The sequence below is a fragment of the Novosphingobium olei genome (assembly GCF_012927405.1).
Taxonomy (GTDB): Bacteria; Pseudomonadota; Alphaproteobacteria; order Sphingomonadales; family Sphingomonadaceae; genus Novosphingobium; species Novosphingobium olei.
In genome coordinates this window covers 282,696-337,906 of record NZ_JABBGM010000005.1, presented here as the reverse complement: position 1 = coordinate 337,906, position 55,211 = coordinate 282,696, and the positions used below count along the sequence as shown (strand labels likewise).

Below are 55,211 nucleotides of genomic sequence, written 5' to 3'. Positions count from 1 at the left end.
GGCGATGGCCGAACCCGCCTATGCCCGCACCGCGCCGGCTCGCAAGCCGCAGGCGGCCTTCCCCACCCGGCCGCTCCGTCCCGCCTACAGCTGATCGACCGGATAGGCGGCCGGATAGCTGGCCAGATAGCCTGATCGTCGCGCGACCCCCCTTCCCCTTGCGGGAGGGGGGTTGTTGCATATCAGGCCCCGCGCTTGACTCCGGCGGGCGATTGGGCCAATGGCGCGCCCCTGACCGGAGCGGCCGCAAGGCGCAGCGTCGGTCATCCGTCCGAGACCGTCGGTGCAGGTTTCCTGCTTAATTTCCGACCTAGGCGGGGAAAAGAGTTTCAAGGCCCGGTACGTTCCTGAAGGATCGTGTGGCCCCACGCGTCGCTTTGCGGCGCTTCTCCTTCCCTTGTCACGGACTCGCCGGTGGTCTTCGGGCCATCGACAAACGTAGCCGGCCGTCCGGGGTTCGCCCCGGCCGGTCACATGTGAAGGAGTAAGGCATGGATCGTTCGCAGAAAGCCGAATCGGTCGCATTCCTGAGCGGCGTCTTCAACGAGGCTGGTGCGGTGGTGATCACCCGCAACCTCGGCATGACGGTGGCCCAGTCCACCGACCTGCGCAACAAGATCCGCGAAGCGGGTGCGACCTACAAGGTTGCGAAGAACCGTCTTGCCAAGCTTGCCGTCGCAGGCACCGATTACGAAGGCATTGGTGATTTCTTCACCGGTCCGACCGCGATCGCTGCCTCGGTCGATCCCGTCGCCGCCGCCAAGGTGATCGTCGAGTTCGCCAAGACCACCGACAAGATCGAGATCGTCGGCGGTGCGATGGGTTCGCAGGTTCTCGACGAGAACGGCGTGAAGGCTCTTGCCTCGATGCCGTCGCTCGACGAACTGCGCGCCAAGCTCATCGGCCTCGTCCAGGCTCCGGCCACGAAGATCGCCCAGCTCGCGACCGCTCCGGCGGCCAAGCTGGCCCGCGTCTTCGGCGCCTACGCCAAGGAAGCCGCATAAGCGATCCCGGCAGGGCGGCGACGCCCTGCGCCAAGGATCGTGGCAAGCCAAACAGACTGTTCGATTTCCGGCCGGCGGCGCTGCCGCCGGGCGTCACACAATCAGGAGTGAATCATCATGGCCGATATCGCCAAGCTCGTTGAAGAACTTTCGAAGCTGACCGTCCTCGAAGCCGCCGACCTCGCCAAGGCTCTCGAAGAAGCCTGGGGCGTGAGCGCCGCTGCCGCTGTTGCGGTTGCTGCTCCGGCCGCTGGCGGCGCCGCTGCCGAAGCCGCTGAAGAAAAGACCGAATTCGACGTCATCCTGACCGGCGACGGCGGCAAGAAGATCCAGGTCATCAAGGAAGTCCGCGCGATCACCAACCTGGGCCTGACCGAAGCCAAGGCGCTGGTCGAAGGCGCTCCGAAGGCGATCAAGGAAGGCGTGTCGAAGGCTGAAGCCGAAGACATCAAGAAGAAGATCGAAGAAGCCGGCGGCACCGTCGAGCTCAAGTAATCTTCTTCGGCTTTATTGCCGAGAAAATGGAAAGGGCGGCCCCGCCGGGGTCGCCCTTTTCGTTTGCGCTCAATCGAGCTGCACCTGCCGAAGCGGCGGCAGCGCCCACTGGAACAGCGCCGCGCCAAGCAGGCTGACGCCGGCAGCAAAGGCGAAGGCACCACCGAAGCCGCCCGTCGCATCGACGATCGCGCCGGTGACCAAGGGCCCGATCACCCCCGACAGGCTGCCGATCGCATTCTGCCAGCCGATCCAGCTGCCCGCGAGCCGTTCGCCGGCGAAGATCTGCCCGATCGCATAGGCCATCGTCGGCCCCGGCCCCATGGCGATGCCGGTAAACACCAGCCAGCCGAGCAGCGCTCCCTGTCCCTGCGACAGCGCGATGCCCGCGATGCCGATGGCAAGGCCGACCTGCCCCGCCACGCTGAAGGCGCGGCGCACCTGATCCTCGCTGCGCCCGGCGCGCACCAGCGAGTCCGAGAAGTGCCCGGTGGCGAGCGAGGACAGCGCCTGCGCCCCGAAAGTCGCCGCAGCGAGCCAGGCCATCGTCGGGATCGGCAGGCCGCGCGTGCCCGTCAGGTACAGCGGCAGCCAGATCGAGACGAAGAAGAACGCATAGTTGGCGGTCACGTGGCAGGCGCCGGTGATCCACAGCGCCTTCTGTCGCAGCAGTGCGCCATAGGAAAAGGCGGCGGGCGGGACCGTACGGCTTTCCACCGGCAAGGCGCGCACGACAAAAGCCCAGGGCACCAGCCACAGCAAGGTGACCGCGCCGAACGCGACGAAGACCGCCTCCCACCCCATCCGCGCGAGGATGGCCCCGCCTGCCAGCGTGCCGACGGCCGGGCCCAGCGCGAGGCCCACCGCAACCACCGCGTTGGCGATGCCGCGCCGCTCAGCCGGCACATGGCGGGCGATGATCTTGGAAACGCAAGGGAAGACGAAGCTTTCGCCAAGGCCCAGCAGCAATCGCAAGACCACGAGCAGGGCAAGGCCGCGCACGAACCCGGTGAGCAGCGTGCTGAGCGACCACAGCGCCAGCGCGAAGGCCAGCGCGCGATAGACCGGCACGCGGTCGCTGATCCAGCCGACCAGCGGCTGCATCGCGCCATACGTCCAGAAGAAGGCCGACGCGGCAAGACCGAAGGTCGTCGCCGAAAGCCCCAGCTCCGCCTTCATCTTGGGTGCGGCGATGCCGATCGCGCCCCGGTCCACGAAGTTGAGCAGTACGGCGAGCGCCAGCAGCGCGACCAGCGCCTTCGTTACCCCGCGTTGGCCTTGCCTGCCTGTCACCGTCATGTCCATTGAACTCCCCGATCCGCCGGTTGTGGCAAGGAAGCGGCGCGACGGCAATCGGGCTCGGCAAGCCCTTGAAGTCCTTGCGCGATCGGCACCAGCGCCTATGCCCCGTGGGCATGATCGGGTTTCGCCGCATTTCGCACCACGCGCTGCGCGCACGCCTCGCCGCCCTGACCGGCGCGCTCGCGCTCGGCCTTGTGGCGGTGCTGTTTGCCCGCGCGGGCGAAGCGGCGCAGGCCCTGTTCGATGCAACGTTCGCCCATGCGCCCTATGCGACGCTCATCGTGACCCCGATCGCCTTTGCGCTCATCACCGGCGCCACGCGGCGCTGGTTTGCCGAGGCACGCGGTTCGGGCATCCCGCAGGTCATGGCGGCAGCATCGGGCCACGATCCCGATGCGCAGGCGCGGGGCCCGTTGCTTTCGCTGCGCAATGCGGTGGTCAAGATCGCCGGCACGCTCGGCATGCTGCTGGCAGGGGGCGCGGTCGGGCGCGAGGGGCCGACCGTGCAGGTGAGCGCGGCGATCATGGCCGCCTGCCACCGCTGGCTGCGCGTGCCTGCAACATCGGGCGTGATCATCGCGGGCGGTGCGGCGGGCGTGGCGGCGGCGTTCAACACGCCGCTGGCGGGGGTGGCCTTTGCCATCGAGGAACTGGCCGCCGCCTTCGAGCAGAAGCTTGCCCTCAACGTCATGCTCGCAGTGCTGGTGTCCGGCCTCGTCAGCCTGTCGCTGGCGGGGGACTACGTCTATTTCGGCGCCATGGCGCAGAGCCTGCCGATCGCCGCCGCGATCGGTGCCGCGCTGCTTGCCGGTGTCGCGGGCGGACTTGCCGGTGGCGCCTTTTCCAGGCTGCTTATCGCCTTTGCCGAAGCGCAGCACCCCGCGATCGCCGCGATCAAGCGGCGGCCCGTGCTGTTCGCCGCCGGGTGCGGGCTGGTGGTCGCCGCCGTGGGCGTTGCCTCGCACGGGCTGACCTGGGGCACCGGCTACGGCGCAACGCGCAAGCTGCTCGAGGGCGGCACGCAAAGCGGGTGGTTCGGCCCTGCGCGCTTCGTCGCGACAGTGGCGACGGCGGTCAGCGGCGCGCCCGGTGGCATCTTCGCCCCATCGCTGTCGGTCGGCGCAGGGCTCGGCCAGATGCTGACGCCACTGTTCCCGGGCGATTCCTCGGGCGCGATCGTGATGCTGGGGATGATCGCCTATTTTGCCGGGGTGACGCGCGCGCCGCTGACCGCCGTCATCATCGTGATGGAAATGACCGCCAACCGGGCGATGATCCTGCCGCTGTTCGGCGCGGCGATCGTCGCCGATGCGGTCAGCGCGTGGGTCTGCCCCGAAAAGCTGTACCACGCGCTGTCCCGTCCGTTCAGAACGCGAGGCTGAACGATCCCACCAGCCGCGCCTTGGCCTTGCGGCCGATGAAGGTGGCATCGGTATCGTGGTAGCGCACGGCGAGCGTCGCCCCCTTCATCACCGCATAGGAAACCCCCGCGTTCCAGGTGGTGTAGTTGAACGCGTCGCGGACATCCTGGTGGCCCACGGCGGCAGATGCGGTCAGCTTGTCGGTCAAGGGGTAGCTGGCGCCGAGTTCGGCATAGACCGCATGGTGGTGCGACCCGAAGTAATTGCCGGTGTAATAGCCCGCCGCCTTCAGCCCGAGCTTGCCGACGCTGGTCGAAAGCGCCGCCTTGGCTTCGAGCGTATCGATCTTCACCGGCGCATCGACATAGCCGTAGCGGACGAAGCCGATGTCGAGCTTGGCGGGACCGACGTTTGCGACATACCCGCCCCACAGGTCGTATTCCTGGCTGATCCCGGCAAAGCGCACGTTTTCGGTGCCAGCGCCGGCGTAGAGCCCCTTGTAGCCCAGCGAGACGGTGGCAAACACGGCAGGCTTCTGGTCCGACTGGCTCACCCCTCGCCACACGTAGTCGGTGGCCGCGCTGACCCCGAAACCGACCTTGAGATCGGACGGCGCTTCGGTGTGCACATTGGCGGCAGGCGCCTTGTCGACATAGGCGTGCTGGTCGGGCTTGGCATCTTCGGCGAACGCGCAAGCGGGGGCGACGCCCGCGGCAAGGGCCGCGGCGGCAAGCATGATTCTCATCTGGCAATCCTTCCCTGTTGTATGGGCGCGCGCGGGCCTTGTCCGTGGCGCGTCACCCGGATCGAATGGTGTTTTTCGTCTTTTTGCTGGATCAGGTCCCGGAGCGCCTCGGGAGAGGGTGCTGGCGCTGCGCTCCGGGAATTGGCGACCCGTCGGGCCTCAAGGCCTCGACAAGTACCGTCTCGTCAGAAGAAGCCGAGCTTCTTCGGGCTGTAGCTGACGAGCATGTTCTTGGTCTGCTGGTAGTGGTCGAGCATCATCTTGTGCGTTTCGCGCCCGATGCCCGATTGCTTGTACCCGCCGAACGCCGCGTGCGCGGGATAGGCGTGGTAGCAGTTGGTCCACACCCGCCCGGCCTGGATCGCGCGGCCGAAACGGTAGCAGGTGTTGGCATCGCGGCTCCACACGCCCGCGCCAAGGCCATAGGCGGTGTCGTTGGCGATCTGCAGCGCTTCTTCCGGTGTCGAGAACGTGGTGGTGGAAACCACCGGCCCGAAGATCTCTTCCTGGAAGATGCGCATCTTGTTGTGGCCCTTGAACACCGTCGGCTGGATATAGAAGCCGCCCGCCAGATCGCCGCCCAACTGCGCCACGCCGCCGCCGGTCAGCACCTGCGCGCCTTCGTCCTTTCCGATCTGCAGGTAGCGCAGGATCTTGTCCTGCTGCTCCGCGCTCGCCTGCGCGCCGATCATCGTCGCGGGATCGAGCGGATTGCCCTGCACTATCTGCTGCACGCGGGCGATCGCGCGCTCCATGAAGCGGTCGTAGATCGATTCGTGGATCAGCGCGCGGCTGGGGCAGGTGCAGACCTCGCCCTGGTTCAGGGCGAACATGACGAAGCCTTCGATCGCCTTGTCGAAGAAGTCGTCATCGTGCGCTGCAACGTCGGCGAAGAAGATGTTGGGGCTCTTGCCCCCCAGCTCCAGCGTCACCGGGATCAGGTTTTCGGAAGCGTACTGCATGATCAGGCGGCCGGTGCTGGTCTCACCGGTGAACGCGATCTTGGCGATGCGCTTGGAGCTGGCGAGCGGCTTGCCTGCTTCCAGGCCGAAGCCGTTGACCACGTTGAGCACGCCCGGCGGCAACAGGTCGCCGATCAGGTCCATCAGCACGAGGATCGAGGCCGGGGTCTGCTCCGCGGGCTTCAGCACCACGCAGTTGCCCGCCGCCAGCGCAGGCGCGAGCTTCCACGCCGCCATCAGGATCGGGAAGTTCCACGGAATGATCTGGCCGACCACGCCCAGCGGTTCGTGGAAGTGATAGCCGATGGTGTCTTCGTCGATCTCCGCGATCGAGCCTTCCTGCGCCCGCACGCACCCCGCGAAATAGCGGAAGTGGTCGATGGCGAGCGGAATGTCGGCGGCCAGCGTCTCGCGGATCGGCTTGCCGTTGTCCCACGTTTCGGCCGTGGCGAGCAGGTCGAGGTTGGCTTCCATCACATCGGCGATGCGCAGCAGGGCCAGCGCGCGGTCGGCCGGGCTGGTGCGGCCCCAGGCGTCCTTGGCGGCATGCGCGGCATCGAGCGCGAGCTCGATGTCGTCGGCGTCCGAGCGCGCGACGCGGCATACGACCTTGCCGTTGATGGGCGAGACATTGTCGAAATAGCGCCCGGCGCGCGGGGCCACCCACTTGCCGCCGATGAAGTTGTCGTAGGTGCTGGCGAAGGGAGCGACCTTCGCGGCCTTGTCGGCCAATGCCATATCCATGGGTTCATCCTCTCGTTCGGGTTCTTGTGGAACGGCGCCTTCCCGCCGCTCCCCCGAACGATGCATCCCACCGACGCCGATCTCCCGAAATCCCCCCGGCGGTCATTCCCCGCCCGCCTGTCTCGCCGTTGAGACAGGCAGCGCCGCGTTCAGTGCAGGCCGGTGAGGCCCGCGCGTTCCATGCGGCGGTACATCGTGGCGCGGCCGATGCCGAGCAGGCGCGCGGCGGCCGCGACATTGCCGCCCGAACGCGCCAGCGCCTGGCGCAACACGCTGCGTTCGCCGTCTTCGAAGCCAGCTGGCACCTGCTGCCCCAGCACATCGGCGAGCGGCTTGGGCGCCAGTTGGCGCGCCGGGCCAAGACCCAACCGGCGGCGTGCGGCGCGGGTGGCGCCGATGACCAGATCGTCGCGATCGACCGCGAGCAGCGCCGAGCCGCGCCCCGGCGCATCGGGCGCATGGACTATGCGGGCGTCGGCGAAATGGCGGCAGAAGAATTCGCGCTCGATCTGGCGGGCGGCATCCTGGACCAGCGCCGCGACCATGGCCGCCATCGCTTCGCCATGGTCGGCGCGCACGCTCGATACGTCGAGCGCGGCGACGAGCTGGCCGCAAGGATCGAAGATCGGCGCGTCCATGCACGAAACACCGATGTTGCGGCTGGCGAAGTGCTCGCCCTTCAGGATCGTCACCGCGCGTTCCTCGACAAGGCAGGTGCCGATGCCGTTGGTGCCCTCGGCCGCCTCGCTCCATTGTCCGCCGATCGTGAGGCCGACGGCATCGAACAGCGCGGCATCCCCGGCGCCCGAACGCGCTTCGAGCACCACCCCGGTGGTGTCCGCCAGGATCACGCAGCATCCGGTGCGGCCGACGCTGCCGAACAGGCTGTCGAGCACCGGGGTAGCCGCATCGAGCAGCGCGCCATTGGCTTCGCGCAGGCGCGCAAGGTCGCTTCCCGAAACACGGGTCGCGGCGCGTCCCTGCGCAGGATCGAGGCCATGATGCAGCGCCGAGCGGCACCACGAGGCGGCAACCGCCGAGGTGCCGGCGCTGTGCCCGGATTGGACCGTGCTGAGCACCAGGTCGCTATGCTTGCCCGACGTCTTGCGCATGTGCCTTCACCCTCTCGGCAGGACTGCGGCCTCGCGCTCTTTGCGACGCGACGTGCGGGCAGGCTGCTGGACGGCGATCGTTGGCGGTTTTGCGGCGAATGCAAGCCAATTCGGCAGGCGGGCCGCCGGCAATGTCCCGCCAGCGAGACACTGCCGGGCGATCATCGGTCACTTCAAGGTCTTGAGGTAGGCGATGATCGCCTTGCGCTTTTCCGGATCGGCCTGTCCGGCGTAGCTCATGCGGGTCCCGGGCACGAGCTTCATCGGGTTTTCAAGCCACTTGTCGAGCGTCGCTTCGTCCCACACGAGGCCAGACCCCTTCAGCGCCGGGCTGAACGAATAGCCGGCAACATCGCCCGCCTTGGTGCCGACAATACCGTAAAGGCTGGGCCCGATCACCGTCTTGCCCTTCTCCACCGCATGGCACGACTTGCAGATGCCGAACGCGGCCGGTGCCGCGTCGGCGACCGTCGTTTCCGCACCGGCTTGCGCGGCGGTGCCGTCATCGGTCTTTGCGCCACAGGCGGCAAGGGCGAGCGGGAGGGCGAAGGCGAGGCAGGCATGTACCGGCTTGGGCATGGGCGTGAGCTCCTAATCATCGGCGGCGCAGGCATCGACGGTGGCAGGGACGGCAGCGTGCCCGTCCGTGCGAGGCCCTTCCCTTGGGATCGCGCCGGCCCTATGCCCCGCCGCGCGATGTTTGAGAACCCTCCCCGAAGCTGGCTTGACGAATGGCGCAGCATGTTGCGCCTCGCCGCACCGCTGGTGGGGGCAAACCTGCTGCAGATGGCGGTCTTCGCGATCGACGTTGTGTTCGTGGCGCGGCTGGGGCCAGAGGCGCTGGCTGCCTCGTCGCTGTCGGTCGCGCTGTTCGGCTTGCTGGTCTGGAGCATGACCGGCCTGGTCGGCGCGGCGTCCCCGCTGATCGCGGCGGAGCTCGGTCGGCGCAAGCACGCCGTGCGCGAAGTGCGGCGCACCGTGCGCATGGCCGCCTGGGTGGGCCTGCTCGCCGCCGCGGTGGCCATCGGGGTCTGCCTGCTGGGCGGGCCGCTGATGCGCCTGACCGGGCAACAGCCCGGCGTCATCGCGAGGGCCGAACCGTTTCTCCACATCCTGATGTGGGCGGCGATCCCGGCGGTTCTGGCAGCGCTGCTGCGCACGGTGGTTGCCACGCTGGGGCGCCCGGGCATCGGCACCGCGATCACGGCCATGGCGGTGGCGGTGAACGCGCTGGGCAACTGGATCTTCGTCTTCGGCCACTTCGGCGCGCCGCAGATGGGGCTGTCGGGCTCGGCCGTGTCCAGCGTGGTCACCAGCGGCGCGATGCTGGGTGCCTATGCGCTGGTGATCCGCTTCGATCGGCGCCTTCATCGCTACCGCCTGCTGGGGCGCTGGTGGGTGCCCGAATGGCGCCGCTTTCGCGACGTGCTCCGGATCGGCCTGCCGATCTGCGGCACGATCATTGCCGAAGCCGGCATGTTCAACGGCGCGGCCTTCGTCATGGGTCGCATCGGCGAGGCAGAGCTCGCCGCGCATACCGTGGCGCTGCAATTCGCCGCGATCGCATTCCAGGTGCCCTTCGGCGTCGCGCAGGCGGCAACGATCCGCGTGGGCCTGTCGTTCGGCGCGGGCGACCGTCAAGCCATCCGGCGTGCGGGACAGGCGGCAACGCTGCTCGGCATGGGATTCATGGCGGTGTCAGCCAGTGTGATGCTGATCTTCCCGCATCAGTTGCTGTGGCTCTACATCGACCCCACCGCACCCGCCAACGCACGGGTGGTGGACCTTGCCATCCAGTACATGATCGTCGCGGCGGCGTTCCAGCTGTTCGATGGCGCGCAGGCCGTCGGCGCGGGCATGCTGCGCGGCCTGCAAGATACGCGCGTGCCGATGCTGATCGCGCTGTTCGGCTACTGGGTGCCGGGCGTGGGCACGGCGCTGTGGCTCGGGCTCTACACCCCGGTCGGCGGACTTGGCGTGTGGATCGGGCTGCTCGTCGGGCTGATCTTCGTGGCGGGGTTGCTGCACTGGCGCTGGCACCGTCGCGATCAGCTGGGGCTTCTGCCCGGCTGATTCCACGTCCACGTCATCGCGGCAGACTGGCGCGAAACGCAAAAAGATTCTTCGATCCGGGTCCTTGACGCTCTCTGCCCCCCCGCCCATATGCGCGGCGCTGGCACTCTCATCGCGAGAGTGCCAAGCAGAAATTCGTATCGCCAATTTGATTGGAAGAGGGAGCAACCCATGACTTTCCGTCCGCTGCACGACCGCGTGCTCGTGCGCCGCGTCGAAGCCGAGGAAAAGACCGCCGGCGGGATCATCATCCCCGACAGCGCCAAGGAAAAGCCCGCTGAAGGCGAAATCGTCGCCGTCGGCACCGGCGCCCGCGCCGAAAACGGCACGGTGACCCCGCTCGACGTCAAGGTCGGTGACCGCGTGCTGTTCGGCAAGTGGTCCGGCACCGAGGTCAAGGTCGCCACCGAAGACCTGCTGATCATGAAGGAATCGGACATCCTCGGCGTGATCGGCTGATCGACGCTGCTGTCCTGAAATCCACTCCAGACATTCGAAGGAAATCAACATGGCTGCCAAGGACGTACGCTTTTCGCGCGACGCTCGTGAGCGCATCCTGCGCGGCGTCGACATTCTTGCCGACGCGGTGAAGGTGACGCTGGGCCCCAAGGGCCGCAACGTCGTCATCGACAAGAGCTTCGGCGCCCCCCGCATCACCAAGGACGGTGTGTCGGTCGCCAAGGAAATCGAACTCAAGGACAAGTTCGAGAACATGGGCGCGCAGATGCTGCGCGAAGTCGCCAGCAAGGCCAACGACGCCGCTGGTGACGGCACCACCACCGCGACCGTTCTCGCCCAGGCGATCGTTCGCGAAGGCATGACCTCGGTTGCTGCCGGCATGAACCCGATGGACCTCAAGCGCGGCATCGACATCGCCGTGACCAAGGTTGTCGAAAACCTGAAGTCGCGTTCGACCCCGGTTTCGGGTTCGTCGGAAATCGCACAGGTCGGCATCATCTCGGCCAACGGTGACACCGAAGTCGGCCAGAAGATCGCCGAAGCGATGGAAAAGGTCGGCAAGGAAGGCGTCATCACCGTGGAAGAGGCCAAGGGCCTCGAATTCGAGCTCGATGTCGTCGAAGGCATGCAGTTCGACCGCGGCTATCTGTCGCCCTACTTCATCACCAACCCGGAAAAGATGACGGTCGAACTCGAGAACCCGTACATCCTGATCCACGAGAAGAAGCTGTCGTCGCTGCAGGCGATGCTGCCGGTTCTCGAAGCCGTGGTGCAGACCGGCCGTCCGCTGTTGATCATCGCCGAGGACATCGAAGGCGAAGCGCTGGCGACCCTCGTCGTCAACAAGCTGCGCGGCGGCCTGAAGGTTGCCGCGGTCAAGGCGCCGGGCTTCGGCGATCGCCGCAAGGCCATGCTGGGCGACATCGCCACGCTGACCAAGGGCGAGATGATCTCGGAAGACCTCGGCATCAAGCTCGAGAGCGTCACGCTCCCGATGCTCGGTCAGGCCAAGAAGGTCACCATCGACAAGGACAACACCACGATCGTCGACGGCGCCGGTTCGGCTGACGAAATCAAGGCCCGCGTCGAGCAGATCCGCGCCCAGATCGAAGTCACCACCAGCGACTACGACCGCGAGAAGCTCCAGGAGCGTCTTGCCAAGCTTGCTGGCGGCGTTGCCGTGATCAAGGTCGGCGGTGCGACCGAAGTCGAGGTGAAGGAGCGCAAGGACCGCGTCGACGACGCGCTGCACGCGACCCGCGCCGCGGTCGAGGAAGGCATCGTCCCCGGTGGCGGCACCGCGCTGCTCTATGCGACCAAGGCTCTTGAAGGCCTCAAGGGCGCCAACGACGACCAGACCAAGGGCATCGACATCGTTCGTCGCGCGATCCAGGCGCCGCTGCGCCAGATCGCTTCGAACGCGGGTCATGACGGTGCTGTCGTCGCGGGCAACCTGCTTCGCGAAAACGACGAGAACCAGGGCTTCAATGCCGCGACCGATACCTACGAGAACCTGAAGGCCGCCGGCGTCATCGACCCGACCAAGGTCGTGCGCACCGCGCTTCAGGATGCCGCGTCGGTTTCGGGCCTGCTGATCACCACCGAAGCGGCGATCAGCGAAAAGCCGGAAGACAAGCCCGCGATGCCGCCGATGGGCGGCGGCATGGGCGGCATGGGCGGCATGGACTTCTAAGCAGTCCACGCAGCACACGCTGACGGAAAAGGGCGGGGCCGGAAGGAAACTTCCGGCCCCGTTTCCTTTGCCGGGAACCGTTTCGCCCTCGTCGCGTTTGCGGCCCGATGGACATCCCGGCGCGCTCCCTGCCGCAATCGCCCAGCGACACCGGTTTCGACGACGCTGGGCCGCCGATTTCGCTCGAGCTGTACCGCACGCTGTTCGAAAGCATGGATCAAGGCTATTGCGTGATCCGCTTTCTCGACGGCCCGCACGGACCGCTGAGCGACTATATCCATATTCTCGCCAACGCCGCTTACGAGCGGAATACCGGCATTCCCAATGTCGTGGGGCAGAAGTTGCGCGAAATGGTCCCCGACGAAGCCGATGGCTGGGTCGCATTCTATGGACGTGTGCTGCACACGGGTGAGCCGATCCGCTTTCGCAACGAGCTTGTCGCCACGGGGCGACATCTGGAAGTTTCCTCGTTTCGCATCGGCCCCTTCGAGGATCGGCTGGTAGCCGTCCTGTTCAAGGACGTGACCGATCAGGTGCGCGCGGAAGAAGCGCTGCGCCAGCTGAACGAAACGCTGGAGGCCCGGGTCGTGGAGGCGCTGGCCGAACGAGAGGCCGCCGAAGCCGCCCTGCGGCAGGCGCAGAAGATGGAAGCGGTCGGCCAGCTGACCGGAGGCCTGGCGCACGACTTCAACAACCTGCTTGCCGGCATCCAGGGCGCGTTCGAACTGATCGAGCGTCGGCAGAAGCAGAACCCGGCGGCGGACATCTCCCGCTATCTGTCGGCGGGTCTCGGCGCGACCCGGCGCGCGGCCGCCCTGACTCACCGCCTGCTCGCCTTCTCCCGCCGCCAAACGCTTTCGCCGCGCGCGCTGGACATCAACACGCTGCTGCCCGAATTCGTCGAACTGGTGACGCGGACGGTCGGCCCGTCCTACGCGATCGTGCTGGACACGCAGAAGGGGCTTTGGCCGACGTCAGTCGATTCCAACCAGCTCGAGAATGCGCTGCTCAACCTGTGCATCAACGCGCGCGATGCCATGCCCGAAGGCGGGACGATCACGATCAACACCGAGAACGTGATGCTGCAGGGTTCGGCCGCGAGCGACCGCGGGTTGCCACCCGGCGACTACGTCACGGTGATGGTGACCGATGGCGGGGTCGGCATCTCGCCCGAGGATCTGGAGCGGGTGTTCGATCCGTTCTTCACGACCAAGCCTATCGGTCGCGGTACCGGGCTTGGCCTTTCGATGGTTTACGGATTTGCGCGGCAGAGCCGTGGCATCGTCAGGATCCGCTCTGTACAGGACGTCGGAACGCGCGTGCGAATCTATCTTCCTCGCTTCCTGGGCGAGGTTGCTTCTCCCGTACCTTCATCGGGCGAACCTCTGGCTGCCCCGATGCTGCAGGGCACGGTCCTTGTCGTGGATGACGAGTCGAGCGTGCGCATGCTGCTCGTCGATGCACTGGCGGGCATGGGCTACGCCTGCCTGGAGGCGGGCGACGGCGCCGAGGCGCTGGCGGTGCTCGAGGCGACACCGGTTCTCGATCTGCTCGTCACCGACGTCGGTCTGCCCGGCGGGCTCAACGGACGCCAGGTTGCCGACGCGGCACGACGCACCCGCCCGATGCTAAAGGTCATGTTCGTGACGGGCTACGCTGAAAGCAGCGTGATCGATGGCAGCGCGATCGAATCCGGCATGGACATCCTGACCAAGCCGTTCACCGTCGAGGAATTGACCAACCGGATCACGATGCTGGTGACAGGCTGACTGCGTTCTTTTCGAGCAGGATGAGGGCAGCCCCGCCATCCTCCTCCCGATGTTCGCCATAAACGCTGAAGCCAACCTTCCTGGCCACGGCGATCGAAGCGAGGTTGGTGTCGTTGATCATGCAGGCGACCCGCTTGTCCGGGTGCGCCGCGGCAAACCAGTCGAGCGCCGCGGCCGCGGCTTCGCTGGCGATGCCCTGTCCCCACGTTTCCTCGGCGAAGATCCAGCCGATCTCGGGCGTATCGTCCATGCCCTTGCCGAAGCCGCGCCACGAATGGAACACGCCGCAGATGCCGACGACCCTGTCTTCGCCGCGCGGGCGACAGGTGAGGATGCCATAGCCATAGAGCGCCCAGCTGCCCGCATTGCGCAGCAACCGGTTGAATTCCTCGACGACGCTGGTCGGACGATTGCCCAGATTCGCGCGCACCGCTTCGGGCGCCAGAAGCTCCACCAGCCCGTGATGATCGCGCGCGTGCGGTTGCCAGAGATCGAGCCGCGCCGTGCGCAGGAAGGGTTGGGGCTGGGTCATAGAGCGACATCGATAGCGTGGATCGCCACGCCGACAAGCCCGCCCACCAGCGTGCCGTTGATGCGGATGAACTGAAGATCGCGACCGACCGCGCCTTCGATCCGGTCGGTGACGGTGCGTGCATCCCAGCGACGCACCGTTTCGGATACCAGCCGCACGATCTGGCTGCCATAACGTGTCGCCACGCCGACCAGTGTGCGGCGGGCGAAGCGGTTGACCAGATGCTGCAGGCGCGGATCGTGCTGCAGGGCGCGACCCAACTCGGCGACGCTGGTGCCGAGCTGGCCGGACAGCGCTCCATCAGGCTCTCGCACCGCGCGCAACAGGCGCGCTCGCGCACGCTCCCACAGGGCATCGAGCCAAGCGGCGAAGGCCGGGTTGGCCAGAATTTCGCCTTTCATCCGTTCCACGCGCGCGCGCATTTCGGGGTCGTGGACAAGATCGTGGGCAAGCTGCTGCAAGCCCTCCTCGATCTTCACCCGCAGGGGATGGTCGGGAATCACCACGGTCTCCGCGAGCAGCTTGTACAGCCCGTCGAGGATCGTGTTGGCCAGCCGTTCATCGAGACGGGCGAACCGCATCAGCGCGTTGGCCCGTTCATGTATCATCGCGCGGATCATTTCCTCGTTTGCTTCGAGGATATGCGCCGCCTTGCGGATGCCGCTCTCGACCAGCGGCATGTGCCGGCCGTCGGCAACCATCGCGCCGAGCATCTGGCCCAGCAGCGGCGCCAGATCGAGCCGTTCGAACTGCGTACGCACTGCGCCTTTGGCCAGTCCGCCGAGCTTTTCCTGATCGAGCGATTCGAGCACGTCGGCCAGCAGGCTGGTGGCGCCATCGCGCAGCCGGCTTTCGGACCCGCGCGGATTGGCGAGGAACTGGCCCGCCAGCCTTGCCGCATCGAGCGTCTGCAGCCGCCGCGCCACGACCTGCGACGTCAGGAAATTGTCGCGCAGGAACGCAGCCATCGTATCGGCGATGCGATCCTTGTTTTCAGGGATGATCGCGGTGTGCGGGATCGGCAGTCCCAGCGGGCGCCGGAACAGCGCAGTCACCGCAAACCAGTCGGCCAAGCCACCCACCATCGCCGCTTCGGCAAAGGCGCGCAAATACCCCCAGCCGGGATGCAGCGGCACCAGTTGCCGCGAGAGCAGGAACAATCCCGCCATCGCGACGAGCAGACCGGTGGCGAGAAGTCGCATCCGGCGAGCCGGGTCGGTCAGCCGGAGCCCGGTTCGTTTGACGGCGGCAGAGGAAAGCTGGTTCACTCCGCCGGGAATGCCTCGCCGTGCGGCCGGTTCCCCGGAGCCTGGTTGCGCGGGTCATTGGGATCGTAGCTCAGCACCTTGCGGCCGAGCCACGGTCCCACGCGCTTTTCGAGGCCATCGGCCAGGCTGAAGCCTGCCGGGACGATCAGCAACGTGAGCAGCGTCGACATCGTCAGGCCGCCGATCACCGTGGTGCCCATCGGTGCACGCCAGCCGGCATCGCCCCCCAGCGAGATCGCGGTCGGCACCATGCCCGCGACCATGGCCACGGTGGTCATGATGATCGGCTGCGCGCGCTTGTGACCCGCCTCGATGATCGCTTCGAGCTTGGTCTTCCCGGTCCCCATCTCCTCAATGGCGAAGTCGATCAGCAGGATCGAATTCTTCGCCACGATGCCGAACAGCATCAGGATGCCGATGAACACCGGCATCGACAGCGGCTGGCCAACGATGCCGAGCAGCAGCATGCCCCCCAGCGGCGCCAGGAACAGCGAGCCCATGTTGACCAGCGGGGAAACGAAGCGGTGGTACAGCAGCACCAGCACCGAGAACACCAGCAGCACGCCCGCGCAGACCGCGACGATGAAGTTGGTGATCATTTCCTGCTGCCAGCGGTCCTCGCCCGCCGGGGCGTTCGACACCCCTTGGGGGATGTTCTTCATGATCGGCAGCTTGTTGATCTCTGCCATCGCGGTGCCCTTGGCGACGCCGGCTGGCAGGTCCGCGCCGATGAACACGCGGCGGTTCTGGTTGTACCGCTGGATCGTCGTCGGCCCCGAACCGAAGCCGATCGTCGCCACGCGAGACAGCGGCACGGTGGTGCCCGAGGTCGTAGGCACCGGCAGATTCTCGATCGTCGAAAGGTCTCGACGCGAATCCGGCGGCAGCTTGACGCGGATCGGCACCTGCCGGTCAGACAGCGAGAACTTGGCGCTGTTCTGGTCGATCTCACCTTGCGTCGCGATGCGGATGACCTGGCTCAGCGCCTGGGTGGTGACGCCAAGATTGGCAGCAAGGTCGAGATGCGGGGTGATGACGATCTCGGGCCGGCGCATGTCGGCGCTGACGCGGGGCGCGACCACCGTCTTGAGCTTGCTCATCTGGTCGACCAGCGTCTGCGCCGTGCGCTGCAGCAGCGCCGGATCGGAGCCAGACAGCATGATGCTGATCGGCCGCCCCGAACCCCCGCCGGGACCCCCGCCGTTCGAGCTCATGAACGAGACACGGGCATCGGCGATCGTCTGCAGCCTGGGCGTCAGCGCGCGTTCGAACTCGACGCTGCCGCGAAGCCCGGAACCCTTCTTGAGCACCAGGAACACGCGGCCCTTGGCCTCCTCGATGCGCTCGAGCCCGGCTCCGACCTCGGGCTCGCCCTTGATCAGGTTGTATACCTCGTCGATCTTCCGCTCGGTCTGCTCGATCGTGGTGCCGGGCACCATCTCGATCGTGATGCGGCTGAAGTCCTCGTCGGTGTCGGGGAAGAACTGGCTCGGCACGATCACGAACAGCAGGCCGGTCAGCAGCAGCGCGCCGAAGCCCACGCCCATCATCCACAGCCGGTGATCGCGAAGGCGCGCGCGGAAGCGGCGCTTGGGGAACGCGGCGCGATAGGCCTGCGCCGCGCGCGTATCGAGCGACCAGCGCAGGATCTTCATGTAGCGATCCATCCACGGGCCGCCGCCATGTTCGGCATGGCCGTGCGCCTTGAGGAAATAGGCGGCAATCATCGGCGTGATCATGCGCGCGACGAGCAGCGAGAACAGCACTGCAACCACGACCGTCAGGCCGAAGTTCTTGAAGAACTGGCCCGAAACGCCGGGCATCAGCCCAACAGGGAAGAACACCGCGACGATCGAGAAGGTCGTCGCGACGACCGCGAGCCCGATCTCGTCGGCGGCATCGATCGAGGCCTGGTACGGCGTTTTGCCCATGCGCATGTGGCGCACGATGTTCTCGATCTCCACGATTGCATCGTCGACGAGCACGCCTGCGACCAGACCCAGCGCCAGCAGCGACATCTGGTTGAGCGTGAAGCCCATCAGATCCATGACCCAGAAGGTGGGGATGGCCGAAAGCGGAATGGCGATCGCCGAAACGATCGTGGCGCGCCAGTCACGGAGGAAGAAGAACACCACGATGACCGCCAGCACGGCGCCTTCGACCATCGAGGACATCGAGCTGCGGTACTGGTCCTTCGTGTACTGCACCGAGTTGAACAGCTGGCGGAACTTGACCTTGCCACCCTGTTCGGTGGAGATCTTGTCCATCTCCTTTACCGCATCGTCGAACACGCTGACATCGGATTCGCCGCGCGCGCGGGCGATCGAGAAGGTCACCACCTGCTTGCCATTGAACTTGGCCAGCGAGGCGACTTCGCTGTAGCTGTCACGCACGTCGGCCACATCGGACAGGCGGATGGTCCGTCCGCTGGCCAGCGAGATCTGGGTCTGCGACAGATCGAACGCGGAAAGCGCGTTGCCGAGCACGCGCACGGCCTGGCGCGAACCCGCCACTTCCGCGCGCCCGCCCGCCGCGTTGAGGTTGACCTGGCGAAGCGCGGCGTTGATCTGGACTGCGGTAACGCCCTGCGCCTTCATCCGCATCGGATCGAGCGTGACCGCGATTTCGCGATCGACGCCGCCCGAACGCACGACTTCGGCCATGCCGGGCACGGTCAGCAGTCGCTTGGCGACCGTATCGTCGATGAACCACGACAGCTGTTCGAGCGTCATGTCGTCGGCTTCGACCGCGAAATAGGCGATCGGATCCGACGAGGTCTGCGCCTTGACCACCTGCGGCTCGAGAATCCCGTCGGGCAGGTTGCCGCGCGTCTGGTCGATGGCGTTCTTGACCTCGTTCACCGCCGCGTTGATGTCGGTGCCAATCTTGAACTGGATCATCGTCTGGCTGCTGCCTTCCGATGCCGTAGAGCTCATCGCCTCGATCCCCTGGATCGTGCGGACCGCGGATTCCACCCGCTGCGTGATCTGGTTCTCGATCTCGGTCGGCGCGGCGCCCGGCTGGCTGATCATCACGATCACCATCGGGAATTCGATGTCGGGCTGGTTCTGGACCTTCATGCCCATGAACGAGACCAGCCCTGCGAGCGTGAGCCCGAGGAACAGGACGATCGGCACGACCGGGTTGCGGATCGACCAGGCCGAGATGTTCTTGAAGTTCATCGGATCGACGCCCTCTGCGTCACTTGGTGCCGGCCGAAGCCATTACCGGATGGACGACGTCGCCCGGGTTGAGGAAGCCGCCGGCACGCAGGACCACGCGTTCGTTGCCCGACAGGCCCGTGCGCACGACGATGCCCTGCGGGGTCACGTCGCCCGTGGTGACGGCACGCCGCTCGACCTTGTTGTTGCCGCCGACGACGTAGACGAACGCGCCCGTCTGGTCGGACAGGATCGCGGATTCGGGAAGGACCGGCGCGGTCACCGTGCCGCTCTTGATCTGCGCGCTGGCAAAGCCGCCGGGGCGGAGCGCAGCATCGTAAGGCAGCGCGATGCGCGCAATGCCTTCGCGCGTGGTGGTGTCGATGGTCGGCGAAATCTGCCAGATGCGACCGGGGAACGCCCGGCTGGTGCCCACCGGGGTGACGTCGGCCGCATCGCCCACCGCCAGCTTGGCAAGATCGTTTTCGGCGAGACGCGCCTGCATTTCGAGCTCGCCGTCCTTGGCCATGCGGAACAGCGTTCCCGACGCAGGACCGACGATCTGGCCGGGTTCGACGCTGCGGGTCAGGACGAAACCGGATTCGGGGGCGACCACGTTCAGGCGGGCGGTGCTCGCCTGCAACTGCCCCAGCGATGCGCGCGCGACGCCGACCTGCGCCACCGCTGCATCGCGCGTGGCGGTCAGGCGATCGATGTCAGCCTTGGAGATGAAGCCCTTTTCGACGAGCTTGAGAGCGCGATCGAGGTTGGCCTGCGCCAGCCGGGCATTGGCGACCTGCACCGCAACGTTGGCCGACTGGCCAGCGATCTGCTGTGCCTGCACCGCGCGATCGACCACCGCGAGCACCTGGCCCTTGCGAACCCAGGTACCGGCATCGACCAGAACGCTGATCACGCGCCCACCTTCGCCGGCGATGCCCACCGGCATGTCGCGCCGCGCGGCGATCGCGCCGCTGGCGTTGATCACGCCTTGTACAGTGGTGCGCCCGGGCGCCACGACGGTGACGGTCTGCGCCTGCGCGCCGGCCTTGTCGGCATCGGCAGCAGCAGGATTCCGGTGCATCAGGTAATAGGCGAGCCCGAGAGCCAGAACGATGATCAGTCCGGCAATGAGCTTGCGGCGATCAGGGCGCGCAGGAGAAGCATCCTCATCGCCATGGTCGACGATGAGCGGTTCAGCCCCGGCAGATGCAATCCTCGTCTCGTAATTCATGTTGTCCACGTGCCTTCGCCCCGCGCGGGCCAGTCCGGACCATGGTCCGGTTCATCCGGACGTCATGGTGTGTTATCGCAATGATACACCGGCCGCAAGCGACCCGCGCCGCCCCCCATGGCGTATGTTGTGGTTGCAATAGACTTCGATCCGACCAGTTGCAATTCCGCCTCGACGAAGGACTTGCGCGGAATTGGCAAGTGTTGCCCGGTTGCATCTGAAATCGTTGTGACCGACCCACGAAAAAGCGGAACGGCCGCTGCCCGGAAGGGTAGCGGCCGTCGATGCGATCACGAATTGAGGTCGAAGTGAGACCGTTGCGTCAATACTTCAACTGGCGCTCGTAAAGATCGCGATAGTGCTGGATGCGCGTGACGCGCAGGCCCTGCATGCCCGAGCGATCGACCGCGCGCTGCCAGGATGCGAACTCCTCGAGCGTCAGTCCATAGCGCTGGCACACCTCGTCGATGGTCAGCAGGCCGCCATTCACGGCGGCGACGACTTCGGCCTTGCGGCGCACGACCCAGCGGGTGGTGCTCGGCGGCGGCAGGCTCTCGAGCGTCAAGGGCTCTCCGAGCGGTCCGATCACCTGCGAAGGCCTGATTTTCTGGTTCTCGATCATGGCTTTTCTCGTCGGGACGGGCTGTCAGTGGGCGATTTGCGACTTGTTACTGTATGGCTCCACGGTGTGCCGTCATCGTCTTTGCCATTTCCTGAAGGGGAAAGGTTAACCCCTTCTTCACGATCGGTCGTTCCGGGTGGTATCACGATGTCCCGAAGCAATTGTGCGGCAGGTCGATGGAAGCTTGCCGGAGCACCGCCCGTCACCATGGGCACGCCGGCCAGAGCCTGCACCTCCCGCCGCAAATCCTGCGCGGCGACGAGTCGGGCGCACAAATCCGACCAAGCCAGCGGCCGCAGCCCCTGCGCATCGGTCGGAGAATCGCCGCCCCAGACATCGTTGAATCCCAGATCCATGCGAGGGGCATAACCCCAAGACGGATAAGGCGAAGTAAATCCGGCATTTACCGGTGGTTAGTTTTTTCGCTTAGCCCCCGTTTACCCATGCGACGCAAGAATCCGCCTGCCATTGCGGGCAAAAGCGCCTAAGGCGCGGGGCATGTCCGGCCTCTCTCTCGCTACCGCGCCCGAAACCCTGTTCGACCTTGCCGGTCCCGCCTCTGCCCGCCGCATCGTCGTCGCGATGTCGGGTGGCGTGGACAGTTCGGTCGTGGCCGGAATCGCCGCGGCCAGCGGGGCGGAAGTGATCGGCATCACGCTGCAGCTCTACGACTATGGCGCGGCGACCGGCCGAAAGGGCGCCTGCTGCGCCGGGGACGACATCCGCGACGCGCGCGCCGTGGCCGACCGGCTCGGCATCGCGCACTACGTCTTCGACCACGAATCCAGCTTTCGCGAGGATGTGGTCGACCGTTTCGCCGACGATTACCTCGCCGGGCGCACGCCGATCCCGTGCATCCGCTGCAACATGGGGCCCAAGTTCACCGATCTGCTGGCCATGGCGCGTGACCTTGGCGCGGACTGCCTTGCAACCGGCCACTATGTCCGCCGCGTCACCGGCCCCGCCGGGCCCGAACTGCACCGTGCGCTCGATCCGGCGCGTGACCAGTCCTACTTCCTCTATGGCACGACCGAGGAACAACTCGCGTTCCTGCGCTTTCCGCTGGGCGGCCTGCCCAAGCCGGAGGTTCGCGGTCTTGCCGGCGAACTTGGCCTTTCCGTCGCGGCAAAGCCCGACAGCCAGGACATCTGCTTCGTGCCCGACGGCGACTATGCCAAGGTGGTCGCCAAGGTGCGGCCCGAAGGCATTGCCGGAGGCGATATCGTGCACGCGGCGACCGGTGAGGTGCTGGGGCATCACGCCGGCGTGATTCACTACACCGTCGGCCAGCGTCGCGGGCTCGAGATCGGTGGCCAGCCCGAGCCGCTTTATGTCGTCGCGCTCGATGCTCCGGCGCGGCGCGTGCTGGTGGGCCCGCGGGCGATGCTGGCGGTGGGGCAAGCCACTGTCACCGAAACCAATCGCATCGGCCCGCTGCCCGAAGGGCCGCTGACCGCGAAGGTGCGATCGCTGGCCAAGCCGGTGCCGGTCGAACTGGTCGGCCCCTTCGGCGGCGGCGCCACGACCACGCTGCGCTTTCTCCAGCCCGAATTCGGCGTCGCCCCCGGCCAGGCGGCGGTCGTCTACGCCGGCGACCGTGTTGTCGGCGGCGGGTGGATCGACGCTACGAAGCCTTGGGCGGCCTAGCTTACTTCCACGGCTGCAGCACGCAGCCCCAGCCTTCGCGATAAGTGGCGGTCTGTTTGGCGAGCAGCGGAAACCGCGCGGTGACGCTCTTCGCATCGTTGTCCTCGGACAGCGAAACGAGGCCCATGCCCGGTTCGAAATCCTTGCGGCAATCGCTGAGCGAGCGCCCTCCGGCATAGCGGCAGGAACAGCCGACCCGCGCACCGTACGAGGCTCCCGCAATCGCGTAGCCATGCAGCGGCTTCCAGAAGAAGCCGATCAGCGCGCCCGCGCACACGATTAGGGCCAACGCGATGCGCGAGGGCCGGAAGCTGCGGCGCGGCGGACGGGCATAGGCGGGATGTGGCGCGCTTGTGGGTGAACGTACTTCGACCATTGCCTTGCCGGTGCGATCGGGGAAGAAGGGCGGCGGCCATGTCCCGCCTCTCCCTTGCCCTTATCGCCCCGCTCGCACTGGGGCTAGCCCTGTCTGGCTGCAACCGCGCCGGTGAAGGCCCGCCGCCGCTGTCCGAACAGGCGTTGGCGGCGATCAACGATGCCCCCGGCGTGCCGCGCGAAAAGCTGGCACGCGCGGTCGATGCGCTGTTTGCGGAAGATTCTCCGGGCGAGACGCGGGCTGTTATCGTCATGCACGAAGGCCGGATCGTCGCCGAACGCTATGCCCCGGGATATCACGAAAATACCCGCTTCGTGTCCTGGTCGATGGCCAAGACGATCACCGGCGTGATGATCGGCATGCTGGTTTCCGACGGCCGCCTGCGTCTTGCCGAATCCGCGCCCGTGCCGCAGTGGCAGCGCCCGGGCGACCCGCGCGGCGAAATCACGCTCAAGCAGCTTCTGCAGATGCGTTCGGGCCTTCGGCATGTCGAGGCGGGCGATCCTCCGTACGAATCGGACGAAGTGCGCATGCTGTTCCTCGATGGGCGCGACGACATGGCCCGCTATGCCGAGGACCAGCCGCTGGCGCACGAGCCGGGATCAACTTTTCAGTATTCCACCGCCACCAGCGTGATCCTCGCCGATCTTGCCGCGCGCGTGCTGGCGAGCGAACCGACCCCGGAAGGGCGCCGCCACGCCGTGACCGATTATCTGCGCACGCGGCTGTTCGAACCGGTCGGCATGCGATCGATGGTGCCCGAATTCGATGCGGCCGGCACGCTGATCGGCGGCAGCCTGATCGATGGCACCGCGCGCGATTGGGCGAAGTTCGGCGAATTCCTGCGCAACAAGGGCGCAGTGCGCGGCAGCCAGCTGATCCCGCGCCAGTGGATCGAATTCATGACCACGCCCTCGCCCCGCGAAAAGGCCTATGGCGCGCAAGTCTGGCTCAACCGCACGCCGACCGCCAAGACCGAGCCGTTGTTCCCGGATCGCGGCCCGCGCGACCTTTTCGCGTGCGAGGGCCATCTCGGCCAGTACGTGCTCGTCTCTCCCAGCCGGAAGCTGGTGGTGGTGCGGCTTGGCAAGACAGAGGATTCGCAACTGCGCCCGGTGGTCGATCGCCTGGCCGATATCGTCGCGCTTTACGCCAAGGGCTGAATTGCCGGGCCCTCGCCCGGCGCGCCCTGGACCAGCACCGCCGGGCTTTCCCCGTTGGGTCCCGGGGACAGCAGGTCCTGCGCGCCCATCGGCAGTTCGTCGACCAAGCCTTCGGGATCGGGGTGGATCAGCACCTCGACACCCGGAAACTCGGCCATCAGCTTCTCCTCGATCTCGTCCATCACGCGGTGGGCTTCGGTCACGGTCATCCGTCCATCGACCCAGACGTGAAACTGCACGAAATCGCGATTGCCGCTGGTGCGGGTGCGCAAGTCGTGCAGGCCCTTGAGTTCGGGATGCTGGGCCACCACGGCCAGGAATCGCTCGCGCTTCTCGAGCGGCCATTCGTGGTCCATCAGCTGCTCGATCGCCTCCTGCGATGCGCCCCATGCCCCCCAGGCGAGCCACAGCGCGATGCCGAACGCGAAGGCCGCGTCGGCGCCCGGAATGCCGAAGTTCTTGTCCAGCAGCAGGGCTGCGATCACGGCGAGGTTGAGGAACAGGTCCGACTTGTAGTGCACATTGTCGGTGCTGATCGCGAGGCTGCCGGTCTTGCGGATCACGTGCCGCTGGTAGGCAAGCAGCGCCACCGTCGCCGCCATCGCAATCGCCGAGACGATTACGCCGCTTTCGGCCTCGGCCACCTGGCTTCCGGCCACGAACTGGTTGACCGCGCGAAAGGCGAGACCGATCGCCGAAATCGAGATCAGCACCACCTGGAACATCGCCGCTAGCGCTTCGGCCTTGCCATGGCCGAAGCGATGGTTGTGATCGTCGGGCATGGCGGCGACCCACACGCCGAGCAGCGTCGCCAGGCTGGCGACGAGATCGAGCGCGGTGTCGGCGAGGCTGCCGAGCATCGCCGAAGAGCCGGTCGAGATGACCGCCCAGACCTTCATCCCCGCCAGCAGCGTCGCCACCGCGATCGAGGCGAGCGCCGCCTTGCGGTTGAGATCGCCGTGGTTTGCGCTGGTGGTCATGTCCATGGGGCAGGCCTTACGGGTAGAGCAGGCTGGAGGTCCACCCGCCTTTGCCATCGGCAACAAAGCGGCGGCGTTCGTGCAGGCGATAATCGCGGTCCTGCCAGAACTCGATCGCCGTCGGCGCCACCCGGTAACCCGACCAGTGCGCGGGGCGCGGTACGTTGCCGTCGGGATACTGCGCGCGCAGGGCAGCGACGCGATCGAGATAGACCTGCCGGTCAGGCAGCGGGCGTGACTGGTCCGATGCCGCGGATCCCAAGCGCGATTCGGGATGGCGGCTGGCGAAATAGGCGTCGGCTTCGGCCGGAGTCACCTCCGCGATCGGCCCTTCGATACGCACCTGGCGGCGCAGCGACTTCCAGTGGAACAGCAGCGCAACGTGGGGGTTGGCCGCCAGTTCGCCGCCCTTGCGGCTGTGGAAGTTGGTGTAGAAGACAAAGCCGTCGGGCCCGTGCCCTTTCAGCAGCACCATCCGCACCGAGGGAAGCGCATCGCGGGTCGCGGTGGCGAGCGCCATGGCGTTGGGATCGTTGGGCTCGCTCTCCTTGGCCTGCGCGAACCAGGCCTCGAAGATGGCGAACGGATCGGCGTGGGGGATGGCGTCGGTGGTCTGTTCGGTCACGGCTGAAGTTCCTGGGTGCCAAAGATGCGAGATCGATGAAGCGGCCTTGGGTTCCCGCCATGATCGCCGCCATGACCGGCGTCAATGACAGGCAGATCGCGCCTGCGCCACAGGCCCATCAGGACATTGCACGATCAAACCGGTGGAGCACGCGTCGCAAGGCTTGCGACGTTCCGGCCACGATCCTAGCTAGAAAGCCATGGCAGACCCTTATTCCATCCTTGGCGTGGCCCGCAGCGCGAGCGAGAAGGACATCAAGTCCGCGTATCGCAAGCTGGCGAAGGAGCTTCACCCCGACCGCAACCAGGACAATCCCAAGGCGGCCGAACGCTTCGCCGAGGTGACGGGCGCCTACGACCTGCTGTCGGACAAGGACAAGCGCGCACGCTTCGACCGGGGCGAGATCGATGCCGCGGGCAATCCCACGGCCCCGTTCGGGTTCGGCGGCGGCAGTGGCGGCGGCGCAGGATTTGGCGGACGCGGCTTCGGCAACCAGAGCGGCTTTCGCCACGACGGCGGGTTCGAGGCGGGCGGCGCCGAAGGGATCGACCTGGGCGACATCTTCGAAGGCCTGTTCGGTGGCGGGCGCGGTGGCGGTGCCGCCGGCGGGTTCGGCGGTGGCGGCTTTTCCGGCGCACGGCGCGGCCCGGCGCCCAAGGGCGCCAACGTCACCTACCGGCTGCAGGTTCCGTTCGTCGACGCCGCTGCGCGCAAGCCGCAGCGCATCACGCTTGCTGACGGCAAGCCGATCGACCTCAAACTGCCCGCCGGCGTAGAGGACGGCCAGCAGATGCGGCTTGGCGGCAAGGGCGAAGCGGGACCCGGCGGCTTTGGCGATGCGATCGTCACGATCGAGATCCAGCGCCATGCTTTCTTCGTGCGCGATGGCGACAACATACGGCTGGACCTGCCGATCACGCTCGACGAGGCGGTCAACGGCGCGAAAGTGAAAGTGCCCACCGTGGAAGGCGCGGTGATGCTGACCGTGGCCCCTGGCAGCTCGAGCGGGCGTACGCTGCGGCTCAAGGGCAAGGGCTTCACGCGCAAGGATGGAGAACGCGGCGACCAGCTGGTAACGCTCCAGATCGATATTCCTGCAGATGATCAGGACCTTAAAGCCCGTCTCGCGGGTTGGAGCGACACGCGCAACCCGCGCGACCGCCTTGGAGGATGATCATTGCGCGAGGATCCCGTCACGGCTCCGGGGTCCATCCCGGATAGCGGCCCGGTGGCCGCGAGCGATACCGACGTGCCCGCCGATGCCTATCCGCTGGTCGAAGTGCCCGATCTTTCGCCCGAAGCCCGCCGGCGCGAAGCGCTGCGCTGGCGCGAAGGGCTGGCCGAAGCGCGCGCCGGTGCGCGCGAACATCTTGGGCCCGGCAGCCGCGCGTTCGAAGTGATCAAGCGCGTCTGGTCGGGCGTGATCAACGACGGCTTCATCCATGCCGGCAACTTCGCCTACATGGTTCTGATTGCGCTGTTCCCCTTCTTCATCACCGGCGCAGCGCTTTTTTCCATTGTCGGCGAATCGGGACAGCGCGCCGCCGCGATCAACACCGTGCTGATCGCACTGCCCCCCGTCGTGGCCAACGCGCTGGACCCGGTGGCGCGCGGCGTGATTGATGCACGCAGCGGGGGCCTGCTCTGGCTGGGCGGGCTGGTCGGGCTGTGGACGGTCGGCAGCCTAGTCGAAACCATCCGCGACGTGCTGCGGCGCGCCTATGGCACACGCTGGGAGCATGCCTTCTGGCGCTACCGCCTGATGTCGACCGGCCTGATCATCGCCTCGGTCGTGCTGATCCTCGTTTCGATTGCGGCGCAAGTGCTGATCGGCGCCGTGCAGGAAGCGATCACTGCGTGGATGCCGCAATTCGGCGATCTGGTGAACGGCCTCGCGCTCACCCGGTTCGCGCCTGCGCTGGTGCTCTACGGCTCGCTCTGGCTGCTGTTCATCTCGCTGACGCCCGGCGCCTATCGCGGCAGGCAGTACCCGAAATGGCCGGGCGCGCTGTTCGTCACGCTGTGGTGGATCCTCGTGACGACGATGCTGCCCAAGGCGTTGCGCCATCTTTTCGCCTACGATCTGACCTATGGCAGCCTTGCCGGGGTGATGATCGCGCTTTTCTTTTTCTGGCTGGTCGGCTTAGGGATGGTGGTAGGCGCCGAACTCAATGCCGCTCTTGCCGAAACGCCGGAAGAGCAGGACATGCTGGGCCAGGCCGACGATCGATTGAGGGCTGAGCGCGCGCGGGCGGATCGGACGCGCGGGCAAGCCGACGAACAAGGAGCGCAGGAAAGCGCATGACCGGATTGATGCAGGGTAAGCGCGGCCTGATCATGGGCCTCGCCAACGACAAGTCGCTGGCCTGGGGGATCGCCAAGCGACTGCGCGAACAGGGTGCGGAGCTCGCCTTTTCCTATCAGGGCGAAGCGCTGGAAAAGCGCGTGCGGCCGCTGGCGGCCAGCCTCGACAGCGACTTCCTGATCGATTGCGACGTGTCGGACATGGCCGCTCTCGATGTCGCGTTCGACACGTTGAAGGCGCGCTGGCCGACGATCGACTTCGTGGTCCACGCGATCGGCTATTCAGACAAGAACCAGCTTCGTGGCCGCTTCTACGACACCACGCTCGACAACTTCCTGATGACGATGAACATCAGCGCCTACAGCCTGGTGGCGGTGACGCAGCGCGCGATCCCGATGATGCCCGAAGGCGGATCGATCCTGACGTTGACGTACTACGGCGCGGAAAAGGTCGTGCCCCACTACAACGTCATGGGCGTGGCCAAGGCGGCGCTGGAAACCAGCGTGAAGTACCTTGCCAACGACTGCGGGCCGCAGGGCATCCGCGTCAACGCGATTTCGGCCGGCCCGATCAAGACGCTTGCTGCCAGCGGCATCGGCGATTTCCGCTACATCCTGAAGTGGAACGAGCTGAACAGCCCGCTGCGGCGGAACGTGACGATCGAGGACGTGGGCGGCGCGGGGCTCTATTTCCTGTCGGACCTGTCCTCGGGCGTGACCGGCGAAGTCCACCATGTCGATGCGGGCTACCACACCGTGGGCATGAAGCAGGAAGATGCACCGGACATCGCGCTCGGCTGAACGAATCGGGGACCGGTTTCGCGCCTCCCCGATCACGTCGGCGCCCAGCCACAAAAAAGGCCGCCCGAAAGGCGGCCTTTTTCATGTCAGGCAAAGTCCCTGCCGATCAGTTGTCTGGGCCGATCAGCTGTCCGAGACGATCAGCTGTCCGAGACGATCAGCTGTCCGACAGGCCTTCGGCGCGGCGCGCTTCGAGCCAGGCCTGCGCCTCGGCTTCCTGCGCGGCTTCCGAAGCGGCGCGGCTCTGCGCTTCGCGCTCGGCGCGCAGCTCTTCGATCAGCGCATCGCGGTCCGAACCAAGGCGGATGTCGGCAACGCCGTCATCTTCCTCGATGCCGGCACGCTTGGCCGCCTTGGCCACCAGCCCGTCGAGTTCGCGCTGCGAACACAGGCCCAGCGTGACCGGGTCCTTGGGGTTGATGTTCGCGATGTTCCAGTGGCTGCGATCGCGAATCGCGGCGATGGTGTTGCGCGTCGTGCCGATCAGCTTGCCGATCTGCGCGTCCGAGATTTCGGGGTGGTTGCGCAGGATCCAGGCGATGCCGTCGGGCTTGTCCTGGCGCTTGGACACCGGCGTATAGCGGGGGCCCTTGGTGCGGCTGACCGACAGCGGCGCCTTCTGCATGCGCAGCTTGTAGTTGGGATTCGCCTGGCCCCGGTCGATTTCGGCCTGGGTCAGTTCGCCCGAATGGACCGGATCGCGACCGGTGTACTTCTGGCCGGCGAGGTCGTCGGCCATGGCCTGGACTTCAAGGATGTGCAGGCCGCAGAATTCGGCGATCTGCTCGAAGGTCAGCGCGGTGTTGTCGACGAGCCAGGACGCCGTCGCGTGCGGCATCAGCGGGTACGTGGGCTGGGTGCTCACGGGACATTCTCCGGAAAGCGGAAACAATAAGGGCCGCCCCTCGCGGAGCGGCCGTCACCGCGACGATGTAGGCCACGCGGGGCTTAACGGCAAGGCAAAAGCGCGAAGAGCCGTGGCCGGCCCCCGCCTCGTTCGACTCCTGCCACGGCTTCGGGCCTGCCGCGAACCGCCGATGGGACCGGCGACTCAGCCCCGCGCGTCGAGCACGATCTTGCCGATATGGTCGCCCGCTTCCATCCGCGCATGGGCCGCAGCCGCATCGCTGAGCGCATAGGCGCGATCCATCACCGGACGCAGTTCGCCCTCCTCTACGAGCGGCCAGGCCTGCGACAGGATTTCCTGCGCAAGCAGCGCCTTGAATTCGTTGGAGCGCGGCCGCAGCGTCGATCCGGTCAGTGTCAGGCGGCGGCGCATGATCTCGGCCATGTTGAGTTCGGCCTTCACCCCGCCCTGCACCGCGATGGTCACGTGCCGGCCATCGTCGGCCAGGCACTTGAGGTTGCGCATGACATAGCTGCCGGCGACCATGTCGAGCACGAGGTCGACTCCGCGCCCTTGCGTGATGCGGGCAACTTCCTCGACGAAGTCGGTCGCCTTGTAGTCGATGGCATGAGCCGCGCCGATCTCGAGCGCCTTGGCGCACTTGTCGGCCCCGCCGCAGGTGACGATCACGGTCAGCCCGAAAGCCTTGCCCAGCAGCGTCGCCATCGAGCCGATCCCGCTGGTGCCGCCATGGACCAGGATCGTTTCGCCTTCACGGGCAAAGCCGCGCTCGAACACGTTGTGCCACACGGTGAACAGCGTTTCGGGAAGCGCGGCCGCCTGATCGAGCGGCAGGCCGTCGGGCACGGGAAGGCAATGCGCCGCCTCGGCCAGGCAGTATTGCGCATAGCCGCCGCCCGACACCAGCGCACAGACCGCTTGCCCGGGCAGCACTTCGGTGACGCCATCGCCCAGCGCCACGACCTGCCCGGAAATCTCGAGCCCGGGAATCGGAGAAGCGCCGGGCGGCGGCGGATAGAACCCCTGGCGCTGCACCACGTCGGGACGATTGACGCCGGCAAAGGCCACCTTGACCAGAACCTGACCGGGGCCTGGGACGGGCACCGCGAGCGATTGGGGGACGAGCACTTCGGGGCCGCCGGGCGCTTCGAAACCGATGGCGGTCATCGTCGGTGGAACCGGCTGCATCGTACCCCTGAATCCCTTTGCCGCGACCTGCGTCTGCCCCTTTGTGAGCAGTACCCACGCACCCGGTTGACAGCAAGCAGGTTGACGCCACATTGTGCACCGCAATGGACCTTGACGAGCGCCCGCGCCCCAAGGGGGATCTGGCCAGCCAGCTGGCCACAGAAGCGCTCGACCCGTTGAGCCGCGACGAACTGGACGAACGCGTCCGCCTGCTCGAACGGGAAATCGCCCGCACCATCGCGCACCGCGACAAGGCCAGCGCGCATCGCGCCGCCGCCGACGCGCTGTTTCGATCACCGCCGGACGGATCGGCGCGATAATGGTGGCCGCCCTTCACCTTGCCGGGCGGCATCCCCATATCCCACAAGTAACGCCTTTTGCCTGCACGGCATCGGGTGCCGCACATGCCCCTGGTTTAGCTGCCGTTAAGCACAAGCATGTTCATCTCCCGCAAGGGAATTTCCCCGGAGGCCGGCCCGCCGGCACCCCCAGAAAGTAGGTCTATGCCAAGTTTCGCCCAGAGCCTTGAGAAGACGCTTCACGCCGCGCTCGGTAACGCTTCCGAGCGCAGCCACGAATACGCGACTCTCGAGCATCTTCTTCTCGCGCTGATCGACGATCCTGATGCGGCGCAGGTCATGCAGGCCTGCGGCGTGGATCTCGGCGACCTGGGCGATGTGGTGCGCCAGTACCTCGACCAGGAATACCAGTCGCTCAAGACCCAGGAAAAGGCCGATCCGCAGCCGACCGCCGGCTTTCAGCGCGTGATCCAGCGCGCCATCCTGCACGTACAGTCGTCGGGCAAGGACACCGTCACCGGCGCGAACGTGCTGGTGGCGCTGTTCTCCGAACGCGACAGCTATGCGGTCTATTTCCTGCAGCAGCAGGACATGAGCCGGCTCGACGCGGTGAGCTACATCAGCCACGGCATCGGCAAGGGCGGCCGGCAGGTTGAAAACCGCAATCCCAAGGGGGCCGAGGAAGAGGCGCCCAAGCAGGAGGAAAAGGCCGAGGCCAAGGGCTCCAAGAAGGATTCCGCGCTCGACCAGTTCACCGTCAACCTCAACGAGAAGGCGCTGGGCGGCAAGGTCGATCCGCTGATCGGACGCGGGCCGGAGGTCGATCGCACCATCCAGATCCTGTGCCGCCGGTCGAAGAACAACCCGCTCTATGTGGGTGATCCGGGCGTGGGCAAGACTGCCATCGCCGAAGGCCTCGCGCGCAAGATCGTCGAAGGCGAAGTGCCCGAGGTGCTGAGCGAAGCGGTGATCTATTCGCTCGACATGGGCAGCCTGCTGGCTGGCACGCGCTATCGCGGCGATTTCGAGGAGCGGCTCAAGCAGGTCGTCTCGGAGCTCGAGAAGATGCCGCACGCGATCCTGTTCATCGACGAGATCCACACGGTGATCGGCGCCGGTGCCACCAGCGGCGGCGCGATGGATGCCTCCAACCTGCTCAAGCCCGCGCTTTCGGGCGGGACGATCCGCTGCATCGGCTCCACCACCTACAAGGAGTTCCGCAACCACTTCGAGAAGGACCGCGCGCTGCTGCGGCGCTTCCAGAAGATCGACGTGAACGAGCCGACCGTCGAGGACACGATCAAGATCCTGAAGGGTCTGCGCACCGCGTTCGAAGAACACCACAAGGTCAAGTACACGCCCGAGGCGATCAAGACCGCGGTCGAACTTTCCGCCCGCTACATCAACGACCGCAAGCTGCCGGACAAGGCGATCGACGTGATCGACGAAGTCGGCGCGATGCAGATGCTGGTGCCGCCTTCCAAGCGGAAGAAGACCATCACCGCGCGCGAGATCGAACAGGTCATCGCGACGATGGCGCGCATCCCGCCCAAGTCGGTGTCGAGCGACGACAAGAAGGTGCTCGAACACCTCGAACGCGACCTCAAGCGGCTCGTGTTCGGGCAGGACAAGGCGATCGAGGTGCTGTCCAGCGCCATGAAGCTCAGCCGCGCCGGCCTGCGCGATCCCGACAAGCCGATCGGCTCGTTCCTGTTCAGCGGCCCCACCGGCGTAGGCAAGACCGAAGTCGCTCGCAGCCTTGCCCAGATCATGGGCATCCCGCTGCAGCGCTTCGACATGTCCGAATACATGGAGCGCCATTCGGTCAGCCGCCTGATCGGTGCGCCTCCGGGTTATGTCGGCTTCGACCAGGGCGGTCTGCTCACCGATGCCATCGACCAGCAGCCGCACTGCGTCCTGCTTCTCGATGAAATCGAAAAGGCGCACCCCGATCTGTTCAACATCCTGCTGCAGGTGATGGACAACGGGCGCCTGACCGACCACCATGGCAAGACGGTGGACTTCCGTAACGTTGTCCTGATCATGACCACCAATGCGGGCGCATCGGACATGGCGCGCCAGGGCATCGGCTTTGGCGACGTGTCGAAGGCCGACGCGGGCGACGAGGCGGTGAAGAAGATGTTCACCCCCGAATTCCGCAACCGTCTCGATGCGATCGTGCCGTTCGGCTACCTGCCGCCCGAAGTCGTCAGCCGGGTCGTGGACAAGTTCATCCTCCAGCTGGAACTGCAGCTGGCCGAACAGAACGTCCACATCCAGTTCGACAGCGACGCGCGCGCCTGGCTCGCCAAGCGCGGCTATGACAAGCTCTACGGGGCGCGGCCGATGGCCCGCGTCATCCAGGAACGGGTCAAGAAGCCGCTCGCCGAGGAACTGCTGTTCGGCAAGCTCGCCAACGGCGGCGAAGTCCACGTCAGCCTCAAGGGCGAGGACGAAGGCCTGTCGTTCGAACTGACGCCAGCCGCGCCCAAGCTCGTCAAGAAGAAGGCGCGCAAGGGCAAGGCGGGCGACGCCGCGGCCGAGGAGCCCAACGCCGACGAGGCGTGAGCTTCACCGACGCACGAAAATGAAGAGGGCGGCGCCGATGGTGCCGCCCTTTTTCGTTTGATCGCGCTACTTGCCGACCGGCGGTATCGGCGGATGCGGCGCGTCCCACTCCGCCCGGTCGATGAAGCCGTCGTCGTTGCGGTCCAGCAGCCCGAAGCGGGCGTTGGCAAACGCCATCCATTCCGCCAGCGTCAGCTTCCCGTCGTGATCGGCATCGGCAATCGCCATCAGCTTGTCGGGAGTCAGCCCGTCGATATCCGCCAAGGCTGGCGCGGCAGCCTTCAGCTCGTCCATGCTGAGATTGCCGTCGTGCTCCATGTCGATCATCTCGAACAGCGCCTGCGCGGCCTGCGCGTGCTCGGCCGAGGAAATGCGCCCGTCGTGATCGCGGTCGAGCGTGTCGAACCCTGCCATGGGATGGGCATCGCCCGGAACCGCCGTCACCGCCGGCATCGGCGGGGCGACGACCGGCGCGGTCTCGCTGGCGCTGACGTCGGGGCCGGTCTGCTTCTGCTGGCCGCAGCCCGCGAGCGAAAAGGCGCAGAGCGCAACGGACAGAAGCGCGGCGGTTCGCATTAGGGGCATTGGTCGTCTCCGTGGCAGGCGGGATCGGCGGGGCGCACGATAGCCGCAGATCCTGAACGCGCCCTGTCCTTCCCCGATCCATGCATCCGTTTCGGGTCTTCGGGGAAAGGCCGGCGGGACTGCCGGTGGGGCCTGTCCGACGGGTAGCTCCCAAACGGGTGGCTGGAACGAATCGCACCTTGCGGCCATTGCGTGCACATGGTTGCCGACTTCGCGTGGATCAGGCCCGAGCCCTATGGCATCCACGTGGTGCCGGCCGATGCGTGGATCGATCCCGCCCGCCCGGTCGATACCGCCCTTGTCACCCACGGCCATGCCGACCATGCCCGCGGTGGCCATGGCCGCACCATCGCGACGCCCGAAACGCTCGCCATCATGCAACTGCGCTATGGCGTCGAGGCGGAGAACGAAGTCCGCGCGGCGCCTGTGGCCTATGGCGAGACGCTGCGCCTGCCCGGCGGCGTCGATGCCACCTTCGTGCCCGCCGGCCATGTCCTGGGTTCGGCGCAGATACTGCTCGAACATGCCGGCGAACGCGTGGTCATCACCGGCGACTACAAGCGTCGGCCAGACCCCACCTGCCCCCCGTTCCAGCCGGTCGCCTGCGATGTGTTCATCACCGAGGCGACCTTCGGCCTGCCCGTCTTCCGCCATCCCCCGATCGCGGGCGAGATCGCGCGGCTGACCGATGCGCTGGTCGCCAATCCCGGGCGCTGCGTACTCGTCGGCGCCTATGCCTTGGGCAAGGCGCAGCGGCTGATCGCCGAAGTGCGTGCGCATGGTTACGATGCGCCGATCTATCTGCATGGCGCTATGGAGCGGATGTGCCGGCTCTACGAAGACCACGGCGTCGATCTGGGCGAGCTGCGCGCCGTGGCCGGCGTGCCCAAGGGCGCGCTCGAAGGGCAGATCGTGGTCTGCCCGCCGTCTGCACTCAACGATCGCTGGAGCCGGCGCCTGCCCGATCCGATCACCGCCATGGCATCCGGCTGGATGCGCGTGCGCCAGCGCGCCCGGCAGCGCAACGTGGAGCTGCCGCTGGTCATCTCCGATCACGCCGATTGGGACGAACTCACCGCCACGATCGCGGAAGTGAATCCCGCCGAAACCTGGATCACCCACGGGCGCGAGGAAGCGCTGCTGCGCTGGTGCCAGCTGGGCCAGCGAGCGGCGCGCGCGCTGGCGCTGGTCGGCTACGAGGATGAGGATGACTAGCCTGCGCCATCCTCACCGCCACGGTCGGCCGAAGGCTGCGTCCTATTTAATCGCAGCCAGATCGCGCTCGACCTTGGCGAGCACTTCGCCGGAAAGCACACCTTGGCTCAAAGGTGCGAGCTGCCGCAGCGACATCCCTTTGATCTGGTCGAACATCGGATGCTCGGTAATCTTGGGAAAATACGCATCGATCACCGCCTTCGGAGCGGGATGGGCCAGCAGAACTTCGATCGGTGTGTCGAGGTCATACTTCCGCCAATCCTGCGCGCTGACGGGCGTCATCGGCACTGCCGCCAGGGGAGCGGCAAGCGCCAGAACAAATGCACACGCACGAAACGTCATGAGGGCAACTCCTGCCTGGAAACGGACCAGAACCGTTGCGCGCGTTGTAAGCGACGCCCAAGCGCCATGGCAACGAACATGAAGGCCTTTGCCGCCCTGATCGACCAGCTCGTCTACACCCGCAGCCGCAACGGCAAGCTGGCGCTCATCGCGCGCTACTTGCGCGAAACGCCGGACCCGGATCGCGGCTGGGCGCTGGCGGCCATGACCGATGGGTTGAACTTCCCCGCGGTCAAGGCGGGCACGGTCCGCGCGCTGATGGCCGAACGGGTCGACGAAGTGCTCTGGGCCCTTTCGCGCGATTACGTGGGCGACACCGCTGAGACCGCCAGCCTGTTGTGGCCCGAGCCCCCCAGCCCGCCCGCGCCCCCACCCAGCGTCGCCGAAGTGGTCGAAACGCTGCACCACGCCACCCGCGCCACCGCGCCTGCGCTGCTGGCTGGCCTGCTCGACCGGCTTGACGCCAACGGCCGCTACGCGCTGCTCAAGCTGGCGACCGGCGCCATGCGCATCGGCATTTCCGCGCGGCTCGCCAAGGTCGCCTTCGCACAGGCCTTTGACGTCAGCGTCGACGAGGTGGAGGAATACTGGCACGGCCAGGTCGCGCCCTACCTGCCGCTGTTCGACTGGGCGAGCGGCAAGGCCGCGCCGCCGCGCACCGACCTTCTGCCGCTGTTCCGGCCTTTCATGCTGGCCCATCCGCTGGAGGACGGCACTGACGTCAGCCTGGCCGACTATGCCGCCGAATGGAAATGGGACGGCATCCGCGTGCAGCTCGTCCACGTGCATGGGGAAACGCGCGTCTATTCGCGCGGCGGCGACGACATTTCGGGCAGCTTCCCCGAGATCGCCGCAGCACTGCAGGTTCCCGCGGTGCTCGATGGCGAACTGCTGGTGCGCGGTACCCACCAGGGGGGCGAGGAAGGCGGCGCGGCGAGCTTCAACGCGCTGCAGCAGCGTCTTGGCCGCAAGGCACCATCGGCCCGGATGCAGGGCGACTATCCCGCCTTCGTCCGCCTCTACGACCTGCTGATCGACGAAGGCGAGGACTTGCGCGAGTGGGCTTGGGAACAGCGCCGCGCCCGGCTGGAGGCGCTCGTGCCAAGGCTCGATCCCGATCGCTTCGACCTGTCGCAGGTGATTGCTGCGAACGACATGGACGATCTTGCCGAGATCCGCGCCCGCGCCCGCGATGCCGCGATCGAGGGCGTCATGCTCAAGCGGCGCGATTCGCCCTACGTGGCGGGCCGGCGTACGGGCCTGTGGTACAAGTGGAAGCGCGATCCGCTGCTGGTGGACTGCGTGCTGATGTACGCGCAGCGCGGGTCGGGCAAGCGCTCCTCGTTCTATTCCGACTTCACCTTCGGATGCTGGGACGGCGATCCCGATGCCGGGGCGGAACTGCTGCCCGTGGGCAAGGCCTATTTCGGCTTCACCGATGCCGAGCTGAAATGGCTCGATTCCTATGTGCGCAGCCACACCGTGGCGCGGTTCGGCCCGGTGCGGGAAACCGACAAGTCGCTCGTCTTCGAAGTGGCATTCGATTCGATCCACGCCAGCAAGCGCCACAAGTCGGGCGTCGCCATGCGCTTTCCCCGCATCAGCCGCATCCGCGCCGACAAGCCCGCGCACGAAGCGGATCGCCTCGCCACGCTGAAGGCAATGATCGCCGATCCGGTCTGACCCGTCGGTTCTTGATCCAGATCAAACGCGCCCGGGCCCGCGCGCGATAGACCCGCGGGTCCGGAACGAAAGAGAGCGATGACCTTGAGCGAGACCGACACCGTGCCCGCCGATACCCGCAGCCCGTTCGAGCGGATCGGCGGCCATGCGGCGATGCAGGCGATCACCAACCGGTTCTACGATCTGATGGAAAACGATCCGGCCTTTGCCGAACTGCGCGCGATCCACGCCGAGGACCTTGCCCCGATGCGCGCCGCCCTGCCCTCTTTCCTCGCCGGCTGGGCCGGCGGCCCGCGCGACTGGTTCCAGTCCAATCCGGGCAAGTGCATGGTATCGATGCACGCGGCCTTCCCGATCGACCGGCGCACTGCCGGCCAGTGGGCCGAAGCGATGCAGCGCGCGATCGCCGAAAGCGCGGTCGAAGATCGTCAGGTGGCCGATGCAATGGCCGACGTGCTCGCCAACATGGCGCGGGGCATGGCGCGGAGCTGACTCCGCAGGATCATCCCGCTGCGGATGACGGGCGCGCACGCGCGCGCTAGTCTGCCCTGCATGATCACGCATGATAGCGCCCGCCGCCGCTTTGCCATCGCGCTTGCCGCTCTGGCCGGGTTCGTCGACGCGGTCGCCTTCATCTCGGCCGGCGGCTATTTCGTGTCGTTCATGTCGGGCAACTCGACACGCCTTGCGGTCCTGCTGGCAACCGACCCCATGCGCGCCGCAACCCCGCTGCTGCTCATCGCCGGTTTCTTCGCCGGCGTGGTGCTGGGTGCCCTCGTCGCGCACCGCGCCGGACGCTGGCACAAGCCCGCCCTGCTCGCCCTGGTCGGCGGCCTGCTGGTCTGCGCCGCCGTTGCGCGAATGCTCGATCTGCCCGCCACGATGATGGGCGCGATGGCCATCGGCATGGGCGCGCTCAACGCCATGTTCCAACGCGATGGCGAAGTTTCGGTGGGGCTGACCTACATGACCGGCGCCCTGGTCAAGCTGGGGCACGGCCTGGCCGGGCAACTGCTGGGCCAGCCGCGCAAGGGCTGGCCGGCCTGGGGCATGCTCTGGACCGGCCTGCTCGGCGGCGCGGTGCTCGGCGCGTGGCTGCAGGACCGCCTGCCCCTTGCCTGCTTGTGGATCGCGAGCGGCTGGGCGCTGGTGCTGCTGCCCGTCTCGCTGCGCTTTCCCGAAGGCGTGGATTAAAGGTGCATCCCGCCCGAAGCTTCGATCACCTGCCCCGTCACCCAGCCCGCATCCGGGCCTGCCAGCATCGCCACCACGCGCGCCACGTCCTCGGGTTGGCCCACGCGGCGCAGCGCGGCAAGACCGGCAAGCGTTTCGACCATGGCCGGATCGTTGAACAGGTCCGGCGCGAAGTCGGTGATCGTCGCCCCAGGTGCCACGGCGTTGACGGTGATGCCGCGCGCGCCCAATTCCCCGGCGAGCGATACGGTGAAGTGGTTCAGCGCCGCCTTGCTCATGGCGTAGGCCAGGCACGAGGCGTAGCCGACCTGCGCCACCATCGACGAGATGTTGATCACGCGCCCACCATCGCGCAGCCGCGGCAGGGCGGCGCGGGTCACGAAGAACGGACCCTTGGCATTGACCTGCATCTGGCGATCGAAACTGGCCTCGTCGGTTTCGCCGAGCGTGGCCATCGAGCCGATCCCGGCATTGTTGACCAGGATGTCGAGCCCGCCCGCCTTCGCATCGAATGCGGCAAACATCGCCTCGATCGCGGCCAGTTCGGACACGTCGGCGCGTAGCGCGAAGGCCGAACCGCCCGCCGCCACGATTTCGGCCACGGCCGATTCGGCGGCCGCCGCATCGCTGCGATAATTGATCGCCACTTGCGCGCCATCGGCGGCAAGTCGCAAGGCAATGGCGCGACCGATCCCGCGCGATCCTCCGGTCACGAGCGCGGTCTTCCCGGCGAGCGGCGCGGCGTGCGGATTGGTCATGGGCATCCTTTCGAGCAGGTCTTTGCCCGACGCTAGGCCGCCCCCGGCAGCGCGTAACCTCTTCAATCTGCGAAAGGCGCAATCCGCAGCAGCTTTTCGCGAGAAGTTGCGCCGCGCAACAATTCCACGTTCGACGGCGCAACTTCCAGCGCCGTCGCCACCAGCGCGAGTACGGCGGCGGTCGCCTTGCCGTCCTCGGGCCTGGCGCGCACCTTCACCGAGACGCGTCCATCGTCGATGGCGATGCCTTCCGCTCTGGCGCCGGGCGTGACGCGCACGGCCAGCCGGCCTTCGGCGTCGATCAGCGCGCGCAGCATTGCGGCCGGCGGCAGGTCAGCCCTGGGGCGCGCCACCGTGTCGTTCCGGGCGATCGAGCCGATAAGTCACGTGGCGCAGCAGCGGATCGTCCGCCGCCAGCCGGGGATGATCGAAATCAAGCCCGGGCTGATACGTCATGCCCAGCCGTTCCATCACCGCGCGGCTGCGCGTGTTGCCGACGTGGGTGATCGCCCAGGCCGCATCGTCGGGCAGGTTGGCAAAGACCCAATCGACCGTCGCGCGCGCCGCTTCGCTGGCATAGCCATGGCCCCAGCAATCCGATGCCAGACGCCAGCCGATCTCGGCCTTGCCCGCCACCGGCCCCGCCGTGCCGCGAATGACGCCGCACCAGCCGATCAGCCGCGCGTCCTCGCGCCGTTCCAGCGCCCAGAAGCAATGCCCGTCTTGCGCCTGCATCGCCATGCAGCGCTCCACGAGCGCTTGCGTTTCGGCCAGCGACATCACCGGGCCGAGCGTCGCCATGACGACCGGGTCCGCACAGATGGCGTGAAACGGCGTGACGTCAGCCTCGCGCCACGGCCGCAGTAGCAGGCGCGGTGTCTCGATCATGCGCCCATCAGGCGCGCCGCGTGCAGCGCGTGGTAGGTCAGCACGCCCGAACAGCCGGCGCGCTTGAACGCCAGCAGCGTTTCCAGCACCATCGCATCACGATCCGCCGCCCCCGCCGCGACGGCCGCCTCGATCATCGCGTATTCGCCGCTCACCTGATAGGCGAAGACCGGCACGCCGAACGCCTGCTTCACGCGGATGGCGATGTCGAGGTAGGGCAGACCGGGCTTGACCATCACGCTGTCCGCGCCTTCGGCCAGGTCCAGCTCGACTTCGCGCAGCGCTTCCTCGGCATTGCCGGGGTCCATCTGGTAGGTCTTCTTGTCGCCCTTCAGCAGCCCGCGCGATCCCACCGCATCGCGGAACGGGCCGTAGAAGGCAGAGGCATACTTGGCGGCGTAGGACATGATCTGCACGTTGTGGTGGCTGTCGCCCTCCAGCGCCTCGCGGATCGCGGCGATGCGGCCATCCATCATGTCCGACGGGGCGATCACGTCGGCGCCAGCTGCCGCCTGGTTGAGGCTCTGCCCCACCAGCACCTCGACCGTGGCGTCGTTGAGGACATAGCCGCGTTCGTCGATCAGTCCGTCCTGGCCGTGGCTGGTATAGGGATCGAGCGCCACGTCGGTCAGCACGCCGATGTCATCGCCGCAGGCATCCTTGATCGCGCGCACCGCGCGGCACATCAGGTTGTCGGGATTGAGCGCCTCTCGCCCGTCCTCGCTGCGCCGATCAGGCTGGGTGTAGGGAAACAGCGCCAGGCAGGGAATGCCCGCCGCCACCGCGTCCTTCGCCCGCGCGACGATCCCGTCGACCGACCAGCGCGAAACGCCCGGCAGCGACCCGATCGGGTCCTCGACACCGGTGCCTTCGGTCACGAACAGCGGCCAGATGAGGTCGGCCGGGGTCACCTGCACTTCGCGATGGAGCGCGCGGCTCCAGGCGGTGGCGCGGGTACGGCGAAGGCGGGTCATGGGGTAGGAGGTCATGCGCGCTGTCTAGGCCCCGCTGCCCCGCCCCGCAACCATGTCGCCTTGCGAAGTCCGGCGGGCACTTGCGCTCGCTGCAACTGTGCTCAGCGCAGATAGCCGTTGGGTGTGCCGGGCTTCAGCGCCGTCATCTGCGCCAGCCGCGCCTTGAACGCGGCGATCTGCCCCGGATCGACCGCCTGCCGCCGCGCAAGGAAGCGCACCGAGGCCGGATCGACCACCTGCCCGCCGCGATAGAGTTCGTAGTGCAGGTGCGGCCCGGTCGAAAGCCCGGTCGAGCCGACATAGCCGATCACCTGCCCCCGGCGCACGCTCATCCCCGGCGTCACCGCGATGCGGCTCATGTGGCCATAGCCAGTGCCGATCCCGCCGCCGTGGTCGAGCCGGACGTAGTTGCCATGCCCGCCGTGCCAGCCGGCAAAGCTGACCCGGCCATCGGTGGCGGCATAGACTGGCGATCCCCACGGCGCTGCAAAGTCTATGCCCGCATGCATCCGCACGAAGCCCAGGATGGGGTGCCGCCGCATGCCGAAGCCCGATGTCACGTGCCCCGCTACCGGCGTCAGCAGCGCGCCGTCGCTGGATTGCTGGCTGCCGGTCAGCGCGTCGAGCGTTTCGAAGCCGCCCCCGTTGCCCCAGCGCAGCAGCTGGAGGCGCGGGCGCCCATCGCGCAGGATCGCGGCGTATTGCAGATCGCCCGCCTCGCCCTGCCCGTCGGCCGCGCGCTTGTACGATACCACCAGGTCGAATTCGTCGGTGGGCAGGATGTCCTCGAACGGCAGCACGTCGTCCACCGCGCGCAGGTAGTCCTGCACCGTGCCGGGAGGCGCACCGGCGGCACGCGCCGAACGATAGAGGCTCCCGCCCACCACGCCTTGCAGGCGCAGCGGGCGCGTTTCCACCGCGATCGGGGCGCGGCGCAATCCGAGCACCCCGGCGATCCGTTCAACCGAAAGCGCCAGGTCGAAGCGCGGGCGGACCTTGATCGCTTCCAGCGGGCGCGGCTGCGATGGGCTGGTGCGCGATCCCAGCATCAGATCGAAGCGCGTGCCCGCCGCGATCGCATCGAGCGAGACGGCCGAACCGATCAGCGATGCCGCCTGCGCGGCGTCACCCAGCCCCACGCCGGCGCGCTGCAGCATGCGCGGCACGCTGTCGTTTTCGCCCAGCGTCGCCGCAAGTTCCACCTGCGGACGTTCGGGCGCCGAATCGAGCCGCAGCACAAGGCCGGATTCGGCCGCGAAATGCCGGCCGCTCGTCGCTCCGCGCCGCTGCGCCGTCAGCGATTGCGCGGCGAATTCGCGTTGCGCCGCTTCATCGATCCGCACCAGCGGCGCGGCTTCGAGCGGCGCGAAGTCCGGCCAGAATGCGGCAGCCAGCAGCGCCAGCGACAGGAACGTGGCCAGGCCGCGAAACCAGCGGGCGCTGCCGACATCCTCGGCAAGGTCGGGTGCAAGGTCGAGATGCCGGATCCGGCCTTCGATCCCCCGGCACAGCGCGCTCCAGCGTTGCACCAGCGGATGATTTGAAAGGCGAGGCACACCTTCGCGCGGCCGGATCGGGGCCTGCGCTTCGGCAGGAGCGGTCGCCATGCGCTGACGGACGGGGTGCGAAGACGATCCGGCGCTGCCACCCGACCGTGCGCGACCGAACGTCGCCACGGCAACGGCAGGGCCCGATTGGTCTGCTGTCCCGAACACGCGCTCCACGCTCCTTCACGATCCCGTCGCGATCCCTTGTCTCTCCCTGCCGAGACAAGGTTAATTCGGCGTAAAGAAAGACTTACCGCCCGCCGCAGGGATACCGCGCAACGAACAGATCCGCCACCGCGGTCGCCACGCTGGTCTGGGCGCGATGGGTGGGCGGATAGCTGCGCATCTGTGCCATGACGTCATCGCTGTTGAACGGCGCGCGCGCCGGGGGGCACGAACTGGGCCTGCCCGCCGCCTGTTCGCCCTTCAGCCGTACGCGATAGGCTTGCGCCGCGCCGGTCACTTCGGCCTTCAGCAGCTTGTAGTCGCTGCTCATCAGCGCGAACGGCCCCTTGGCGCGCAGCGCATCCGCCTTGGCCAGGAATGTCGCCACCGACATCGCCCCGCCCTGCGCGCTCGCGCCAGCAGGCGCCAGCGCCAGCAGCATGGCAAAGCCAATCAGGCCAGATCGTTTCGTTCGCATCTTTTTCTCTCCCCTCCGTCGCACAGACGGTAGTCGTGCAGACCCCGCTTCGCTATGCCCCAAGCGTTACCCGGGGGGAATGGGCATGAGCGACGCACAGGCGATCGGCGACGTGGTTGAAGGGGCTCTCAAGGCCCGGGCGATCGAACCCAAAGCCGGCGAGCAAGACGCCGGCCACACGCACGAAACCGCCTGCCTCAACTGCGGCACCGCGTTGCTCGGCAGCCACTGCCACGCCTGCGGCCAGGCGGCGCACGTCCACCGCACGCTCGGTGCGTTTTTCCACGACCTTCTCCACGGAGTTTTCCACTTCGAGGGCAAGATCTGGCGGACCATCCCGATGCTGGTGTGGCGCCCCGGCGAACTGACCCGCCGCTACATCGAAGGCCAGCGCGCCCGCTTCGTCTCGCCGCTGGCGCTGTTCCTGTTCTGCGTGTTCCTTGCCTTTGCGGTCTATCACCAGACCGCATCCGAGACGACGTACCAGGGGATGTCCTCCCCGCAGGATGCGGCCAGGGCGGAGAAGGCGATCGAGGGCAAGATCGCCAGGCTGGAGGCCGAGCGCGCCGAGCTCAAGCGTAAGGGGCAGGACACCGAGCAGGTCGACGACAAGCTCGACGGGCAGCGCACCGCGCTCGAAATCACGCGCGAAGTCCGCTCGAACGTGGACAAGCCGGACCAGAAGGTCAGCGACATTTCCGCGATCGACAACGCGGTGAAGAAATTCCGCGAGAACCCCGCCCTCACCGCCTACAAGGCGCAGAACTACGCTTACAAGTACAGCTGGGCGCTGATCCCGATCTCGGTGCCCTTCCTGTGGTTGCTGTTCCCGTTCAGCCGGCGCTTCCACCTCTACGATCACACCGTGTTCGTGACCTACTCGCTCAGCTTCATGACACTGCTGAGCATCGCGGTGATGCTCGTGGCCCTGACCGACTACGACGGGCTCGTCGCGCTGCTGCTGCTTGCGCCGCCCGTTCACATGTACAAGCAGTTGCGCGGTGCCTACGGCACGTCGCGGCTTGGCGGGATCGTGCGCACGTTCGCACTGTCGATCTTCGCCTGCATCGCGCTGACGCTGTTCGTGATCTTCATCGCCGCAGAATCGGGCGCCTGATCAGGCGGGCAGACCATCAGCAGTCGAGGACGAAAGGCCCTGCTTCGCGCGCTTCGAGCGCGGCATGGGCGGCAGCGGCCTGCGCCAGCGGATAGCGCCCGCCCAGCGACAGCGGCAGATCGCCCCGCGCCATCGCCGCGAACAGGCTTTCCGAAGCGGACAGCAGCTTGGCCCGCGGCTGGATGTAGGGCCACAGGAACGGGCGCGAAACCTTGGCAGACTTGGCGCCAAGACGCGAAAGATCGAACGGCGGGATCGGCCCCGACGCCTGCCCATAGTGAACGAGGTGACCCAGCGAGGCGAGGCTCGCCAGCGACCCTTCGAAGCTGTCCTTGCCCACCGCATCGAACGCGACGTTGACCCCGGTCCCGCCGGTGATCTCGGCCACGCGCGCGGCGACATCTTCCTCGCGGTAGAGGATCACGTGATCGCAGCCCGCCGCTTTCGCCACGGCGGCCTTCTCGGGCGAACCCACCGTGCCAATGACGGTCGCGCCGCGAAGGCTTGCCATGCGGGCGACAAGCTGGCCGACGCCACCCGCCGCCGCCTGCGCCAGCACGATCATGCCAGCGCGCACCGGCTCGACTTCGTCGACCAGCGCCTGCGCGGTAAGGCCCTTCAGGAACCAGGCGGTCGCAACGCCCGGCTCCACGCCATCGGGCACCGGGGCGGCAAGCGCTGCATCAAGCACGCGGGCACCGGCATAGGCGCCATAGCTCTTGTCGATGTAGGCAACGCGCTGGCCGACAGTCAGGTCGGTCACGCCCTCGCCCACCTCCTCGATCACGCCCACCGCCTCGAGGCCCGGGATTCCGGGCAAGGCCAGCGTCTTGTACGCGCCCGAACGGACGTAGACGTCGTGGAAGTTCACCGAAACCGCTTCCTGACGGATCAGGATCTGGCCCGGCTCCGGATCGGGAACCGGCACCGTTTCGGCAACTAGGACCTCCGCGCCGCCATAGGCACGGATCACGATCGCTTCACTCGTCCTCGCCACGTATCCCCCCGACGCTTTTGGTAGGACCTGCAGTAAGCCTGCGGTTCAGGCACCCAGCGGCTGCGTGCCGCCGGTCGATCCGGCGAAGCGACGGCCGGCCCGCGGCACGGCCGAACCCTGCGACGAAATCGGCCGCGCGGGCCCCTTCGGCGCGTCGGGACGATCGATCCGGCCTTCTTCGACCAGCGTCTTGATTTCGTCGCCGGTCAGCGTCTCGTATTCGAGCAGCGCCTGGGCCAGCAGGTGGAGCTTGTCCTCCTGCGTGCGCAGGATGTCGGTCGCACGCGCATGCGCGCCATCGACCAGCCCGCGAATTTCGCTGTCGATCAGCTTGTTGGTCTCGTCCGACATCATCGTGCGGTTAGTGCTGCCCATGCCGAGGTAGCCGTCCTGGCTTTCCTCGTACATCAGCGGCCCCAGCTTGTCCGACATGCCCCACTTGGTCACCATGCTGCGCGCAAGGCTGGTGGCATACTGGATGTCCGAAGACGCGCCCGACGAAACCTTGTCGTGGCCGAAGATGATCTCCTCGGCCACGCGGCCGCCCATCGAAACCGACAGGTTAGCGTGCATCTTGTCGCGGTGGTAAGAGTAGCTGTCACGTTCGGGCAGGCGCATGACCATGCCGAGCGCGCGGCCGCGCGGGATGATCGTCGCCTTGTGAATCGGGTCGGACGCCGGCTCGTTGATCGAAACGATGGCATGGCCCGCCTCGTGATAGGCGGTCATCTTCTTCTCGTCCTCGGTCATGACCATGCTGCGGCGCTCGGCGCCCATCATGACCTTGTCCTTGGCGTCCTCGAATTCCTGCATGGCGACAAGGCGCTTGCTGCGGCGTGCGGCGAGCAGCGCGGCTTCGTTGACGAGGTTGGCCAGATCCGCGCCCGAGAAGCCCGGCGTCCCGCGCGCAATCGTGCGCGGGTTGACGTCGGGCGCCAGCGGCACCTTCTTCATGTGCACCGACAGGATCTTCTCGCGTCCCTCGATATCGGGGATCGGCACCACCACCTGGCGGTCGAAGCGGCCCGGGCGCAGCAGCGCCGGATCGAGCACGTCGGGGCGGTTGGTCGCGGCGACGATGATGATGCCTTCGTTGGCCTCGAAGCCGTCCATTTCGACCAGCAGCTGGTTCAGCGTCTGCTCGCGTTCGTCGTTCGAATTTCCGAGGCCATGGCCGCGATGGCGACCCACAGCGTCGATTTCGTCGATGAACACGATGCACGGCGCGTTCTTCTTCGCCTGTTCGAACATGTCGCGCACGCGGCTCGCGCCCACGCCCACGAACATCTCGACGAAGTCCGAGCCGGAAATGGTGAAGAAGGGCACGCCCGCCTCACCCGCGATGGCGCGGGCGAGCAGGGTCTTGCCGGTGCCGGGGCTGCCGACGAGCAGCGCGCCCTTCGGGATCTGGCCGCCGAGCTTGGAAAAGCGCGTGGGATCGCGCAGGAATTCGACGATTTCCTGCAGTTCCTCGCGCGCTTCGTCGATGCCGGCAACGTCGTCAAAGGTGACGCGGCCCGACCGTTCGGTCAGCAGCTTGGCCTTCGACTTGCCGAAGCCCATCGCACCCGATCCGCCGCCCTTCTGCACCTGGCGCAGCGCGAAGAAGGCCACGCCCAGGATCAGCAGGAACGGCAGCGACTGGGCGAGGATGTAGAGCAGAAGGTTGGGTTCTTCCTGCGCCTTGCCCGAATACTGCACGCCGTTGTCCTGCAGCAGCTTGGGCAGGTCCGCATCGCCCTGCACGGGGACGGTGGAGAAGGTCTGGTCGTTCTTCAGCGTACCGGTAATCCGGTCGGGTCCAATCTGCACTTCCTTCACCGCGCCTTCGGCCACGCGGCTGCGGAAATCGGAATAGCGGATCATCGTGCCGGTGCTGTCGGTACGTGCGCCGAACATCGAAACCACGAGCAACAGGGCTAGGAAGATGCCGCCCCAGACGAGGAGGCTCTTGATCCAAGGGTTACCCTGCGGCTGGTCGTCGTTCATGCCATTGCTCTTTGTTGACAAGGCGGACTCGTCCCGCCTGTTTCCTGCAATGTAGGTGTCTGGGGGTGAATGGCAATATAACCGAAGGTGCGATTCCTTGCGTTTGTCTGATCGAAGGCCTCGCTCACCGCGCGCCCCGCGACATCAAGGCGGCACTCTGTCGGTTTACGTCCTGTGCGGCGGCGTCACCGCAAATCGCCATTCGCCGTCGCGGGACCAGCCCTTTACCCCCGCGAGCGTCGCCGTCCGGCCTTGCCGCAGCGCATCGTGCCAGTCGGCCAGTTCCCGCCCGCGCGGGGTCGATCGACCGATTTCGCCGACGATGGCCTCCAGCACGCGCAGCGCGATGGCGCGCGGCGCGTCCGGTCGCCAGACCAGCACGCCCTCTTCCCGCCGGATGGCGGCGATGCACTGCGCCGTCGCCCATTCGATCGCCTCGTCCGCTTCGGCCAGATGCCGCGCGCTTTCGGTAATCGCGGTGCGGTCCAGCCAGGCGGCATCGCGCAGCGCCGATCGCACTCGCACCCGCTCGAATCGCGGATCTTCGTTTGAAGGATCGGCCACCGCGACAAGGCCCACCTCTGCCACCACTGCGGCGAGCTCCTCGCGCCGCCAGCCGAGCAGCGGTCGCAGCAGGGGCAGGTGCGGCGCGCCGGGCGTGGCGGATCGGGCGCGCATTGCCGCCAGCCCGCGCACCCCGGCACCCCGGTTGAGCCGCATCAGCACGGTTTCTGCCTGATCGTCGGCATGGTGAGCCACGACCAGCGCGCCCAACCCCTTGCGCCCCGCCCATTCGGCCAGCGCGGCATAGCGCGCGGCGCGGGCGCGTTCCTGCACGCCCGCTCCGGACGGCAACGACAGCGTCAGCGTGTCATGGCTGACGCCCAGATCCGCACAGACCCGTGCGACCAGCGCCGCTTCTGCCGCAGCTTCGGCGCGAAGGCCGTGATCGACCGTCGCCACCGCGAACGGTGCGCATCCGGCCGCGTGCATCAGCACCAGCAGGGCAAGGCTGTCCGGACCGCCCGAAACCGCGAGACCGACCGGCCCCTCAGACCTGCTCCACAGCGCGGCGAAATCGCGCGCAAACCGGGCGGTCAGCGCCTCAATTGCAGGTCACCGCCTTGTTGGCGGCTTCGTACTGCGCCTTCAGCCGCCCGGCGGCCTCGGTCGGATAGACGTTCTTGAATTCGGCATAGGCGACGCAGGCGCGCTTCGTTTCCTTCAGCTTCGCCATGGCGACGCCCAGGTAGAGCAGGCTGTCGGCAGCGCGTTCGCCCTGCTTGTCGGCCTGGTAGTTCTGCAGGAACCACTGCGCCGCGGTGCCGGGCTTGTCGTCGTCGAGATAGGCGCGGCCCAGCAGGTTGCGGGCGAAGCTGATGCGCTTGCTCTTGGGATACGCCTTGACGAACTTGCCCAGCTGCTGCTGCGCTTCGGGGAAGAACTTCGCCTCCCACAGCCGGTAGCCATAGGCGTATTCGTCCTCGGCCGCATCGCCGGTCGCAGGCTTCTCGATCGCTTCCACCGCAGCCACGCGATCGGCCGAGGGCGCGGCGGGCTTGGCCGCAGGAGCAGGCTTGGGTGCCGCCGTCGCGGGTGCCGGGGCAGGGACCTTGACCGGCGCCACGGCATCGGTGCTCGTCGATGTCGCTGCCGACGTCGCCGGGGCGGCCGTGGCCGGTGCCGGGGAAGATGCCGCAGCGGGCGCGGGCTCTAGCGCGGTCAGGCGCGCTTCCAGCTTGCCGATGCGATCCTGGCTTTCCTCGCTCGCCGCCGTCAGCCGCTGCAACTGCGCCTCGACCGCGTCCATCCGCGCCAGCAGATCGGCCACCGGGGTGCTAGCCGGGGTGCCCACCGGCTTGGCGGTCGATTGCGGGGCGGTGATTTCGGGCGCGAAGGTCTTGCCCGCGCCATCGGGGAAGACCTTGCGCTGCACCGCGCGCAGCTCGCTTTCCAGCCGGCGCAGCCGTGCCTCGGTCGTTTCGGGCACTTGCGACTGGGCCAGCGCCGGCGAAGGCATCGCCAGCGGCGCAGCCGTCGCGGCAAGGACAAGCGCCAGCGTCGCGCGGGCGAACGGACCGGGGAACGTGGTCTTCATGATAACTCCCATCAGGGCGCAGCGCGCGAGATCCGGCGCGCGCGGCACCGCTTGCCCTGCTTGCCGCAGGGCGCGCTTCTTGTCGAGATTGCGACTAGTTTGCCGTCGTGGATGACGTCAACGAAGGTGCCGGCGCAGGCGCAGGCGCAGGCACCGCGGCCTCCGGCGCCGGGGCGCGGACAGGCGCGCGCGCGCGCCTCGCGGCCGGGGCAGGAAACGACGCCGGCGCAGTGGCCGCCGCTGGAGCCATGGCAGGCGCCGGTACGGCCGACCGCGCCAGCAGCGCCGCGCCGTCGACCGCGACGTTCTTCACGATGCCTTCCTTCTCGGCCAGCCGGGCAACCGCCTTGCCGCCCACCGTGATCGCCAGCGCGTCGGGCCGTCCGGTCCACAGCACCGGTCCCTTCGCTTCGGCGGGCACGGTATAGCTTTCGCCCTTGGCCATCTGCTTCTGCATCAGCTGCTGGCCGCTGGCATCGCTGAACTTGACCCAGATCCGGTCTTCCAGCGCGGTGAACACCACCGGGCTGGTGGCGGGCGCGGGCGCGGCGGCGGGAGCAGCAGGCTTTGCCGCCGGGGATGCCGGAGCAGACGAGGAAGGCCCGACCAGCGGCGGCAGCTCGGCCGCCGGCCAGTAATAGCTGCGCCACAACCCGAAGCCCAGCACCACGACGCCAAGGCCGAGCAGCACCGCAAGCCAGGTGAGCAGGCGCGATGGCGTCTTGGCCGGATCGCCCACTTCGAACTGGTTGATCTTGCGCGGTTCGGGTTCGGGCGTGGCGGCATCCAGCTCGCGCCGGATGGCGTCGGCAATGTCGCGCTCCTGCAGCCCCACCTCGCGCGCGTAGCTGCGGGCAAAGCCCAGCACATAGGGTCGGCCCGGCAGCGTGGCGAAATCGCTCGATTCGATCGCGGCGATATGGCGCGCGGTGATGCGCGTGCGACCGGCGATGTCCGCGATCGACAGGCCCTGTGCTTCGCGCGCGGCGCGCAAGCGGCTTCCGGCAGAGGCGAACGGCCCTGCGACCAGTTCGCCGCCTTCCGAAAGGCTTTCGTTTCCGCCGCCTTCTGCCACGGCGCGACTCCCGTTTGTCATGCTGTTCTTCTTGGCAACCCCGAAGATGACGCCCCCGCCGCAAACGATCCCACGAATGGAGCGGTTGTCAACGAATTATGGCGTCATATTCGGGGCAAGGACGACGAAGCGGGCAAGGAAGCGGGTGGCGGGCGGCACGAAGGGCCTCAGTCGCACTCGATTCCGCGATAGAACGCCCACTCCGCGATCGCCGAGCGCAGATCGCGCGGGGGTTCGGCAAGCCACTTGTCCATCGCCTCGCGAATCTCGCGAAGGTCGATCTTGCGGACCAGTTCCTTGACCGGGCCGACCGCGGCCGGGGTGATCGAAAGCCGCGTGATGCCAAGCCCCAGCAGCGCCAGAGCTTCCAGCCGCCGTCCGCCCATCTCGCCGCACACGGTCACGTCGGTGCCGTGCGGGGCCACGGTCTGCACCACCCGGCGCAGGAAGCGCATGATCGCCGGGCTCAACCAGTCATAGCGTTCGGCAAGCTTGGGGTTCGCACGATCGGCCGCAAACAGGAACTGGGTCAGGTCGTTGGTGCCGACCGACAGGAACGACAGCCGCGGCGCCAGCACGTCGAGGCATTCGGCCAGCGCCGGCACTTCCAGCATCGCGCCATAGCGGATCGCTTCGGGCAGCAGCTTCTTCTGCTGCTTCAGGAACGCGAGCTGGCTGTCGAACACCGCCTTGGCCGCATCGAATTCCCACGGTTCGGTCACCATCGGGAACATCACGTTGAGCGTGCGCCCCCCGGCCGCTTCCAGCAGCGCGCGAGCCTGGACCTTGAGCAATCCGTCGCGTTCCAGCGCAACGCGCAGCGCGCGCCAGCCCATCGCCGGGTTCTCCTCGGTCTCGCCATCGTTGTGCCGCAGGTAGGGCAGCACCTTGTCGCCGCCGATGTCCACGGTGCGGAACACCACCGGCTTGTCGCCCGCAGCATCGAGCACGTCGCGATAGAGCCGCGTCTGGCGTTCGCGCGCGGGCAGCGTTGCCGAAACCAGGAACTGGAATTCGGTGCGGAACAGACCGATCCCGTCGGCGCCGGTCATGGCGAGCGCGGGCATGTCGTCGCGAAGCCCCGCGTTCATCAGCACCGCGATCCGCGTCCCGTCGCGCGTCACCGGCTCGACATCGCGCAGCGTGGCATAGTGCGCCTGGCGTTCGCGGTTCTTGGCAAAGCGCGTCTCGAACGCTTCGACCAGCGCCGGCGCGGGCCGCACGTCGATCACGCCCTGATCGCCATCGAGCAGCAGGATATCGCCGTCGCGCACCTTGCCGCGCAGGCTCTTCACCCGCCCGACCACCGGAATGCCCATCGCCCGCGCCACGATCACCACGTGCGCGGTCAGCGATCCTTCTTCCAGGATCACGCCCTTCAGCCGGCGCCGGTCGTATTCGAGCAGTTCGGCCGGCCCCAGGTTGCGCGCGATCAGAATCGCATCGCCCTTCAGCCCCATGCTCGCCGCCGTGCCGAGCTGGCCCGAAACGATGCGCAGCAACCGGTTCGACAGGTCTTCCAGATCGTGCATGCGATCGGCCAGCAGCGGATCGTCGATCTGGCGCATCCGCATGCGCGTGCGCTGCTGCACGCGTTCGATGGCGGCTTCGGCGGTCAGGCCGGAATCGATCGCGTCGTTGATCCGCCGCGTCCAGCCTTCGTCATAGGCGAACATGCGGTAGGTCTCGAGCACCTCCTCGTGCTCGCCCCCCACGCCGAATTCGGCCTGGCTCGCCATGCGGTCGATCTGTTCGCGCATCTTGTCGAAGGCGTGGATCACCCGCTGGCGCTCGGCCTCGGTATCTTCGGCAACGATGTGCTCGATGGTCACGCGCGGCTGGTGGAACACGGCAACGCCGCTCGCCAGCCCCTTGACCAGCGTCAGCCCCTTCAGCCGTTCGTGCCCCGTCAGGTGCGCGGGCACCCCCAGCACGTCCTCGTCATCGATCAGTTCGGCATTGGCGATCAGTTCGGACAGCACCATCGCCACCGTCTGCAGCGCCTCGATTTCGACTTCCTCGTAGCGGCGCGGCTCGACATGCTGGACCGCGACGACGCCCACGGCGCGTTCACGCCGCACGATCGGCACGCCGGCGAACGAATGGAAGCGCTCTTCACCGGTTTCGGGGCGGAAAGCGAAGTCGGGGTGGGCCGCCGCCTCGGCCAGGTTCAGCGTCTCGATATTGGCGGCGATCGTGCCGACCAGACCCTCGCCCACGGCCATGCGCGTCACGTGGACGGCCGCCTGATTGAGCCCGCGCGTAGCGAACAGCTCGAGCATGCCCTCGCGCAGCAGGTAGATCGAGCAGACCTCGCTATCGAGCTTTTCGCCGATGACCTCGACGATCAGGTTGAGCTTGGCCTGGGCGCCGGCGCGTGAAGCCATCACCTCGTGCAACGAGGTCAGGATCGCGCGGGCGGATGCAACGGCAGAGAGCATGGCCATGGCCTAGCCTAGCGAGCATCCCATGCAAACGGCAAGCGTTGCCGAATACGCGGCAATCCTGTGCTGGCCGTGCCGTAAAGGAAATTCGTATGTGGATGATGGTCCGGTTCGGTGGGACCAGGCACCCGGTGGACCGGCCCGATCAGGGGCCGGTCGCTCCGCAGGCGCATCAATGTCGCAGCGAGAGTTCTTCCTTGATCCGCAACTTCCGCTTCTTCAGTTCCATCACGAGCCCGCCGTTGGGGAACGGCCGCGCCATTTCTTCGGCGATCTTGCGTTCAAGGCCGGCGTGCTTGGTCTGCAAGGCAGTGACATGCGATGTGTCCATACGGATACCTCCTGCTGGGGTGTTCCCGTCCAGCCTGCACAAGATGCGAAGTCCTTGCGCAGGGTTCCTTCGCGTCCGTCCCGACTCGAACCGGTCCGGTGCGGGCGCGTTGTCATGCTCCCACATTCGCCGTATCTTGCAAGCCGCACCGCGTCGGAACGCGGCGGCTGAGGGATGTACCGTAGGTGGTGCAGGAATCGGTTGCCCCGCCTGGGGTGCCACCTGGAGTGCCACCTGGAGTGTTTGTGTGACCGAAGACGAAATGCGCAAGCGGCTCGAAGCGCTGCGGCTCGAGCACCGCGATCTCGACGCCGCGATCGACGCGCTGAGCGGTGCGGGCACCGTGGACCAGTTGCAGATCGCGCGATTGAAGAAGCGCAAGCTGCGTCTCAAGGACCAGATCGCCATGCTCGAGGATTACCTCATCCCCGATATTATCGCCTGATGCGAAAGGCTTGGGGCCCGACACGGGCCTCGCGATGCCGATCCTGCCGTGCCCGCGCTTGCGTATCGTAACGATACACAGCCGTGGATATCTCCAGCTTCGCCTCATCTCGCCTTGAGCAGGAGGCGAAAACGCCCCTATCGAGACGGGATGGCGCAGACGCACAGCATCAGCCCCCGCATTGTCGAGGCTCTCTATGCCGATGCGCTCGTGCTGGCCGATGCGGTGCGTTCGCGCTTCGAACGCCTGCGCAGCGATTCGGCCGGTGCCCGCGCTGGCGGCCATGCGGACGAGGATGATTGCGCGCGGGTGCTCTGCAATTGCGAGGCGCTGCGCACCACCACGCGGGTGATGCATTGCCTGGCCTGGCTGCTCAATCACCGTGCCTATTTCGCGGGCGAGATTTCCGAAGCGCAGCTGCGCCGCCACGGCGTGCTGGCCGCGCATTTCCCGGCGACCGATGCGGCTGCGCTGGCGCTTCTGCCGCGCGACGTGCAGGTGCTGGTGCGGGAAAGCGAGCGGCTCTACGACCGCGTGGCGCGGATCGAACGATCGTGGCGTCGGCCGGCCGGCGCCAACGAAGCGGGCGAGATCAGCGCGATCGAGCGCCTGCGCCAGCGGCTGGGCGCCGCCTGACGGAATCGACGAAGCGGGCGTTGCAGGCCGGGCAGGTCATGCCGGCTTGCAACGCCCGCTTCGCAAAGGCTTTTCAGCGGTAGAAGATGTGGTTGTCGATGCGCGCCATGCGAGTCTTGCCCCAGCTGGGCGAAACGCGCGCGGCGTGGAAGAACATCGCGCCCTCGACCGGGCTTTTCCAGGCGCCGGTATGGGCGATCACCGCCATCTTGACCGCTTCGATCCAGTCGCGGCTGGCGGTGTTGATGTTGGGCATCGCGTGGCCGCGAATGAACGAGAACTGCGAAGGCTGGTACACCACGCCGCAGTAGGACGCCGGGAAGCGGCCCGAATGCGACCGGGCGACGATGACGCGCCCGACGGCCAGCTGGCCGGCCATGGTTTCGCTCTTGGCTTCGAAGTAGATCGCGCCGGCAAGGCACTTGAGCTCGTCGGTGAGCTGGGCCGGAACCGCGGTTTCCTCGACCAGCGTCGCAAGCGAATCTGCCGGGAGGGGAGTGGCGCTTTCATCGGCGGAAGAAGCGGGTTCGGTCACTTCAGGCTGGGGCAGGACGCGTTCCACGGCGGGAACGATGGCGTCGGCCGAATTCCTGGTGATCGCGGAAGCCCCGGGGGCTTCGCTGGCCGGAACCAGGGCTGCGCCAATCTGGGCGGGCACCGGGCTTTGCGCGGCCGCGCCGGAACCTGCGGCGCTGAACAGGGTAGTTATGAAAGTCGCGGCAATGCTGATGGCACTGGCGATACGAAGTTGCTTACTCATCCAACGTCAAAACTGGGCGGTGGACGTCGGAACACGGCGCGGCAAAACCCGGCTTTCGTGAAAAAGCGATGCTTTCCCACGGACCCGGCATACCAGAAGGCCATGTCTTCCGCCCCCCGTCTGCGTGCTAGCAAG

Annotated in this window: 54 protein-coding genes (1 of these 54 only partly in view); 22 read left to right on the top strand and 32 right to left on the bottom strand. The window is 67.1% G+C overall.

Annotated elements, in window-relative coordinates; translation table 11 throughout:
* From HHL27_RS13595 to rplL, 3 genes are all read left to right on the top strand, one after another.
* Window positions 1-94, top strand: partial view of a hypothetical protein gene (locus HHL27_RS13595; RefSeq protein ID WP_169493956.1) — the final stretch only. The gene continues 1,016 nt to the left of window position 1, outside the view; only the last 94 of its 1,110 coding nucleotides appear in the window; its start codon lies beyond the left edge, outside the window; the stop codon is at window positions 92-94.
* 397 nt (window positions 95-491) lie between these two features.
* On the top strand, window positions 492-1,004 hold the full coding sequence (gene rplJ / locus HHL27_RS13590) for a 50S ribosomal protein L10 (RefSeq protein WP_169493955.1): 513 nt from the start codon (window positions 492-494) through the stop codon (window positions 1,002-1,004).
* 117 nt (window positions 1,005-1,121) lie between these two features.
* Window positions 1,122-1,499 carry a 50S ribosomal protein L7/L12 gene (rplL, locus tag HHL27_RS13585; protein WP_169493954.1) on the top strand — a complete coding sequence of 126 codons (378 nt, stop codon included), beginning with the start codon at window positions 1,122-1,124 and terminating at the stop codon, window positions 1,497-1,499.
* 69 nt (window positions 1,500-1,568) lie between these two features.
* Here the strand turns inward: rplL and HHL27_RS13580 are convergent, their stop codons facing one another.
* Complete coding sequence (locus HHL27_RS13580) at window positions 1,569-2,798, bottom strand: MFS transporter (RefSeq protein WP_169493953.1); 1,230 nt, start codon at window positions 2,796-2,798, stop codon at window positions 1,569-1,571.
* Between the two features lie 116 nt (window positions 2,799-2,914).
* Between HHL27_RS13580 and HHL27_RS13575 the strand changes: the two genes are divergently transcribed.
* A complete protein-coding gene (locus HHL27_RS13575) occupies window positions 2,915-4,183 on the top strand; it encodes a chloride channel protein (RefSeq protein WP_169493952.1) in 1,269 nt (422 codons plus the stop codon).
* Here the strand turns inward: HHL27_RS13575 and HHL27_RS13570 are convergent.
* The 4 genes from HHL27_RS13570 to HHL27_RS13555 all read right to left on the bottom strand — a co-directional run bounded on the left by HHL27_RS13570 (window position 4,167) and on the right by HHL27_RS13555 (window position 8,304).
* Window positions 4,167-4,907 (bottom strand): TorF family putative porin, encoded by a 741-nt coding sequence (locus HHL27_RS13570; RefSeq protein ID WP_169493951.1) that lies wholly within the window; start codon window positions 4,905-4,907, stop codon window positions 4,167-4,169. The genes HHL27_RS13575 and HHL27_RS13570 overlap by 17 nt on opposite strands.
* A gap of 185 nt (window positions 4,908-5,092) precedes the next feature.
* Window positions 5,093-6,613, bottom strand: coding sequence for an aldehyde dehydrogenase (adh, locus tag HHL27_RS13565; protein ID WP_169493950.1), 1,521 nt, complete (start codon window positions 6,611-6,613; stop codon window positions 5,093-5,095).
* 149 nt (window positions 6,614-6,762) lie between these two features.
* On the bottom strand, window positions 6,763-7,725 hold the full coding sequence (locus tag HHL27_RS13560; protein ID WP_169493949.1) for a helix-turn-helix domain-containing protein: 963 nt from the start codon (window positions 7,723-7,725) through the stop codon (window positions 6,763-6,765).
* A 168-nt stretch (window positions 7,726-7,893) separates the two neighbouring features.
* A complete protein-coding gene (locus tag HHL27_RS13555; protein ID WP_169493948.1) occupies window positions 7,894-8,304 on the bottom strand; it encodes a c-type cytochrome in 411 nt (136 codons plus the stop codon).
* 117 nt (window positions 8,305-8,421) lie between these two features.
* On the opposite strand from HHL27_RS13555, the gene HHL27_RS13550 reads away from it, so the two are divergent.
* The 4 genes from HHL27_RS13550 to HHL27_RS13535 all read left to right on the top strand — a co-directional run bounded on the left by HHL27_RS13550 (window position 8,422) and on the right by HHL27_RS13535 (window position 13,719).
* Window positions 8,422-9,798 (top strand): MATE family efflux transporter, encoded by a 1,377-nt coding sequence (locus HHL27_RS13550; protein ID WP_169493947.1) that lies wholly within the window; start codon window positions 8,422-8,424, stop codon window positions 9,796-9,798.
* 171 nt (window positions 9,799-9,969) lie between these two features.
* Entirely contained in the window at window positions 9,970-10,257 is a 288-nt protein-coding gene (gene groES, locus HHL27_RS13545; protein WP_169493946.1) for a co-chaperone GroES, read from the top strand.
* A 49-nt stretch (window positions 10,258-10,306) separates the two neighbouring features.
* Window positions 10,307-11,950: a chaperonin GroEL gene (groL, locus tag HHL27_RS13540; RefSeq protein WP_169493945.1), complete on the top strand. Its 1,644-nt coding sequence runs from the start codon at window positions 10,307-10,309 to the stop codon at window positions 11,948-11,950.
* Between the two features lie 107 nt (window positions 11,951-12,057).
* On the top strand, window positions 12,058-13,719 hold the full coding sequence (locus HHL27_RS13535) for an ATP-binding protein (protein WP_169493944.1): 1,662 nt from the start codon (window positions 12,058-12,060) through the stop codon (window positions 13,717-13,719).
* On the opposite strand, the gene HHL27_RS13530 is transcribed toward HHL27_RS13535, so the two are convergent.
* The 6 genes from HHL27_RS13530 to HHL27_RS13505 form a co-directional block, all read right to left on the bottom strand.
* Window positions 13,697-14,251: a GNAT family N-acetyltransferase gene (locus HHL27_RS13530; RefSeq protein WP_169493943.1), complete on the bottom strand. Its 555-nt coding sequence runs from the start codon at window positions 14,249-14,251 to the stop codon at window positions 13,697-13,699. The two genes, HHL27_RS13535 and HHL27_RS13530, sit on opposite strands and share 23 nt — an antisense overlap.
* Entirely contained in the window at window positions 14,248-15,453 is a 1,206-nt protein-coding gene (locus HHL27_RS13525; protein WP_169494013.1) for a DUF445 domain-containing protein, read from the bottom strand. Before HHL27_RS13525 ends, HHL27_RS13530 begins: the two co-directional genes overlap by 4 nt.
* 62 nt (window positions 15,454-15,515) lie before the next feature.
* Window positions 15,516-18,701, bottom strand: a complete 3,186-nt coding sequence (locus tag HHL27_RS13520; protein WP_169493942.1) for an efflux RND transporter permease subunit — start codon at window positions 18,699-18,701, stop codon at window positions 15,516-15,518.
* Window positions 18,702-18,720: 19 nt separating this feature from the next.
* Window positions 18,721-19,914, bottom strand: coding sequence for an efflux RND transporter periplasmic adaptor subunit (locus HHL27_RS13515; protein WP_169494012.1), 1,194 nt, complete (start codon window positions 19,912-19,914; stop codon window positions 18,721-18,723).
* Window positions 19,915-20,236: 322 nt separating this feature from the next.
* Complete coding sequence (gene sciP / locus HHL27_RS13510; protein ID WP_169493941.1) at window positions 20,237-20,536, bottom strand: CtrA inhibitor SciP; 300 nt, start codon at window positions 20,534-20,536, stop codon at window positions 20,237-20,239.
* Window positions 20,533-20,892, bottom strand: coding sequence for a hypothetical protein (locus tag HHL27_RS13505; RefSeq protein ID WP_169493940.1), 360 nt, complete (start codon window positions 20,890-20,892; stop codon window positions 20,533-20,535). The genes sciP and HHL27_RS13505 overlap by 4 nt, the downstream gene beginning before the upstream one ends.
* Before the next feature lie 142 nt (window positions 20,893-21,034).
* On the opposite strand from HHL27_RS13505, the gene mnmA reads away from it, so the two are divergent.
* Window positions 21,035-22,183, top strand: coding sequence for a tRNA 2-thiouridine(34) synthase MnmA (gene mnmA, locus HHL27_RS13500; protein ID WP_169493939.1), 1,149 nt, complete (start codon window positions 21,035-21,037; stop codon window positions 22,181-22,183).
* 1 nt (window position 22,184) lies between these two features.
* On the opposite strand, the gene HHL27_RS13495 is transcribed toward mnmA, so the two are convergent.
* Window positions 22,185-22,559 (bottom strand): hypothetical protein, encoded by a 375-nt coding sequence (locus HHL27_RS13495; RefSeq protein WP_240959758.1) that lies wholly within the window; start codon window positions 22,557-22,559, stop codon window positions 22,185-22,187.
* A 38-nt stretch (window positions 22,560-22,597) separates the two neighbouring features.
* Here HHL27_RS13495 and HHL27_RS13490 point away from each other — a divergent pair, with 38 nt between their 5' ends.
* Window positions 22,598-23,722 carry a serine hydrolase domain-containing protein gene (locus tag HHL27_RS13490; RefSeq protein WP_169493938.1) on the top strand — a complete coding sequence of 375 codons (1,125 nt, stop codon included), beginning with the start codon at window positions 22,598-22,600 and terminating at the stop codon, window positions 23,720-23,722.
* On the opposite strand, the gene HHL27_RS13485 is transcribed toward HHL27_RS13490, so the two are convergent.
* Window positions 23,707-24,708: a cation diffusion facilitator family transporter gene (locus tag HHL27_RS13485; RefSeq protein WP_169493937.1), complete on the bottom strand. Its 1,002-nt coding sequence runs from the start codon at window positions 24,706-24,708 to the stop codon at window positions 23,707-23,709. The genes HHL27_RS13490 and HHL27_RS13485 overlap by 16 nt on opposite strands.
* A 10-nt stretch (window positions 24,709-24,718) precedes the next feature.
* Window positions 24,719-25,327 (bottom strand): pyridoxamine 5'-phosphate oxidase, encoded by a 609-nt coding sequence (gene pdxH / locus HHL27_RS13480; RefSeq protein ID WP_169493936.1) that lies wholly within the window; start codon window positions 25,325-25,327, stop codon window positions 24,719-24,721.
* A 199-nt stretch (window positions 25,328-25,526) separates the two neighbouring features.
* Here pdxH and HHL27_RS13475 point away from each other — a divergent pair, with 199 nt between their 5' ends.
* Genes HHL27_RS13475 through fabI form a run of 3 tightly spaced genes read left to right on the top strand, consistent with a single transcriptional unit; the run spans window position 25,527 to window position 28,432 of the window.
* Entirely contained in the window at window positions 25,527-26,501 is a 975-nt protein-coding gene (locus HHL27_RS13475) for a DnaJ C-terminal domain-containing protein (protein ID WP_169493935.1), read from the top strand.
* 3 nt (window positions 26,502-26,504) lie between these two features.
* The gene (locus tag HHL27_RS13470; protein WP_169493934.1) at window positions 26,505-27,632 is read left to right on the top strand and encodes a YihY/virulence factor BrkB family protein; all 1,128 of its coding nucleotides are present in this window, start codon (window positions 26,505-26,507) and stop codon (window positions 27,630-27,632) included.
* Window positions 27,629-28,432, top strand: a complete 804-nt coding sequence (fabI, locus tag HHL27_RS13465; protein WP_169493933.1) for an enoyl-ACP reductase FabI — start codon at window positions 27,629-27,631, stop codon at window positions 28,430-28,432. Before HHL27_RS13470 ends, fabI begins: the two co-directional genes overlap by 4 nt.
* A gap of 157 nt (window positions 28,433-28,589) precedes the next feature.
* On the opposite strand, the gene HHL27_RS13460 is transcribed toward fabI, so the two are convergent.
* Complete coding sequence (locus tag HHL27_RS13460; RefSeq protein ID WP_169493932.1) at window positions 28,590-29,297, bottom strand: cell cycle transcriptional regulator TrcR; 708 nt, start codon at window positions 29,295-29,297, stop codon at window positions 28,590-28,592.
* A gap of 186 nt (window positions 29,298-29,483) precedes the next feature.
* Window positions 29,484-30,488: an NAD(P)H-quinone oxidoreductase gene (locus HHL27_RS13455; protein ID WP_240959755.1), complete on the bottom strand. Its 1,005-nt coding sequence runs from the start codon at window positions 30,486-30,488 to the stop codon at window positions 29,484-29,486.
* Between the two features lie 104 nt (window positions 30,489-30,592).
* On the opposite strand from HHL27_RS13455, the gene HHL27_RS13450 reads away from it, so the two are divergent.
* Both HHL27_RS13450 and clpA read left to right on the top strand, forming a co-directional pair.
* Window positions 30,593-30,808, top strand: coding sequence for a DUF1192 family protein (locus HHL27_RS13450; protein ID WP_169493931.1), 216 nt, complete (start codon window positions 30,593-30,595; stop codon window positions 30,806-30,808).
* 183 nt (window positions 30,809-30,991) lie between these two features.
* A complete protein-coding gene (gene clpA, locus HHL27_RS13445) occupies window positions 30,992-33,355 on the top strand; it encodes an ATP-dependent Clp protease ATP-binding subunit ClpA (protein WP_169493930.1) in 2,364 nt (787 codons plus the stop codon).
* A 66-nt stretch (window positions 33,356-33,421) separates the two neighbouring features.
* On the opposite strand, the gene HHL27_RS13440 is transcribed toward clpA, so the two are convergent.
* Entirely contained in the window at window positions 33,422-33,940 is a 519-nt protein-coding gene (locus HHL27_RS13440) for an EF-hand domain-containing protein (RefSeq protein ID WP_169493929.1), read from the bottom strand.
* Window positions 33,941-34,138: 198 nt separating this feature from the next.
* On the opposite strand from HHL27_RS13440, the gene HHL27_RS13435 reads away from it, so the two are divergent.
* On the top strand, window positions 34,139-35,155 hold the full coding sequence (locus tag HHL27_RS13435; protein ID WP_169493928.1) for a ligase-associated DNA damage response exonuclease: 1,017 nt from the start codon (window positions 34,139-34,141) through the stop codon (window positions 35,153-35,155).
* Between the two features lie 42 nt (window positions 35,156-35,197).
* Here the strand turns inward: HHL27_RS13435 and HHL27_RS13430 are convergent, their stop codons facing one another.
* The gene (locus HHL27_RS13430; RefSeq protein WP_169493927.1) at window positions 35,198-35,497 is read right to left on the bottom strand and encodes a hypothetical protein; all 300 of its coding nucleotides are present in this window, start codon (window positions 35,495-35,497) and stop codon (window positions 35,198-35,200) included.
* Between the two features lie 78 nt (window positions 35,498-35,575).
* On the opposite strand from HHL27_RS13430, the gene HHL27_RS13425 reads away from it, so the two are divergent.
* The 3 genes from HHL27_RS13425 (at window position 35,576) to HHL27_RS13415 (ending at window position 38,374) form a co-directional block, all read left to right on the top strand.
* Window positions 35,576-37,180 (top strand): cisplatin damage response ATP-dependent DNA ligase, encoded by a 1,605-nt coding sequence (locus HHL27_RS13425; RefSeq protein ID WP_169494009.1) that lies wholly within the window; start codon window positions 35,576-35,578, stop codon window positions 37,178-37,180.
* 78 nt (window positions 37,181-37,258) lie between these two features.
* Window positions 37,259-37,672 carry a globin domain-containing protein gene (locus tag HHL27_RS13420; protein ID WP_169493926.1) on the top strand — a complete coding sequence of 138 codons (414 nt, stop codon included), beginning with the start codon at window positions 37,259-37,261 and terminating at the stop codon, window positions 37,670-37,672.
* A gap of 60 nt (window positions 37,673-37,732) precedes the next feature.
* Window positions 37,733-38,374 carry a YoaK family protein gene (locus HHL27_RS13415; RefSeq protein WP_169493925.1) on the top strand — a complete coding sequence of 214 codons (642 nt, stop codon included), beginning with the start codon at window positions 37,733-37,735 and terminating at the stop codon, window positions 38,372-38,374.
* On the opposite strand, the gene HHL27_RS13410 is transcribed toward HHL27_RS13415, so the two are convergent.
* The 6 genes from HHL27_RS13410 to HHL27_RS13385 all read right to left on the bottom strand — a co-directional run bounded on the left by HHL27_RS13410 (window position 38,371) and on the right by HHL27_RS13385 (window position 43,184).
* Window positions 38,371-39,132, bottom strand: coding sequence for an SDR family NAD(P)-dependent oxidoreductase (locus HHL27_RS13410; protein WP_169493924.1), 762 nt, complete (start codon window positions 39,130-39,132; stop codon window positions 38,371-38,373). The genes HHL27_RS13415 and HHL27_RS13410 overlap by 4 nt on opposite strands.
* A 62-nt stretch (window positions 39,133-39,194) precedes the next feature.
* The gene (locus tag HHL27_RS13405) at window positions 39,195-39,485 is read right to left on the bottom strand and encodes a DUF167 family protein (RefSeq protein ID WP_169493923.1); all 291 of its coding nucleotides are present in this window, start codon (window positions 39,483-39,485) and stop codon (window positions 39,195-39,197) included.
* Complete coding sequence (locus tag HHL27_RS13400) at window positions 39,466-40,020, bottom strand: GNAT family N-acetyltransferase (RefSeq protein WP_169493922.1); 555 nt, start codon at window positions 40,018-40,020, stop codon at window positions 39,466-39,468. Before HHL27_RS13400 ends, HHL27_RS13405 begins: the two co-directional genes overlap by 20 nt.
* On the bottom strand, window positions 40,017-41,009 hold the full coding sequence (gene hemB / locus HHL27_RS13395) for a porphobilinogen synthase (RefSeq protein ID WP_169493921.1): 993 nt from the start codon (window positions 41,007-41,009) through the stop codon (window positions 40,017-40,019). The genes HHL27_RS13400 and hemB overlap by 4 nt, the downstream gene beginning before the upstream one ends.
* An 86-nt stretch (window positions 41,010-41,095) precedes the next feature.
* On the bottom strand, window positions 41,096-42,709 hold the full coding sequence (locus HHL27_RS13390) for a M23 family metallopeptidase (protein ID WP_338114901.1): 1,614 nt from the start codon (window positions 42,707-42,709) through the stop codon (window positions 41,096-41,098).
* 82 nt (window positions 42,710-42,791) lie between these two features.
* On the bottom strand, window positions 42,792-43,184 hold the full coding sequence (locus HHL27_RS13385) for a hypothetical protein (protein ID WP_240959754.1): 393 nt from the start codon (window positions 43,182-43,184) through the stop codon (window positions 42,792-42,794).
* Window positions 43,185-43,269: 85 nt separating this feature from the next.
* Here HHL27_RS13385 and HHL27_RS13380 point away from each other — a divergent pair, with 85 nt between their 5' ends.
* Window positions 43,270-44,301: a DUF3667 domain-containing protein gene (locus HHL27_RS13380; protein WP_206069589.1), complete on the top strand. Its 1,032-nt coding sequence runs from the start codon at window positions 43,270-43,272 to the stop codon at window positions 44,299-44,301.
* 16 nt (window positions 44,302-44,317) lie between these two features.
* Here HHL27_RS13380 and HHL27_RS13375 read toward each other — a convergent pair whose 3' ends face one another.
* The 7 genes from HHL27_RS13375 to HHL27_RS13345 form a co-directional block, all read right to left on the bottom strand.
* Window positions 44,318-45,298 (bottom strand): zinc-binding dehydrogenase, encoded by a 981-nt coding sequence (locus HHL27_RS13375; RefSeq protein WP_169493920.1) that lies wholly within the window; start codon window positions 45,296-45,298, stop codon window positions 44,318-44,320.
* A gap of 45 nt (window positions 45,299-45,343) precedes the next feature.
* A complete protein-coding gene (gene ftsH, locus HHL27_RS13370) occupies window positions 45,344-47,287 on the bottom strand; it encodes an ATP-dependent zinc metalloprotease FtsH (protein WP_169493919.1) in 1,944 nt (647 codons plus the stop codon).
* Between the two features lie 165 nt (window positions 47,288-47,452).
* The gene (gene tilS / locus HHL27_RS13365; protein WP_240959804.1) at window positions 47,453-48,280 is read right to left on the bottom strand and encodes a tRNA lysidine(34) synthetase TilS; all 828 of its coding nucleotides are present in this window, start codon (window positions 48,278-48,280) and stop codon (window positions 47,453-47,455) included.
* Between the two features lie 112 nt (window positions 48,281-48,392).
* Window positions 48,393-49,385: a tetratricopeptide repeat protein gene (locus tag HHL27_RS13360; RefSeq protein ID WP_240959753.1), complete on the bottom strand. Its 993-nt coding sequence runs from the start codon at window positions 49,383-49,385 to the stop codon at window positions 48,393-48,395.
* 94 nt (window positions 49,386-49,479) lie between these two features.
* Window positions 49,480-50,481: a helix-turn-helix domain-containing protein gene (locus HHL27_RS13355; RefSeq protein WP_169493918.1), complete on the bottom strand. Its 1,002-nt coding sequence runs from the start codon at window positions 50,479-50,481 to the stop codon at window positions 49,480-49,482.
* 146 nt (window positions 50,482-50,627) lie between these two features.
* Window positions 50,628-52,907: a phosphoenolpyruvate--protein phosphotransferase gene (gene ptsP / locus HHL27_RS13350; RefSeq protein ID WP_169493917.1), complete on the bottom strand. Its 2,280-nt coding sequence runs from the start codon at window positions 52,905-52,907 to the stop codon at window positions 50,628-50,630.
* Between the two features lie 169 nt (window positions 52,908-53,076).
* Window positions 53,077-53,235, bottom strand: a complete 159-nt coding sequence (locus HHL27_RS13345) for a YdcH family protein (RefSeq protein WP_169493916.1) — start codon at window positions 53,233-53,235, stop codon at window positions 53,077-53,079.
* 247 nt (window positions 53,236-53,482) lie between these two features.
* On the opposite strand from HHL27_RS13345, the gene HHL27_RS13340 reads away from it, so the two are divergent.
* The gene (locus HHL27_RS13340) at window positions 53,483-53,680 is read left to right on the top strand and encodes a DUF465 domain-containing protein (protein ID WP_169493915.1); all 198 of its coding nucleotides are present in this window, start codon (window positions 53,483-53,485) and stop codon (window positions 53,678-53,680) included.
* A 150-nt stretch (window positions 53,681-53,830) separates the two neighbouring features.
* Window positions 53,831-54,316, top strand: a complete 486-nt coding sequence (locus HHL27_RS13335; protein WP_169493914.1) for a DUF1465 family protein — start codon at window positions 53,831-53,833, stop codon at window positions 54,314-54,316.
* 73 nt (window positions 54,317-54,389) lie between these two features.
* Here the strand turns inward: HHL27_RS13335 and HHL27_RS13330 are convergent, their stop codons facing one another.
* Window positions 54,390-55,076 (bottom strand): cell wall hydrolase, encoded by a 687-nt coding sequence (locus HHL27_RS13330; protein ID WP_169493913.1) that lies wholly within the window; start codon window positions 55,074-55,076, stop codon window positions 54,390-54,392.
* Window positions 55,077-55,211 lie beyond the last annotated feature (135 nt).

Excerpts from the sequence above, each read along its gene's own strand:
- HHL27_RS13535 (WP_169493944.1), top strand. The coding sequence starts at position 12,058 with ATGGACATCCCGGCGCGCTCCCTGCCGCAATCGCCCAGCGACACCGGT.
- groES (WP_169493946.1), top strand. The coding sequence starts at position 9,970 with ATGACTTTCCGTCCGCTGCACGACCGCGTGCTCGTGCGCCGCGTCGAA.
- HHL27_RS13360 (WP_240959753.1), bottom strand. The coding sequence starts at position 49,385 with ATGAAGACCACGTTCCCCGGTCCGTTCGCCCGCGCGACGCTGGCGCTT.
- HHL27_RS13550 (WP_169493947.1), top strand. The coding sequence starts at position 8,422 with ATGTTTGAGAACCCTCCCCGAAGCTGGCTTGACGAATGGCGCAGCATG.
- HHL27_RS13425 (WP_169494009.1), top strand. The coding sequence starts at position 35,576 with ATGAAGGCCTTTGCCGCCCTGATCGACCAGCTCGTCTACACCCGCAGC.
- HHL27_RS13570 (WP_169493951.1), bottom strand. The coding sequence starts at position 4,907 with ATGAGAATCATGCTTGCCGCCGCGGCCCTTGCCGCGGGCGTCGCCCCC.
- HHL27_RS13385 (WP_240959754.1), bottom strand. The coding sequence starts at position 43,184 with ATGCGAACGAAACGATCTGGCCTGATTGGCTTTGCCATGCTGCTGGCG.
- HHL27_RS13490 (WP_169493938.1), top strand. The coding sequence starts at position 22,598 with ATGTCCCGCCTCTCCCTTGCCCTTATCGCCCCGCTCGCACTGGGGCTA.
- ftsH (WP_169493919.1), bottom strand. The coding sequence starts at position 47,287 with ATGAACGACGACCAGCCGCAGGGTAACCCTTGGATCAAGAGCCTCCTC.
- HHL27_RS13440 (WP_169493929.1), bottom strand. The coding sequence starts at position 33,940 with ATGCCCCTAATGCGAACCGCCGCGCTTCTGTCCGTTGCGCTCTGCGCC.
- ptsP (WP_169493917.1), bottom strand. The coding sequence starts at position 52,907 with ATGGCCATGCTCTCTGCCGTTGCATCCGCCCGCGCGATCCTGACCTCG.
- HHL27_RS13330 (WP_169493913.1), bottom strand. The coding sequence starts at position 55,076 with ATGAGTAAGCAACTTCGTATCGCCAGTGCCATCAGCATTGCCGCGACT.
- HHL27_RS13515 (WP_169494012.1), bottom strand. The coding sequence starts at position 19,914 with ATGAATTACGAGACGAGGATTGCATCTGCCGGGGCTGAACCGCTCATC.
- HHL27_RS13335 (WP_169493914.1), top strand. The coding sequence starts at position 53,831 with ATGGCGCAGACGCACAGCATCAGCCCCCGCATTGTCGAGGCTCTCTAT.
- HHL27_RS13560 (WP_169493949.1), bottom strand. The coding sequence starts at position 7,725 with ATGCGCAAGACGTCGGGCAAGCATAGCGACCTGGTGCTCAGCACGGTC.
- HHL27_RS13555 (WP_169493948.1), bottom strand. The coding sequence starts at position 8,304 with ATGCCCAAGCCGGTACATGCCTGCCTCGCCTTCGCCCTCCCGCTCGCC.
- rplL (WP_169493954.1), top strand. The coding sequence starts at position 1,122 with ATGGCCGATATCGCCAAGCTCGTTGAAGAACTTTCGAAGCTGACCGTC.
- HHL27_RS13420 (WP_169493926.1), top strand. The coding sequence starts at position 37,259 with ATGACCTTGAGCGAGACCGACACCGTGCCCGCCGATACCCGCAGCCCG.
- HHL27_RS13575 (WP_169493952.1), top strand. The coding sequence starts at position 2,915 with ATGATCGGGTTTCGCCGCATTTCGCACCACGCGCTGCGCGCACGCCTC.
- hemB (WP_169493921.1), bottom strand. The coding sequence starts at position 41,009 with ATGACCTCCTACCCCATGACCCGCCTTCGCCGTACCCGCGCCACCGCC.
- HHL27_RS13520 (WP_169493942.1), bottom strand. The coding sequence starts at position 18,701 with ATGAACTTCAAGAACATCTCGGCCTGGTCGATCCGCAACCCGGTCGTG.
- HHL27_RS13410 (WP_169493924.1), bottom strand. The coding sequence starts at position 39,132 with ATGACCAATCCGCACGCCGCGCCGCTCGCCGGGAAGACCGCGCTCGTG.
- HHL27_RS13345 (WP_169493916.1), bottom strand. The coding sequence starts at position 53,235 with ATGGACACATCGCATGTCACTGCCTTGCAGACCAAGCACGCCGGCCTT.
- HHL27_RS13475 (WP_169493935.1), top strand. The coding sequence starts at position 25,527 with ATGGCAGACCCTTATTCCATCCTTGGCGTGGCCCGCAGCGCGAGCGAG.
- HHL27_RS13505 (WP_169493940.1), bottom strand. The coding sequence starts at position 20,892 with ATGGATCTGGGATTCAACGATGTCTGGGGCGGCGATTCTCCGACCGAT.
- HHL27_RS13435 (WP_169493928.1), top strand. The coding sequence starts at position 34,139 with ATGGTTGCCGACTTCGCGTGGATCAGGCCCGAGCCCTATGGCATCCAC.
- groL (WP_169493945.1), top strand. The coding sequence starts at position 10,307 with ATGGCTGCCAAGGACGTACGCTTTTCGCGCGACGCTCGTGAGCGCATC.
- HHL27_RS13415 (WP_169493925.1), top strand. The coding sequence starts at position 37,733 with ATGATCACGCATGATAGCGCCCGCCGCCGCTTTGCCATCGCGCTTGCC.
- adh (WP_169493950.1), bottom strand. The coding sequence starts at position 6,613 with ATGGATATGGCATTGGCCGACAAGGCCGCGAAGGTCGCTCCCTTCGCC.
- rplJ (WP_169493955.1), top strand. The coding sequence starts at position 492 with ATGGATCGTTCGCAGAAAGCCGAATCGGTCGCATTCCTGAGCGGCGTC.
- tilS (WP_240959804.1), bottom strand. The coding sequence starts at position 48,280 with ATGCACGCGGCCGGATGCGCACCGTTCGCGGTGGCGACGGTCGATCAC.
- HHL27_RS13400 (WP_169493922.1), bottom strand. The coding sequence starts at position 40,020 with ATGATCGAGACACCGCGCCTGCTACTGCGGCCGTGGCGCGAGGCTGAC.
- mnmA (WP_169493939.1), top strand. The coding sequence starts at position 21,035 with ATGTCCGGCCTCTCTCTCGCTACCGCGCCCGAAACCCTGTTCGACCTT.
- HHL27_RS13530 (WP_169493943.1), bottom strand. The coding sequence starts at position 14,251 with ATGACCCAGCCCCAACCCTTCCTGCGCACGGCGCGGCTCGATCTCTGG.
- clpA (WP_169493930.1), top strand. The coding sequence starts at position 30,992 with ATGCCAAGTTTCGCCCAGAGCCTTGAGAAGACGCTTCACGCCGCGCTC.
- HHL27_RS13580 (WP_169493953.1), bottom strand. The coding sequence starts at position 2,798 with ATGACGGTGACAGGCAGGCAAGGCCAACGCGGGGTAACGAAGGCGCTG.
- sciP (WP_169493941.1), bottom strand. The coding sequence starts at position 20,536 with ATGATCGAGAACCAGAAAATCAGGCCTTCGCAGGTGATCGGACCGCTC.
- HHL27_RS13485 (WP_169493937.1), bottom strand. The coding sequence starts at position 24,708 with ATGGACATGACCACCAGCGCAAACCACGGCGATCTCAACCGCAAGGCG.
- HHL27_RS13455 (WP_240959755.1), bottom strand. The coding sequence starts at position 30,488 with ATGCAGCCGGTTCCACCGACGATGACCGCCATCGGTTTCGAAGCGCCC.
- HHL27_RS13525 (WP_169494013.1), bottom strand. The coding sequence starts at position 15,453 with ATGCGACTTCTCGCCACCGGTCTGCTCGTCGCGATGGCGGGATTGTTC.
- HHL27_RS13430 (WP_169493927.1), bottom strand. The coding sequence starts at position 35,497 with ATGACGTTTCGTGCGTGTGCATTTGTTCTGGCGCTTGCCGCTCCCCTG.
- HHL27_RS13495 (WP_240959758.1), bottom strand. The coding sequence starts at position 22,559 with ATGGTCGAAGTACGTTCACCCACAAGCGCGCCACATCCCGCCTATGCC.
- HHL27_RS13450 (WP_169493931.1), top strand. The coding sequence starts at position 30,593 with ATGGACCTTGACGAGCGCCCGCGCCCCAAGGGGGATCTGGCCAGCCAG.
- HHL27_RS13355 (WP_169493918.1), bottom strand. The coding sequence starts at position 50,481 with ATGACAAACGGGAGTCGCGCCGTGGCAGAAGGCGGCGGAAACGAAAGC.
- HHL27_RS13380 (WP_206069589.1), top strand. The coding sequence starts at position 43,270 with ATGAGCGACGCACAGGCGATCGGCGACGTGGTTGAAGGGGCTCTCAAG.
- fabI (WP_169493933.1), top strand. The coding sequence starts at position 27,629 with ATGACCGGATTGATGCAGGGTAAGCGCGGCCTGATCATGGGCCTCGCC.